Source organism: Polaromonas sp. P1_E12 (assembly GCF_056405975.1).
In genome coordinates this window covers 1-55,557 of record NZ_JBFUBB010000004.1, presented here as the reverse complement: position 1 = coordinate 55,557, position 55,557 = coordinate 1, and the positions used below count along the sequence as shown (strand labels likewise).

At 62.9% G+C, this 55,557-nt stretch carries 53 protein-coding genes; 39 read left to right on the top strand and 14 right to left on the bottom strand.

The annotated features are described in order from the left end of the window. The first annotated feature begins 211 nt into the window (after window positions 1-211). From AC1D13_RS12805 to AC1D13_RS12795, 3 genes are read left to right on the top strand one after another with little or no spacing between them, the layout of a single operon-like run. Window positions 212-580: an Hpt domain-containing protein gene (locus tag AC1D13_RS12805; protein ID WP_477667555.1), complete on the top strand. Its 369-nt coding sequence runs from the start codon at window positions 212-214 to the stop codon at window positions 578-580. 30 nt (window positions 581-610) lie between these two features. Further along, the gene (locus AC1D13_RS12800; RefSeq protein WP_457281713.1) at window positions 611-3,511 is read left to right on the top strand and encodes a PAS domain S-box protein; all 2,901 of its coding nucleotides are present in this window, start codon (window positions 611-613) and stop codon (window positions 3,509-3,511) included. A 2-nt stretch (window positions 3,512-3,513) separates the two neighbouring features. Further along, window positions 3,514-3,897, top strand: a complete 384-nt coding sequence (locus AC1D13_RS12795) for a response regulator (protein ID WP_457281712.1) — start codon at window positions 3,514-3,516, stop codon at window positions 3,895-3,897. Window positions 3,898-4,221: 324 nt separating this feature from the next. On the opposite strand, the gene AC1D13_RS12790 is transcribed toward AC1D13_RS12795, so the two are convergent. After that, window positions 4,222-5,088 carry an exodeoxyribonuclease III gene (locus tag AC1D13_RS12790; protein WP_457281711.1) on the bottom strand — a complete coding sequence of 289 codons (867 nt, stop codon included), beginning with the start codon at window positions 5,086-5,088 and terminating at the stop codon, window positions 4,222-4,224. 11 nt (window positions 5,089-5,099) lie between these two features. Between AC1D13_RS12790 and pyrE the strand changes: the two genes are divergently transcribed. Next, window positions 5,100-5,849: an orotate phosphoribosyltransferase gene (pyrE, locus tag AC1D13_RS12785; protein ID WP_477689668.1), complete on the top strand. Its 750-nt coding sequence runs from the start codon at window positions 5,100-5,102 to the stop codon at window positions 5,847-5,849. A 9-nt stretch (window positions 5,850-5,858) separates the two neighbouring features. Further along, a complete protein-coding gene (locus tag AC1D13_RS12780) occupies window positions 5,859-6,527 on the top strand; it encodes a DUF4124 domain-containing protein (RefSeq protein ID WP_457281709.1) in 669 nt (222 codons plus the stop codon). Window positions 6,528-6,566: 39 nt separating this feature from the next. Here the strand turns inward: AC1D13_RS12780 and gatB are convergent, their stop codons facing one another. Genes gatB through gatC form a run of 3 tightly spaced genes read right to left on the bottom strand, consistent with a single transcriptional unit; the run spans window position 6,567 to window position 9,890 of the window. Then, on the bottom strand, window positions 6,567-8,027 hold the full coding sequence (gene gatB / locus AC1D13_RS12775) for an Asp-tRNA(Asn)/Glu-tRNA(Gln) amidotransferase subunit GatB (protein ID WP_457282079.1): 1,461 nt from the start codon (window positions 8,025-8,027) through the stop codon (window positions 6,567-6,569). Window positions 8,028-8,067: 40 nt separating this feature from the next. Continuing rightward, window positions 8,068-9,582, bottom strand: a complete 1,515-nt coding sequence (gatA, locus tag AC1D13_RS12770) for an Asp-tRNA(Asn)/Glu-tRNA(Gln) amidotransferase subunit GatA (RefSeq protein ID WP_457281708.1) — start codon at window positions 9,580-9,582, stop codon at window positions 8,068-8,070. An 8-nt stretch (window positions 9,583-9,590) separates the two neighbouring features. Next, on the bottom strand, window positions 9,591-9,890 hold the full coding sequence (gene gatC, locus AC1D13_RS12765) for an Asp-tRNA(Asn)/Glu-tRNA(Gln) amidotransferase subunit GatC (RefSeq protein ID WP_457281707.1): 300 nt from the start codon (window positions 9,888-9,890) through the stop codon (window positions 9,591-9,593). 282 nt (window positions 9,891-10,172) lie between these two features. Between gatC and AC1D13_RS12760 the strand changes: the two genes are divergently transcribed. The 4 genes from AC1D13_RS12760 (at window position 10,173) to mrdA (ending at window position 14,984) form a co-directional block, all read left to right on the top strand. Next, entirely contained in the window at window positions 10,173-11,216 is a 1,044-nt protein-coding gene (locus AC1D13_RS12760) for a rod shape-determining protein (RefSeq protein ID WP_457281706.1), read from the top strand. Window positions 11,217-11,274: 58 nt separating this feature from the next. After that, window positions 11,275-12,195, top strand: a complete 921-nt coding sequence (gene mreC / locus AC1D13_RS12755) for a rod shape-determining protein MreC (RefSeq protein WP_457281705.1) — start codon at window positions 11,275-11,277, stop codon at window positions 12,193-12,195. Next, window positions 12,192-12,710 carry a rod shape-determining protein MreD gene (gene mreD, locus AC1D13_RS12750; protein ID WP_457281704.1) on the top strand — a complete coding sequence of 173 codons (519 nt, stop codon included), beginning with the start codon at window positions 12,192-12,194 and terminating at the stop codon, window positions 12,708-12,710. Before mreC ends, mreD begins: the two co-directional genes overlap by 4 nt. 195 nt (window positions 12,711-12,905) lie before the next feature. Further along, the gene (gene mrdA / locus AC1D13_RS12745; RefSeq protein WP_457281703.1) at window positions 12,906-14,984 is read left to right on the top strand and encodes a penicillin-binding protein 2; all 2,079 of its coding nucleotides are present in this window, start codon (window positions 12,906-12,908) and stop codon (window positions 14,982-14,984) included. 168 nt (window positions 14,985-15,152) lie between these two features. Here the strand turns inward: mrdA and AC1D13_RS12740 are convergent, their stop codons facing one another. Continuing rightward, window positions 15,153-15,911, bottom strand: coding sequence for a sulfite exporter TauE/SafE family protein (locus AC1D13_RS12740; protein ID WP_457281702.1), 759 nt, complete (start codon window positions 15,909-15,911; stop codon window positions 15,153-15,155). 515 nt (window positions 15,912-16,426) lie between these two features. Between AC1D13_RS12740 and AC1D13_RS12735 the strand changes: the two genes are divergently transcribed. Both AC1D13_RS12735 and AC1D13_RS12730 read left to right on the top strand, forming a co-directional pair. After that, window positions 16,427-17,878, top strand: coding sequence for an ammonium transporter (locus tag AC1D13_RS12735; protein ID WP_457281701.1), 1,452 nt, complete (start codon window positions 16,427-16,429; stop codon window positions 17,876-17,878). A 39-nt stretch (window positions 17,879-17,917) separates the two neighbouring features. Continuing rightward, on the top strand, window positions 17,918-18,379 hold the full coding sequence (locus AC1D13_RS12730; RefSeq protein WP_457281700.1) for a hypothetical protein: 462 nt from the start codon (window positions 17,918-17,920) through the stop codon (window positions 18,377-18,379). A 159-nt stretch (window positions 18,380-18,538) separates the two neighbouring features. On the opposite strand, the gene AC1D13_RS12725 is transcribed toward AC1D13_RS12730, so the two are convergent. Beyond that, a complete protein-coding gene (locus AC1D13_RS12725) occupies window positions 18,539-18,931 on the bottom strand; it encodes a hypothetical protein (protein ID WP_457281699.1) in 393 nt (130 codons plus the stop codon). Between the two features lie 232 nt (window positions 18,932-19,163). On the opposite strand from AC1D13_RS12725, the gene AC1D13_RS12720 reads away from it, so the two are divergent. The 8 genes from AC1D13_RS12720 to AC1D13_RS12685 all read left to right on the top strand — a co-directional run bounded on the left by AC1D13_RS12720 (window position 19,164) and on the right by AC1D13_RS12685 (window position 27,252). Continuing rightward, the gene (locus tag AC1D13_RS12720; RefSeq protein ID WP_477667552.1) at window positions 19,164-19,949 is read left to right on the top strand and encodes a phosphate/phosphite/phosphonate ABC transporter substrate-binding protein; all 786 of its coding nucleotides are present in this window, start codon (window positions 19,164-19,166) and stop codon (window positions 19,947-19,949) included. Window positions 19,950-20,270: 321 nt separating this feature from the next. Then, window positions 20,271-21,044 carry a crotonase/enoyl-CoA hydratase family protein gene (locus AC1D13_RS12715; protein WP_477689667.1) on the top strand — a complete coding sequence of 258 codons (774 nt, stop codon included), beginning with the start codon at window positions 20,271-20,273 and terminating at the stop codon, window positions 21,042-21,044. Between the two features lie 96 nt (window positions 21,045-21,140). Beyond that, window positions 21,141-22,997, top strand: a complete 1,857-nt coding sequence (locus AC1D13_RS12710; protein WP_477689666.1) for a feruloyl-CoA synthase — start codon at window positions 21,141-21,143, stop codon at window positions 22,995-22,997. A 19-nt stretch (window positions 22,998-23,016) separates the two neighbouring features. Continuing rightward, window positions 23,017-24,276: a thiolase family protein gene (locus AC1D13_RS12705; RefSeq protein WP_457281695.1), complete on the top strand. Its 1,260-nt coding sequence runs from the start codon at window positions 23,017-23,019 to the stop codon at window positions 24,274-24,276. Window positions 24,277-24,353: 77 nt separating this feature from the next. Next, window positions 24,354-25,139 (top strand): SDR family NAD(P)-dependent oxidoreductase, encoded by a 786-nt coding sequence (locus tag AC1D13_RS12700; protein ID WP_477689665.1) that lies wholly within the window; start codon window positions 24,354-24,356, stop codon window positions 25,137-25,139. A 5-nt stretch (window positions 25,140-25,144) separates the two neighbouring features. Continuing rightward, window positions 25,145-25,564, top strand: a complete 420-nt coding sequence (locus tag AC1D13_RS12695; RefSeq protein WP_457281693.1) for an acyl-CoA thioesterase — start codon at window positions 25,145-25,147, stop codon at window positions 25,562-25,564. Window positions 25,565-25,657: 93 nt separating this feature from the next. Next, a complete protein-coding gene (locus AC1D13_RS12690; protein WP_477667551.1) occupies window positions 25,658-26,650 on the top strand; it encodes a Bug family tripartite tricarboxylate transporter substrate binding protein in 993 nt (330 codons plus the stop codon). 143 nt (window positions 26,651-26,793) lie between these two features. Next, window positions 26,794-27,252 (top strand): MarR family winged helix-turn-helix transcriptional regulator, encoded by a 459-nt coding sequence (locus tag AC1D13_RS12685; protein ID WP_457281691.1) that lies wholly within the window; start codon window positions 26,794-26,796, stop codon window positions 27,250-27,252. Window positions 27,253-27,312: 60 nt separating this feature from the next. On the opposite strand, the gene AC1D13_RS12680 is transcribed toward AC1D13_RS12685, so the two are convergent. Beyond that, entirely contained in the window at window positions 27,313-29,046 is a 1,734-nt protein-coding gene (locus AC1D13_RS12680; RefSeq protein ID WP_457281690.1) for a GMC family oxidoreductase, read from the bottom strand. 361 nt (window positions 29,047-29,407) lie between these two features. On the opposite strand from AC1D13_RS12680, the gene AC1D13_RS12675 reads away from it, so the two are divergent. From AC1D13_RS12675 to creD, 6 genes are all read left to right on the top strand, one after another. Continuing rightward, entirely contained in the window at window positions 29,408-30,538 is a 1,131-nt protein-coding gene (locus AC1D13_RS12675; RefSeq protein WP_477689664.1) for an MlaE family ABC transporter permease, read from the top strand. Between the two features lie 163 nt (window positions 30,539-30,701). Then, a complete protein-coding gene (locus AC1D13_RS12670; protein ID WP_457281688.1) occupies window positions 30,702-31,490 on the top strand; it encodes an ABC transporter ATP-binding protein in 789 nt (262 codons plus the stop codon). A 12-nt stretch (window positions 31,491-31,502) separates the two neighbouring features. Then, a complete protein-coding gene (locus tag AC1D13_RS12665; protein WP_457281687.1) occupies window positions 31,503-32,435 on the top strand; it encodes an MlaD family protein in 933 nt (310 codons plus the stop codon). Further along, window positions 32,432-33,145, top strand: a complete 714-nt coding sequence (locus tag AC1D13_RS12660; RefSeq protein WP_477689663.1) for an ABC-type transport auxiliary lipoprotein family protein — start codon at window positions 32,432-32,434, stop codon at window positions 33,143-33,145. The genes AC1D13_RS12665 and AC1D13_RS12660 overlap by 4 nt, the downstream gene beginning before the upstream one ends. A 13-nt stretch (window positions 33,146-33,158) precedes the next feature. Next, complete coding sequence (locus tag AC1D13_RS12655) at window positions 33,159-33,719, top strand: Crp/Fnr family transcriptional regulator (RefSeq protein WP_477689662.1); 561 nt, start codon at window positions 33,159-33,161, stop codon at window positions 33,717-33,719. Between the two features lie 397 nt (window positions 33,720-34,116). Further along, a complete protein-coding gene (creD, locus tag AC1D13_RS12650; protein WP_477667550.1) occupies window positions 34,117-35,493 on the top strand; it encodes a cell envelope integrity protein CreD in 1,377 nt (458 codons plus the stop codon). A gap of 14 nt (window positions 35,494-35,507) precedes the next feature. On the opposite strand, the gene creC is transcribed toward creD, so the two are convergent. The 4 genes from creC to AC1D13_RS12630 all read right to left on the bottom strand — a co-directional run bounded on the left by creC (window position 35,508) and on the right by AC1D13_RS12630 (window position 39,264). Beyond that, on the bottom strand, window positions 35,508-36,905 hold the full coding sequence (gene creC / locus AC1D13_RS12645; RefSeq protein WP_477689793.1) for a two-component system sensor histidine kinase CreC: 1,398 nt from the start codon (window positions 36,903-36,905) through the stop codon (window positions 35,508-35,510). Between the two features lies 1 nt (window position 36,906). Continuing rightward, window positions 36,907-37,608 carry a two-component system response regulator CreB gene (creB, locus tag AC1D13_RS12640; RefSeq protein WP_477667549.1) on the bottom strand — a complete coding sequence of 234 codons (702 nt, stop codon included), beginning with the start codon at window positions 37,606-37,608 and terminating at the stop codon, window positions 36,907-36,909. Between the two features lie 124 nt (window positions 37,609-37,732). Beyond that, window positions 37,733-38,365, bottom strand: coding sequence for a MarC family protein (locus AC1D13_RS12635; protein ID WP_457281681.1), 633 nt, complete (start codon window positions 38,363-38,365; stop codon window positions 37,733-37,735). A 152-nt stretch (window positions 38,366-38,517) separates the two neighbouring features. Continuing rightward, on the bottom strand, window positions 38,518-39,264 hold the full coding sequence (locus AC1D13_RS12630) for an SDR family oxidoreductase (RefSeq protein ID WP_457281680.1): 747 nt from the start codon (window positions 39,262-39,264) through the stop codon (window positions 38,518-38,520). A gap of 94 nt (window positions 39,265-39,358) precedes the next feature. Between AC1D13_RS12630 and AC1D13_RS12625 the strand changes: the two genes are divergently transcribed. The 4 genes from AC1D13_RS12625 to AC1D13_RS12610 all read left to right on the top strand — a co-directional run bounded on the left by AC1D13_RS12625 (window position 39,359) and on the right by AC1D13_RS12610 (window position 42,444). Next, a complete protein-coding gene (locus AC1D13_RS12625) occupies window positions 39,359-39,967 on the top strand; it encodes a 2-hydroxychromene-2-carboxylate isomerase (RefSeq protein WP_457281679.1) in 609 nt (202 codons plus the stop codon). 72 nt (window positions 39,968-40,039) lie between these two features. Further along, window positions 40,040-40,729, top strand: coding sequence for a dienelactone hydrolase family protein (locus tag AC1D13_RS12620; RefSeq protein ID WP_457281678.1), 690 nt, complete (start codon window positions 40,040-40,042; stop codon window positions 40,727-40,729). Window positions 40,730-40,797: 68 nt separating this feature from the next. Further along, window positions 40,798-41,646, top strand: coding sequence for an amidohydrolase family protein (locus AC1D13_RS12615; protein ID WP_477689792.1), 849 nt, complete (start codon window positions 40,798-40,800; stop codon window positions 41,644-41,646). A gap of 135 nt (window positions 41,647-41,781) precedes the next feature. After that, window positions 41,782-42,444 carry a glutathione S-transferase family protein gene (locus AC1D13_RS12610; RefSeq protein WP_477667548.1) on the top strand — a complete coding sequence of 221 codons (663 nt, stop codon included), beginning with the start codon at window positions 41,782-41,784 and terminating at the stop codon, window positions 42,442-42,444. Window positions 42,445-42,448: 4 nt separating this feature from the next. Here AC1D13_RS12610 and AC1D13_RS12605 read toward each other — a convergent pair whose 3' ends face one another. The 3 genes from AC1D13_RS12605 to hemB all read right to left on the bottom strand — a co-directional run bounded on the left by AC1D13_RS12605 (window position 42,449) and on the right by hemB (window position 45,425). Continuing rightward, on the bottom strand, window positions 42,449-43,009 hold the full coding sequence (locus AC1D13_RS12605; RefSeq protein WP_457281676.1) for a DUF1003 domain-containing protein: 561 nt from the start codon (window positions 43,007-43,009) through the stop codon (window positions 42,449-42,451). A gap of 169 nt (window positions 43,010-43,178) precedes the next feature. Next, on the bottom strand, window positions 43,179-44,294 hold the full coding sequence (locus AC1D13_RS12600) for a magnesium transporter CorA family protein (protein WP_457281675.1): 1,116 nt from the start codon (window positions 44,292-44,294) through the stop codon (window positions 43,179-43,181). A gap of 114 nt (window positions 44,295-44,408) precedes the next feature. Continuing rightward, window positions 44,409-45,425, bottom strand: coding sequence for a porphobilinogen synthase (gene hemB, locus AC1D13_RS12595; RefSeq protein ID WP_457281674.1), 1,017 nt, complete (start codon window positions 45,423-45,425; stop codon window positions 44,409-44,411). Window positions 45,426-45,879: 454 nt separating this feature from the next. On the opposite strand from hemB, the gene AC1D13_RS12590 reads away from it, so the two are divergent. From AC1D13_RS12590 to tuf, 10 genes are all read left to right on the top strand, one after another. After that, window positions 45,880-46,308, top strand: coding sequence for a CopD family protein (locus tag AC1D13_RS12590; protein ID WP_457281673.1), 429 nt, complete (start codon window positions 45,880-45,882; stop codon window positions 46,306-46,308). 137 nt (window positions 46,309-46,445) lie between these two features. Next, complete coding sequence (locus AC1D13_RS12585) at window positions 46,446-47,573, top strand: VanZ family protein (RefSeq protein ID WP_477689661.1); 1,128 nt, start codon at window positions 46,446-46,448, stop codon at window positions 47,571-47,573. Between the two features lie 161 nt (window positions 47,574-47,734). Next, on the top strand, window positions 47,735-48,007 hold the full coding sequence (locus tag AC1D13_RS12580; RefSeq protein WP_477689660.1) for a DUF2798 domain-containing protein: 273 nt from the start codon (window positions 47,735-47,737) through the stop codon (window positions 48,005-48,007). A gap of 53 nt (window positions 48,008-48,060) precedes the next feature. Continuing rightward, on the top strand, window positions 48,061-48,399 hold the full coding sequence (locus AC1D13_RS12575; protein WP_457281670.1) for a (2Fe-2S) ferredoxin domain-containing protein: 339 nt from the start codon (window positions 48,061-48,063) through the stop codon (window positions 48,397-48,399). A 114-nt stretch (window positions 48,400-48,513) separates the two neighbouring features. Beyond that, window positions 48,514-49,155 (top strand): alpha/beta hydrolase, encoded by a 642-nt coding sequence (locus tag AC1D13_RS12570; RefSeq protein WP_477689659.1) that lies wholly within the window; start codon window positions 48,514-48,516, stop codon window positions 49,153-49,155. A 62-nt stretch (window positions 49,156-49,217) separates the two neighbouring features. Continuing rightward, window positions 49,218-50,435: a D-alanyl-D-alanine carboxypeptidase family protein gene (locus AC1D13_RS12565; protein WP_477667544.1), complete on the top strand. Its 1,218-nt coding sequence runs from the start codon at window positions 49,218-49,220 to the stop codon at window positions 50,433-50,435. 379 nt (window positions 50,436-50,814) lie between these two features. Next, window positions 50,815-51,192 (top strand): 30S ribosomal protein S12, encoded by a 378-nt coding sequence (gene rpsL, locus AC1D13_RS12560; protein ID WP_092130055.1) that lies wholly within the window; start codon window positions 50,815-50,817, stop codon window positions 51,190-51,192. Window positions 51,193-51,418: 226 nt separating this feature from the next. Continuing rightward, complete coding sequence (gene rpsG / locus AC1D13_RS12555) at window positions 51,419-51,892, top strand: 30S ribosomal protein S7 (RefSeq protein ID WP_011481226.1); 474 nt, start codon at window positions 51,419-51,421, stop codon at window positions 51,890-51,892. Between the two features lie 222 nt (window positions 51,893-52,114). Beyond that, window positions 52,115-54,217, top strand: coding sequence for an elongation factor G (gene fusA, locus AC1D13_RS12550; protein ID WP_457281667.1), 2,103 nt, complete (start codon window positions 52,115-52,117; stop codon window positions 54,215-54,217). Between the two features lie 146 nt (window positions 54,218-54,363). Next, a complete protein-coding gene (tuf, locus tag AC1D13_RS12545; protein ID WP_436155802.1) occupies window positions 54,364-55,554 on the top strand; it encodes an elongation factor Tu in 1,191 nt (396 codons plus the stop codon). Window positions 55,555-55,557 lie beyond the last annotated feature (3 nt).

The following is a 55,557-nucleotide window of genomic DNA, read 5'->3' as shown; positions in this document are numbered from 1 at the left end:
TGATTCGCTTCTGACATCCCGCCGCAAGCGGTGCACCCCAAGGCGAAACCTCGTACTTGTCCTACGCTGCGTTTTGGCACCTGCGCCGTAAGATAAGCCGCATGTGCTTTCTTCTTCATCAAGTGCAACATGCGTGCCCGCGCGGCTTGCATGCCAAGGCGACTTCGGGGCTGGTCACCAGCTTCTCCCGCGGCACCGCATCAAATAGCGCATGGCTGGCGCCAGCTTTCCGGATGCCATGACGCAACCCAACCCGGCCCTGCTCGCATTTCTGGAGGAGCAGCGCGCCGATTACACCCGCTCGTTGCCGCGTCGTCTTGAGCAGGTGGAGGCCTTATGGCAACAAATTCTCAACGGCGACGATCTGGCGCAGGCTCTGCCAACCCTGGAACGCCATGCGCACAGCCTGGCCGGATCTGCGGCAACCTTCGGATGGGCCGACCTCGGTCTTGCGGCCCAGGCGCTGGAACTGGCCATAGAACCTCATGTCGGTGCCGGCCGGCCGCTTTCGCCGCAGGTGCAGGCCGAAGTCGGACGGGCAGTTAAGGCACTGCAGCAGCGCTTTCCCGGTACTGCGTGAACGCCTACGATCAGATCGCACAAAATGTCCATGTTTTCCTCCAACGCTTTTCTGGTCAAGATCAAAATCGCATTGGCTGCAGGCCTTGTGCTGATGATGGTTGTGGGTGCGGCCTCGTACATCGGCATCGACCGCCTGATTGAAACGGCGCAATCCCGGGTGCGCACGGAAGACACGCTGGTGATGCTCGAGCGTGCGGACTCCGGCCTCCGCACGGCCGAGTCCACATTGCGACAGTATCTTCTGAGCGGCAGCCCCCAGGAGCTGGAGGAGTTCCAGCGGGCTCGGGTCGAGTTGCGCGCGATCAGGGCACGCATGCGCAGCGCCAACGTGCTGCAGGAGGCCGTAGAGTTTGACGAACTGATCAACCAGCGCGCCCAGATCGCGAACCAGTCCATCGCGGCGCGCAAGGCGTCCGGCCCCGAAGCCGCTGCGACCGTTCTCGGCAGTGATGCCAGCCGGCAATTGAGGCTGCGCACCGACGGGTTGCTGGAAAACGCGCGTAATCGCGAGGTCCATAAGTGGCGTGACGCGCAGGCCGCGGCGGAGCATAGCGCCCAGTGGGCTCAGGGCTTCATCATCGCGGGAAACCTGCTGTTTGCCTGCATGCTGGCCTGGATGGTCTATGTGGTCAAGCACTATGAGCACGTGCGAAAACGCGGCGAGGAGCAATTGCGAGACACAGAAGTGATGAGCCGCAGCATTACCGAGGGTATGGTCGAAACGGTGATCACCACCACGTCCGACGATATCGTTCTGGAGGCCAACGCGGCGGCTTTGCAACTCTTTGGGTACGAGAAAAGCGATCTGATCGGCCGTGACGTGTCGGAATTGGTGCCGCCGCGGTTTCGCCAGCAATACAAGGATTTCACTTCCATGATGCGGGAGCAGCCGGAAACGTTCCGGATATCCGGGCAGGAAGTGCGCGCCATGCGCAAAGATGGCAGCGAGTTCATGGTCAGTGTGTCTTTTAGTGATGTGCAGGTCGGCGGCCGCCGCCTTTTCACCGCGTTGATGCATGACATTACCGAGAGCAAGCGCATCAGCAAGGCCTTGCGGGCGAGCGAGTCCCAGCTGCGCCAGGTCACCGATACGGTGCCGGCCCTGATTGCTTACCTCGATACGGAGCAGCGCTTTCGCTTTCACAACCGCGCTTACGAAGCTGCTTTCGGCCTGAGCTTCGAGCAGATCGACGGGCACCCCCTGGCTGAAGTGCTGGGTCCGCAGATTTACGAAACCGTCCGGGAGAAAGTGGAAGAAGTGCTGAGCGGCAAGCCGGTCCGCTACGAACGCACCCAGGTGACGCCGCAAGGCGAGCGCAGGCACTTCGCGATGCAGTATTTCCCCCGCTACGGCGAAGGCGCCGCCAAAGACAAGGTCATCGGGTTCTTCTCAATGGGCACGGACATCACCGAGCTCAGGCGTATCGACCGCATGAAGACCGAATTCGTATCCACCGTCAGCCACGAGCTGCGCACGCCGCTGACGTCCATACGCGGCTCTCTGGGGCTGATTTCCGGCGGCGTGGCCGGTGAGCTGCCTGCGGCGGTGAAGAACCTGGTGGGCATTGCCCAAAGCAACTGCGAGCGCCTGATCCGGCTGATCAACGACATCCTGGACAGTGAAAAAATCGAGTCCGGCAAATTGCGCCTGGACCTGCAGGTGGTGGACCTTCGGCAACTGGTGCAGCAGGCGCTGGTCGCCAACGAGGGCTTTGCCGGCCAGCACCGGGTGGACCTCGTGTTGCGGGCGCCTGACGTCGCCCTGCAGGTGCGGATCGACGCCGATCGCATGACCCAGGTTTTGACCAATCTTCTGTCCAACGCGGTCAAGTTTTCGCCGCCGGGCAGCCCGGTGGAGGTCAGGCTGTCAAGGTCGGCGCAGCGCGTTCGCGTCGAGGTGGTTGATGTCGGCCCCGGCATTCCCGAGGAGTTCCACGGTCGCATTTTCCAGAAATTCTCGCAGGCAGATTCTTCCGACACCCGGCAAAAAGGCGGAACCGGCCTCGGCCTGAATATTTCTCGCGCGCTGGTGGAAAAGATGGACGGCACGATCGGCTTCAGCAGCGCGGAAGGCGTGGGAACCACCTTCTTTTTTGAGGTGCCGGAATGGACCAACCCGGTGCCACTGCTGCAACCCGTGCGGATACAGCCGGCTGTTTCAACCCGGCCTCGCATCCTGATCTGCGAAGGCGATCCCGACGTGGCCAGGCTGATCAGCATGATGCTAAGCAAGGCCGGGTTCGACTCCGATATGACACACAGCGCGGAGCAGGCGCTGGCTTGCCTGGCAGCCAACAGCTACGACGCGGTGACGGTAGACCTGAAACTGCCGGGGCAGAACGGCGTGGCCTTTATCGGCCAGCTGCGGGAGGATGAAAGAACCCGCCACCTGCCTGTTGTGGTGATCTCGGCCATGGCCGAGCAGGGGCAGTTGCAGTTCAACCGCAAGCCGCACACGGTGTCGGACTGGCTCAAGAAACCCATTGACGAGCGGTTGCTTATTCACAGCTTGCGACGGGCCGTTGTCAGCGTGGATGAAGGCAAACCGCGCGTTCTGCATGTCGAAGACGACCAGGATATCCAGCAAATCACGGCCGCCATTGCACAGGATTTTGCGACCTTCGAATTTGCCACAACGCTGGACGAGGCTCGCGCCCTACTGCGCCAGCATTCATTCGACCTGATCCTGCTGGACCTGTCGCTCGGCAGCCATTCGGGCTGGGACCTGTTCGAGGATATCGACGCCCTGGATCCGCGTCCGCCGGTGATCGTGTTCTCGGCCGGCGACGTAAACCCGGCAGATGGCAAGCAGGCCGATGCGGTGCTGGTCAAGGCCCATACTTCCAATACCGAACTGCTCAATACAATCCAGCGTGTGCTCCAGATTCCCGCCGACTACCGCCCCACCCAATCCCAACCCCTGATCTGATCATGACCAAACCACTGACCCGTATCCTGTATGTCGAAGACGAACCCGACATTCGTATGGTTGCGCAGATGGCGCTGGAAGCCGTAGGCGGCTTCACCGTTATCGCCTGCGCTTCGGGCCAGGAGGCGCTGGATGCCGCACCGGGCGCCGGCGCCGACCTGCTGCTGCTGGACGTGATGATGCCCGGCATGGACGGGCCCAGCACGCTCAAAGGTCTTCGGGCATTGCCGGCCACGGCCGACACGCCGGTGATTTTCATGACCGCGAAGGTGCAGGCTGCAGAGGTCGCGGTGTACAAGGGCCTGGGCGCCATGGAGGTGATCCCCAAGCCGTTTGACCCGATGGAGCTGTCTAGCCAGATCCAGCGCATCTGGGCAGCACAGTAGAGCCCCCACGGTGGAGTAGAGCCCCCACAGTCGTTCACTGCGTGTAACTCCTTGCCCCCCGAGGGGGCCGCCCGCCTGCGGTCTGGCAAAGCCGAGAAATTGGCACACCCCTATCGGGCTCACTGCGTGTAGCCCTTTTCCCCTTGCAGGGGACTGCGCCTGCGGCCCGGCAAAGCCGGATCCGCGGCCCCGGCTGGGTTGAAAATTCAGGGACTAACCAGCGGGGTATTCACCAGCAGGGGCCGCGGGACTGGCTTTGCCAGACCGCAGGCGCCGCCCCCTGGAAGGGGGGGACAGGCTACACGCAGTGAGCCTGGGCGGGGGTCAAAGTCCAAACTCATAGTCCACGCTCATGGGCGCGTGGTCGGAAAACCGCTGTTCCTTGTAGATATGTTCGCTGCGGGCCAGCGCGGCAAATGACGGCGTGGCCAGGTGGTAGTCCAGCCGCCATCCCACATTCTTGGCATAGGCCTGGCCGCGGTTGCTCCACCAGGTGTAGGCCGCGTCCGTGGCTGTGGGTTGCAGCTTTCGGTAGACATCGACCATACCGCCGCCCTTGACCGAGGGGCCTGTGCGCTCTGTCAGCTCCTGTGCGGCTTCGTTGGCCAGCTCGGCATCGCGCAGCAGCTCGGTCATCCAGGCGCGCTCTTCGGGCAGGAAGCCGCTGTTCTTTTTGTTGCCCTTGAAGTTTTTCAGGTCGATTTCCTGGTGCGCGATATTGATGTCGCCGCACAGCACGAAGTCGCGCGTTTCCTTCAGGGCCAGCAGGCGCGGATAAAACTCGGCCAGGAAGCGGAACTTGGCGGCCTGGCGTTCCTCGCCCGAAGAGCCGCTCGGGAAATAGCAGCTGATGATGGACAGCTTGGGGCTTTGTTTGCGCCCGGGTCTGTCAAAGCGCAGTTCCACATAACGCCCTTCGGCGTCGAATTCGGTGGAGCCGTAGCCCACGATGACATCGCTGGGTTCGTGCCGCGTGTACACGCCGACGCCGGAGTAGCCCTTTTTCTCGGCGAAGTGAAAATGGCCTTTCATGCCGGCGATTTCCTCGAACCGGCCGCTCATGTCGGCGGCTTGGGCCTTGAGCTCCTGCACACAAATACAATCCGGCATGGATTGTGCAACCCAGTCCAGCAACCCCTTGCTGGCTGCGGAGCGGATACCGTTGAGGTTGAGGCTGGTTAATTTAAACATGGGACTTTCAAATGAGCACGGCAGGGAAACGGGACAACAAGGGCAAAGCGCATTCTGCGGACGATGCGCTGGCACTGGAATTCGTGCAGTTTGCCGTCGAATCAGGCGTACTGCGCTTCGGGCAATTCAAGACCAAGGCCGGGCGCATGAGCCCCTATTTTTTCAATGCCGGCCTGTTTGACGACGGAGCCAAGCTGGGCCGGCTGGCGCAATTCTATGCGCGCCACCTGCTGGCCGAAGAAGAGCGCAGCGGTCTTGAATTCGACATGATTTTCGGGCCCGCCTACAAGGGCATTCCGCTGGCTGCCGCGGTGGCCATCGAGCTGGCGCGGCTGGGGCGCAATTTTCCGTTTGCCTACAACCGCAAGGAGGCCAAGGATCACGGCGAAGGCGGCACGCTGGTCGGCGCCCCGGTCAAGGGCCGCGTACTGATCATTGACGACGTCATGTCCGCCGGCACCGCTGCCCGCGAATCCATTGCCATCATCCGGGCAGCCGGGGCCATTCCCCACGCCGTGGCGCTGGCGCTGGACCGGCAGGAGAAGGCCACCGAAAACGGTGTGGATGTGAACCACAGTGCTGTGCAATATGTTACGAATCAGTTGGGGTTGCAGGTTTGTGCGATTGCGCGCCTGACCGACTTGCTGCAGTATCTCTCCAGGCAGGGCGGCACGTCGGCTACAAGCGCTCCTGAAACGTTATCTTTGCAAGCGCACTACCAGTCGGTGCTGGCCTATCGCGAACGATACGGCGTCAATTAAGGATTCGAATTGCTCCTGCGAACCCCGCTCACGGTCACCTGTATTTCACTCATGTGCCTGGCCGGCCCTGTTGCAGCGCAGAACATCTACACCTGTGTAGACGGCAAAGGCCGCAAGATCACGGCAGACCGCCCGATCATTGAATGCATAGACCGCACACAGCAGGAGCTGAGCCCGTCCGGCGCGGTCAAGCGCCAGGTGGGCCCGTCGCTGACCGTGCAGGAGCGCGCCGCCCTTGAGGAAAAAGAGAAGGTCGCCGCCGAAGTGCGCGCACGCGAAGCCGAGGAAAAACGGCGTGACCGCGCCCTGTTGCTGCGCTATCCGCGCCGGGAAGTGCACGACCAGGAACGCGTCACCGCGCTAGCCCAGATCGACGAGGTCATCAAGGCTGCGAGCAAAAGAACGGTGGAACTGGCCGCGCAGCGCAAGAGCATCAACAGCGAGCTCGAGTTCTACGCGAAAGACCCCGCCAAGGCGCCCCTCGCGCTGAAACGCAAGATCGAGGAAAACGACAGCAGCGCCCTGGTACAGAAGAAGTTCATCCAGGACCAGGAGCAGGAAAAAAAACGCGTCAACCAGCGGTTTGACGAAGAGCTGGCCAAGCTCAAGCAGCTGTGGACCATTGCCGGCGTGCCTGCCATTGCGGCCAGTGGTGTTGCTGGCGCCGCAAAAAATTAGCGGCTCGCCCCTGGGCCGCTGCTAACGCCGTCAGAACGGTCAGCCCAGTTTCTTTTTGAGCAACTCGTTCACCTGGGCCGGATTGGCCTTGCCTTTGGTGGCTTTCATGGCCTGGCCGACCAGTGCGTTGAAGGCTTTGGTATTGCCGGATCGAACTTCCTCGACGTTTTTGGCGTTGGCGGCAAGAACATCGTCGATGATTTTCTCGAGCTCGCCGGTGTCGCTCATCTGTTTGAGGCCCTTGGCCTCAATGATGACATCTACGTCCTGACCCTCGCCGGTCCACAACGCATCAAACACCTGCCTGGCGGCATTGTTGGAAATCGTGCCATCCGCAATCCGGCCAATCAGGGCGGCAAGTTGCGCTGCGCTGACGGTGGAAGTTTCAATCGATTTCTCTTCACTGTTCAGCCGCCGCGACAACTCGCCCATGACCCAGTTGCTGGCCAGCTTGGGCTGTTTGCTGAGTGTCGCCACCGCTTCGAAATAAGCTGCTGTTGCCTTGCTTTGCGTGAGCTGGCCGGCGTCGTATTCGGGCAGGGCGTAATCAGCCACAAAACGCGCGGCCATCACACGCGGCAGCTCTGACATGTCGGCGCGGGTCTTTTCCACCCAGTCTCGGCCGATCACCAGCGGCGGCAAATCCGGGTCGGGAAAGTAGCGGTAGTCCGCGGCATCTTCCTTGGTCCGCATCGAACGCGTCTCGCCCGTGTCCGGATCAAACAGCACCGTGGCCTGCTGGATCGCATGGCCGTCTTCGATCTGCTCGATTTGCCATCGCACTTCGAAGTCGATGGCTTGCTGCATGAACTTGAAGCTGTTCAGGTTCTTGATCTCACGGCGGGTGCCCAACTCGGTACCGGGCTTGCGCACCGACACGTTGGCATCGCAGCGGAAGCTGCCTTCCTGCATGTTGCCGTCACAAATGCCGATCCAGGTGACGATCTTGTGCAGCTCTTTGGCGTACGCCACCGCTTCGGCGGACGAACGCATGTCGGGCTCGGTCACGATTTCGAGAAGCGGCGTGCCAGCGCGGTTCAAATCGATGCCGCTCATGCCAATGAAATCTTCGTGCAGCGACTTGCCGGCGTCTTCTTCGAGGTGGGCGCGCACCAGGCGCACCGAGCGTTTCTCGCCGTCCAGGAAAAACTCGACGCTGCCGCCTTGCACCACCGGAATCTCGAACTGGCTGATCTGGTAGCCCTTGGGCAGGTCGGGGTAGAAGTAATTCTTGCGCGCGAACACGCTCTGCTCGGCGATATGCGCGTTCACGGCCAGGCCGAACTCGATGGCGCGTTGCACGGCGCCCTTGTTCATCACCGGCAACGCGCCGGGCAGCGCGAAGTCCACGGCGGAGGCCTGCGTGTTCGGCTCTGCGCCGAACGCGGTGGAAGCGCGGCTGAAGATTTTCGATTGCGTCGTGAGCTGCGTGTGGGTTTCAAAGCCGATGATGACTTCGTAGCCTTGCACCAGCGGCCCGGTGGGGCGACCGGCCTGCATTTCGGCGAAGGGGTTGACGGTGGGTTGGGTCTGGCTCATGTCAAATCACTTGGAGGCTTGGGGGCTGGCGCAGGTGCCAGTCGGTGGCCAGCTGGAACTGGTGCGCGGCGCCCAGCAGCTGCGCTTCCTTGAAATAGTTGCCGATCAGCTGCAGGCCGACGGGCATGCCGCCCGCGCCAAAGCCCGCCGGCACACTCATGCCGGGCAGGCCGGCGAGGCTCGATGAGAGCGTGTAGATATCGGCCAGGTAGCTGGCCACCGGGTCGTCCGACTTTTCACCGATCTTCCAGGCCACGGTGGGTGAAACGGGGCCCGCAATGATGTCGCACTGCGTGAAGGCGGTCTGGAAATCCTGCGCGATCAGGCGGCGGATTTTCTGCGCCTTGAGGTAGTAGGCGTCGTAGTAGCCGTGCGACAGCACGTAGGTGCCGATCATGATGCGGCGCGTGGCCTCGTCGCCAAAACCTTCCGAACGCGACTTCTTGTACATGTCGTTGAGGTCGGTGTAGTTGGCGGCGCGATGGCCGTAGCGCACGCCGTCAAAGCGGCTCAGGTTGCTGCTGGCTTCGGCCGGCGCGATCACGTAGTACACGGGGATGGAGAGCTCGGTCAGCGGCAGGCTCACGTCCACCAATGTGGCGCCCAGCTTTTCGTATTCGGCCAGCGCGGCGCGCACGGCGGCCAGCACGTCAGGTGCGCAACCCGCACCGAAGAATTGCGTGGGCAGCCCGATTCTCAAGCCATTTAACGGCTTTGCACCCGCAGATTGTGCGCCGGCAGCTATCAAATCAGTAGCATAGTCAGTGACAGGCAAGTCCAGCGACGTGGAGTCGCGGTCGGGGTCGGGCCCGGCCATGGCTGACAGCAGCAGGGCGCAGTCGAGCGCACTGCGCGCCATCGGGCCGGCCTGATCCAGGCTGGAGGCAAAGGCCACCATGCCGTAGCGTGAGCAGCGGCCGTAGGTGGGCTTGATGCCGGTGATGCCGGTGAGCGACGCAGGCTGGCGGATCGAGCCGCCGGTGTCGGTGCCTGTCGCGGCGGGCACCAGACGGGCCGCCACGGCGGCCGCCGAGCCGCCCGAGGAGCCGCCCGGAATGCGTTGCAGGTCCCAGGGGTTCTTCACCGGCTTGTAGGCGCTGTTGTCGTTGCCCGAGCCCATGGCGAACTCGTCGCAGTTGAGCTTGCCCAGTGTGACCATGCCGGCTGCGCCGAGCTTGCCCACCACGGTCGCATCAAAGGGGCTGCGGTAGTTTTCCAGGATTTTTGAGCCGGCTGTCGTGGGGAAGTCGCGCGTGACGAAAACGTCCTTGTGCGCCAGCGGTACGCCCAGCAGGGGTGTGCGTTCACCGGCGGCCCGTCGCGCGTCGGCGGCTTTGGCTTGCGCCAGCGACACGTCGGCATTGGTGGACAGGAAGGCGCCCAGCTTTTCCTGCTGGATCCGGGCCAGGAAATGTTGCGTGACCTCAACACTGGAGACTTCGCGGGCGGCCAATCTGGCGGCCAGCTGGGCAACACCCAGGTCGTGGAGGTCAGAAGAAGCGGATGAAGATTTCATGGCGCCGCTCATTCGATCACCTTGGGCACGAGGAACAGGCCGCGTTCTACGGCGGGCGCACTCACCTGGCTGGCCTCGCGCTGGTTGGGCTCGCTGGCGACGTCTTCGCGCAGGCGCAGGGCCACTTCACCGATCACCGCGGCCGGATGGGCCAAAGGTTCCACCCCGTCGGTATTGACGGCTTCCATCTGCTCGACCAGGGCAAAAAAGCCGTTGAGCTGGGCCAGGGTGTGCTCGGTTTCGTCGGGGCGCAATTCCAGCCGCGCCAGATTGGCGACGCGGGCGATGTCTTGGGGTGTCAATGCCATGGGGTAGGGATGAAGGAAATACGGGAAAAATAAACCAGAAAACAGGGGCTGAAACGAGGTGTAAAGCTGAAAAAACAGGCAGGCTAAAGCTATTGATCTATAGGGGATGCGTTATTATCCCGCCTTTGGTGTGAAATCAGGGTTGGATGCGGGCTTTAGGCGTTTTTTAGGTGCCAGAAGCAGATTTCAGAGCGCCTCTGGCTCAACTTCCCCATAATTGCTTGATCAATAAAAAGGCGATGGAGCAACGAAGTTTGCTCATGCTCAACCGGACTCCTGCATATGTTTGAATCATTCCGTCGGTACTTCTCCACCGACCTGGCCATTGACCTTGGCACCGCCAACACCCTGATTTTTGTACGCGACCGCGGTATTGTGCTGGATGAGCCCTCTGTGGTTGCCATCCGCCACGAAGGCGGCCCCCAGGGCAAAAAAACCATCCAGGCCGTCGGCCACGAAGCCAAGGCCATGCTGGGCAAGGTCCCCGGCAACATTGAGGCCATCCGCCCGATGAAAGACGGCGTGATCGCCGACTTCACCGTGACCGAGCAGATGCTCAAGCAGTTCATCAAGATGGTGCACCCGCGCAGCCTGTTCAAGCCCAGCCCGCGCATCATCATCTGTGTGCCTTGCGGCTCCACCCAGGTTGAGCGCCGCGCCATCCGCGAAAGCGCGCTCGGCGCCGGTGCCAGCGATGTGTACCTGATTGAAGAACCGATGGCTGCCGCGATTGGCGCGGGCCTGCCCGTGTCGGAAGCCAGCGGCTCCATGGTGGTCGACATCGGCGGCGGCACGACCGAAGTCGGCGTGATTTCGCTGGGCGGCATGGTCTACAAGGGCAGCGTGCGTGTCGGCGGCGACCGCTTCGACGAAGCCATCATCAATTACATCCGCCGCAACTACGGCATGCTGATCGGCGAGCCCACCGCCGAGGCCATCAAGAAGAGCATCGGCTCGGCCTTCCCGGGCTCCGAAGTCAAGGAAATGGAAGTCAAGGGCCGCAACCTGTCCGAAGGCGTGCCGCGCAGCTTTACGATCTCCAGCAACGAAATCCTCGAAGCCCTGACCGACCCGCTCAACAACATCGTCAGCGCCGTGAAGAACGCGCTGGAGCAAACGCCGCCCGAGCTGGGCGCCGACATCGCCGAGCGCGGCATGATGCTGACCGGCGGTGGCGCCCTGCTGCGCGACCTGGACCGCCTGCTGGCCGAAGAAACCGGCCTGCCGGTGCTGGTGGCCGAAGACCCGCTGACCTGCGTGGTGCGCGGCTGTGGCATTGCGCTGGAGCGCATGGACCGCCTGGGTTCCATCTTCACCTCGGAATAAGCGTCTTCACTTCATGCTGCACGCCGGGCATGAAGCGGGGCCAGCCTGACAGCGAACCATGCCTTTAGGAACCCTCGACAGATCCCCGCCGCCCTTTTTCAAACAGGGGCCTTCGGCGCTGTCCAAGCTGGTGTTTTTCAGCGCGCTGTCGCTGTTCCTGATGGTGGCCGACACGCGTTTTCGCATTACCCAACCGGTGCGCGCCGCGCTGGCTACGGCCTTGTATCCGGTGCAATGGCTGGCGCTGCAACCGGTGCGCGCTGTCAAAAGCAGCGGTGAATATTTCACCACCCTCAATCAGGCCAAAACCAGCAGCGAAGAAGCCGGCCGCAAGCTCGCGCTCCAGTCGCTGCGCGCCGGCCAGGTCGAGCAGCTCACGCAGGAGAACAACCGCCTGCGCAAGCTCATGGGCCTGCGTGAACAGCTCGGCACGCCGGTGATGGCTGCCGAGGTGCTGTATGACGCAGCGGACCCTTACACCCGCAAGGTGATCATCGACAAAGGCATGGCGCAGGGCGTTGACCTGGGCTCGCCGGTGCTGGACGAGTCTGGCGTGCTGGGTCAAGTCACCCGCGTGCATCCGCTGGTCAGCGAAGTGACCTTGCTGGTCGACCGCGACCTGGCGATTCCGGTGCTCAATGTGCGCACCGGCGCGCGCAGCGTGGCCTATGGCGACCCGACCGTTTCGGGCAGCGGCCTGGAGCTGCGCTTCATGGGCAGCAACTCCGATGTGCAGCAAGGCGACCTGCTGACCACCAGCGGCGTCGACGGCGTCTACCCGGCCGGCCTGCCGGTGGCCAAAATCAGCCGCATCGAGCGGCGCGCGGAATCGGCGTTCGCAAAAATTTTCTGCACACCGCAGGCGCTCGTGACGGGTGCGCGGCACGTTATCGTGGTCAAGCCCGGCACCGGCCAGATCCCGCCACGGCCCGACGACACGCCCGAACCTGCACCCAAAAAGAAGGGGGCTTCGAAATGATCATGCGATCGGGCCAGCAGCTGCTGCTGCCGGCCAATCCCGTCTTCATCTGGTGCAGCCTGATCGCGGCGCTGCTGCTGGACATGCTGCCCCTGGGCCGCGTGCCGTGGATGCCCGATTTCCTGGCCCTGGTGCTGGTGTTCTGGAACGTGCACCAGCCGCTGCGTGTCGGCATCGGCGTGGCTTTCATGTTCGGTCTGGGCATGGACGTGCACCAGTCCTCACTGCTGGGCCAGCATGCGCTGTCCTATACGGCGCTGAGCTTTTTTGCCACGATGATCCATCGCCGCCTGCTCTGGTTCACGGTACCGTCGCAGGCCTTGCAGGTACTGCCGCTGTTTGCGGTGGCGCATGGTGTGGAGCTGGTGATCCGCATGATCGGCGGCGGCATTTTCCCGGGCTGGATCATGCTGCTGGCGCCGCTGATTGAGGCCGTTTTGTGGCCGGTGGTAAGCGTGCTGCTGCTGGTGCCGCAGCGCCGTGCACCCGATCCCGACCAGAACCGGCCACTCTAGATATGGCCCCCACGCTAGATATGGCCCCCACGGTCGCTCACTTCGTGTGTTCCCTGCCCCCCGAGGGGGCCGCCCGCCAGCGGCCTGGCAAAGCCAGTTCCGCGGCTCATGCTGGCCTTTTTCGGCTCGCTTCGCATCGCCTTTGCAGCAACAGGTGTTGCGGGCACTTTTTGGCGGTTTTAGAGTCGCATCATCATGACTGAGCTGCGCAACGTTGAAGCGGATTTGTCGCGCTTTCGTGCGCGGGTGCTGGTGGCCAGCTTTGCGGTGCTGTGTGCTTTTTCTCTGCTGGCGGCGCGGCTGGTGTATTTGCAGGTGTACCGCCATGCCGACCTGAACGAGCAGGCCGAAAGCAACCGGACGGCCATCGTGCCCATCGTGCCCAACCGGGGGTTGATCCTGGACCGCAATGGCGTTGTGCTGGCCACCAACTATTCGGCCTACACGCTGGAGATCACGCCTTCCAAGGTCGACAACCTGGAAGAAACCATTGCCGCGCTGGAAAAGGTGGTCGACATCCAGGTGCGCGACAAGCGGCGTTTCAAGCGGTTGCGCGAAGAATCCAAAAGTTTTGAATCGCTGCCCATACGCACGCGCCTGACCGACGAGGAAGTCGCCCGGTTTGCGGCGCAGCGTTTCCGTTTTCCGGGTGTTGACATCAAGGCCAGGCTGTTTCGCAGCTACCCCTATGGCGAGCTGGGCAGCCACGTGGTGGGCTACATCGGCCGCATCAACCAGGCGGAAAAAGAAATCATTGAAGGCAGCGAAGACGAAGGCAACTACCGCGGCACCGACTACATCGGCAAGCTCGGCGTCGAGCAGAGTTTTGAGCAGCAGCTGCACGGCACCACCGGCGTCGAGCAGGTCGAGACCTCGGCGGGCGGCCGCGCCATGCGCAAACTCGCCAGCAACCCGGCCACGCCCGGCAACACCGTCATGCTGTCGCTGGACATCCGCCTGCAGAAGCTGGTGGAAGACATGTTCGGCGACCGGCGCGGCGCGCTGGTGGCCATGGACCCGAAGACCGGCGACGTGCTGGCGTTTGTCAGCAAGCCGACTTTCGATCCCAACCTGTTCGTGGACGGCATCGACACGGAGAGCTGGCAATACCTGCGGGATTCGCTGGACAAGCCCCTGCTCAACCGCGCGCTGCGCGGCACCTACCCGCCGGGCTCCACCTACAAGCCCTTCATGGCCATGGCGGCGCTGGAAACCGGAAAGCGCTCCGCCAGCTTCATCGTCAACGACAACGCCTCCTGGAGTTTCGGCGGCCACGTCTTCCGCAGCCACGGCGACATTGCGCTGGGGGCGGTGGACATGTACCGCGCCATCGTGAAGTCGAGCAACGTGTACTTCTATTCGCTGGCCAACGAACTCGGCGTGGACGCCATGCACGACTTCATGCAGCCGCTGGGCTTTGGGCAGATCACCGGCATCGATATCAGCGGTGAAGTCACGGGCGTGCTGCCCAGCCAGGCCTGGAAACGCAAAGCCTATAAAAGGCCGGAGCACCAGAAGTGGTACCCCGGCGAAACCATCTCACTGGGTATCGGGCAGGGCTACAACACCTTCACCATGCTGCAGCTGGCGCAGGCCACGGCCGTGCTGGCCAACAACGGCGTCAAGCACCGGCCGCGGCTGGTGATCGGCACGCAGGACCCGGTGACGCGCGTGATGCACCCGCTGCCGGCCGATGCGCCGGAAAACCTGGGCTACAAGGCTGAAAACATCGCGATCGTGCGCAAGGCCCTGGTTGGCGTCACCCAGGAAGGCACCTCGGCACGCGTGTTTGCCGGCGCGGGTTATCTGAGCGGCGGCAAAACCGGCACGGCGCAGGCGGTCACCATCGGCCAGAAAGACAAGTACAACAGCAGCAAGATGGAAGAGTACCAGCGCGACCACGCTGTTTACATGGCGTTTGCGCCGGCGGAAGACCCCAAGATCGCGCTGGCAGTGATCGTGGAAAACGCCGGCTGGGGCGCCGGGGTGGCGGCGCCGATTGCACGGCGTGTTTTTGACTATGTGCTGCTGGGCCAGTACCCGAGCGAGGAAGACATGGTGGCGGTGCAGAAGGGGCTGGCGGCAGCGCCCATCGGCAAGCCGCGCCAGGCCGCCGACGTGGCCGGCCAGCTGTCGGCCGGCGCAGCAGGCGCTTCCCCCGGCCCCACGAACGCCGCGGCTGCCGCTGCCGCCAAAGCCAGGACGGCGGCGATTGCGGAGGCGCTCAGCAAGCTGCCGCCGCCCATGGCGGCAGCGGGCATCAACCCCGATTAAGCCGGCCGTCGCTATCGATTTGATAGCTGCTTGCGCATGCCCCTATTGGGCCGGGCGCCAATTTGGTCATTAAACGGTGATGGCCGGATTTCAAGCCAAATTTGCCGGAAACCCATACAGCACATGCGCAAGCAGCTATTAAATCAATAGCAAACGGCCTGCGCACAGTCAGCGCGCAAATGCGTCAAAACCGGTTTTCAGGATCAGCGAGCTGACCACGGCGATAAACACCCCGCGCACAAACCCGGCCCCATGTTTGAGGGCCAGGCGGGTGCCCAGCAGGCTGCCCGCCACGTTGGCCACGGCCATCGTGAGGGCGAAATGCCACCAGACATGGCCCTTCCAGGCAAAGAGCGCCAGCGCTGCGAGGTTGGTGGCGGTGTTGAGCAGCTTGGCCGAAGCCGACGCGTTCAAAAAGTCATAACCCAGCCAGCGCACAAATAAAAATACAAAAAAGCTGCCGGTGCCCGGACCGAAGAAGCCGTCGTAAAACCCCAGCACCAGCCCGATGCAGCAGGCCGCCGCGGTTTCGGCATGCCCGGTAAAGCGGGGCGTATGGTGGCGGCCCAGCTCCTTCCTGGCCAGCGTATAGAGCAACACCGCCAGCAGCACAAAGGGCAGGGTCTTGCGCAAAAAGCCCGGCGAGATGACGGTGACCAGCCAGGCGCCCGCCAGCGAGCCGGTGAACCCGGCGGCCGCCGCCGGCAACAGTGCCGCCCAGCGAAGCTCCACCCGACGGGCATATTGGGCCGTGGCAACCGCGGTGCCCCAGACCGAGGCCCCCTTGTTCACCCCAAACAGGGTGGCAGGATGGGTGGTGGGGAAAACCGCAAACAGGGCCGGCACCAGGATCAGCCCGCCGCCCCCGACGATAGAGTCCACAAAACCGGCGAGCAGGGAGGCCAACGAGACGATGAATAATTCCATGGCCCGGATTGTCCCATCGCATTGAACAGACTCATTGCTATCAAATAGATAGCTGCTTGCGCCCGACAGTCAATGGCTGCGAGGGTTTTTGAGGGTTGGGCCCCGTCAGGGCGGAGGCATAAAAAAAGCGCTGGGGTTGCCAGCGCTTTTTGCAAATCTGCATCTCTTGTGGAATGCCGCTTTGCTTGTGTACTTCTTAATGACTCTCTCGTGTCTCCTCGGCTCCTCGCGTTGCGAGCAGCAAGGCTCGTCAGCAAGTCATCCAATATAGCGGGCGCACTGTCCCAGTGCATTGGGGGTTTCCCGGCCCCGGGCTTTGGGCGGCCGCTGGTTCTGTGGATGTTTTTGGGGCACCACGCCAATCGTTTGCGCACTTTTGCAGTACATATTTTCCGTTGCAGTCCCATCACACGAGCTACTGCGGTATTGGCACGACTTATGCCTGTTGTTACCAATTGTTGGTTGATTGAACAGGCGGGCACCGTATGCATATGAACAGATTTCTGGCCTTGGGTATGTCTTTATGCTTGGGCCTGGCATGCCAGCAAGCCCTGGCACAGACCACGGCTCCCCCGGCGGTGGCGCCGCCAGCAGTCACTGCCAGCGCTCCGGAAGTCGCACCGTCCCCCGCACCGGCCGCTGTTCCTGCTCCTCCCGCCGCACCGGTGGCTGCGGCCTCTGCGCCGCCTGCAGCGGCCGCCCCGGCGCCGCTGACCCAACCGGGACTGGTCGGCGTGGAGACCCTCAATGGTGCCGACACCGCCTGGATGATGACCTCCACCGCACTGGTATTGCTCATGACCCTGCCCGGCATCGCCCTTTTCTACGGCGGCATGGTGCGCAGGAAAAGCGTGCTCAATGTCATGGCCTGCGTTGTCGCCATCTGTGCCGTTGTCAGCCTGCTCTGGTTTGCGGTGGGCTACTCCATCGCCTTCACGCCCGGCAAAGGTGCGCTTGGGCACTATCTGGGTGGTCCCGAGCGGCTCTGGTTCACCGGGCTGGACTACGTGAAGGACGCGCAGAAGGTGGCCGTGAGCCATATTGCGCCCAACATTCCCGAGTCGGTCTACGCCATGTTCCAGCTGACCTTCGCCATCATCACGGCCGCGCTGGTGGTCGGCTCGTTTGTGGAACGCATGCGGTTCTCCGCGATGCTGGTGTTCATGTCGCTGTGGACCGTCGTCGTCTACGCACCCATTGCCCACTGGGTCTGGGAGCCCAATGGCTGGCTGGCGCGCATGGGCGCGCTGGACTTTGCCGGCGGCTCGGTCGTGCACATCAATGCCGGCATTGCCGGGCTGGTCTGTGCCTACGCGCTCGGGCCGCGCCACGGCTATGGCCGTGAACCGTTTACGCCTTTCAACCTGGGTCTGACCATGGCCGGTGCCGGCATGCTGTGGGTCGGCTGGTTTGGCTTTAACGCCGGCTCCGCCGTGGCCTCCGACGGCCGGGCCGGCCTCGCGATGGCCGTCACGCACATCGCGGCGGCCGCGGGCGCTCTCTCGTGGATGGCGGCCGAATGGATTGTTCGCGGGCGTCCTTCCCTGCTGGGACTGTGCTCGGGCCTGGTCGCCGGGCTGGTCGCCATCACGCCGGCGGCGGGCTTTGTCTCGCCGCGCGCGGCCCTGGTGTTTGGCCTGGTGGCCGGCGTGGCCTGCTACTGGGGCGCCACGGGCCTCAAGCGCCTGCTCAACGCCGACGATTCGCTGGACGTGTTCGGCGTGCACGGCGTGGGCGGCATTGTGGGTTCGCTGCTGACCGGCATTTTTGCCAGCAAGGCCATCTCCGGTGTCGAGGGCAGCCTGATGACCCAGGCGATAGGCGCAGGCGCCGTCATGCTCTACAGCCTGTTCATGACGGCGCTGGCCTTGTGGGTCACCTCGCTGATCGTCAGCCTGCGCGTCAGCGAAGCCGCCGAGAGCGACGGCCTGGACATCACCCAGCACGCCGAGCGGTTGGGCACGTAACTGACAAACAACGGACTCCACTTTCAAGGATTGCGCACCATGCCCTCCAGTGAAAAAATTGCCGTTGCGGCCCACCTGCATGTGCTGTTGCGCCGCAAAACCGGCCGCGTGACCGACACCGAGTGGATGGCCGGTAACCAGGAATACGCCGCCGAAATAGCGCGTTTTGCGCGGGAAAAAGCCGCCGAGGATGGCCACGTGGACCTGGCGGTGTGGGCCGACCGGCTGGAAGAAATCATGGCCACCCCCGAGCCCAAGGCACGCGTGCCGCTGGTGCAGTTGGTGTCCGAGGTGGTGAAGGAGCGCAGCCAGCCGGTGCTTGCCCCGGCGCCAGTGCCCGACCGCCAGAGCGCCCGGTCCATCGATACCGAGGAAGAGGTCTATCCTGAATCAGGTTTTATCGAGTCGACATTCGGTGCCATCTTCGGCGAGGGCGAGTCGCCGCGGGAGCGCCGCCAGCGCGACCCGAACGCGCCGCGCTATGTGAAGGGCCTGCGATAACTTGTAGACCCCTGTCTCGGCTCACTGCGTGTAGCCGGAACCCCCCTCAGGGTGGCAACACCTGCAGCCCGGCAAAGCCGGTTCTGCGGTGTTCTTGCCCCGAACACGCCGCGCTTCGTGAAGAGCTTGCGATAGGCCGGCGCAGGGCCGGCGGCCGGTTTATTTCGCCGGTTGTGGTTGCGCTTCCCGCGCACGGTTCAGGCTGTGCGCCAGTATGTTGCGGGTGCGAATGCGGATGTTGGCGCTGGCCTCTTCAGCAAACGCAGCCACATACGGGTGGCCTGCGTTGTCCGCCAGGATGCTGCGTCGCACCTGCTCCAGGCCGGCATCGCAGGCCGCCAGTGCGGCATCGGCGAGCACAAACACGGACTGCTCCGGGTTGTCTTTCAGCGGCTGCAAGGCGCTTTGGGCGCAACGCTGGTAGTCGTTGATGGCCGCGGCCACCGGAGCGCGGGCAATCGACAGCGGGTCCTGGCTGGCGCGCGGCGCAGGGCTACAGGCAGACAGCACGCCCAGCAGGAGGGCGATCGAAAGGGTGGTCAGGTGTTTCATGATGTCAATGCGACACCGGCTGTTTCCGGCGTGGTCCGCATTGTGTCATCGGTGTGCGAACGCAGGATGCTCCCCCGGGGCATAAAGACTGCCGGAAAACGGACCGGGGGTAAATTGCGCTAGCCAGCGCAGGACGCACGCAGTAGCATGCGTGAGCTTTATATATAAGGAGGGACTTATGCGGTGGAATTGCATGTCAGGGGCCTTGGTGTTGGGGTTCGGCGCGTTTTGTATGGGCACTGCCAATGCCCAGGCGCAGGCGCAGGCCCAGCAACTAATACTGGGCATCAGCGAAGGAAGCTCGGGCGGGTTGGACCACGCCCAGGTGATTGCCAAATACCAGGGGCTGGCCGAGGTGATCGGCAAGGCCATGAAGGCCAAGGTCAGCGTGGTGTTTGCGCGCGAGTTCAAGCAGCTGGAAGAAGGCATGCAGACCGGCCGCTTCGACCTGGTGATGGCGCGCCCGAGCGACTACCCGGCGCGCGGCATGCGCGACTACGGCTACAGCTATATCGCCAGCACCAAGCCCGACGGGCAGTGCTTCATCATTGCGCCCAAGGGCTCGGCCCTCAAGACCATCGACGACGTCAAGGGCAAGCGGATTGCCTTGCCCGAGCAGATTGCCTATATGTCCCGCTTCTGTGCCGCAGAGCTCAGGGACAAAGGCATTCTGGTGGACAAGGAAAACGTGCAGTTCGTGCGCGAACAGGCGGCTGTCGGCTTTTACCTCGACAACAAATTCGCCGATGTGGGTGGTGTCGCCTCTTACTCAGGCATTGCCAAGAAATGGGAAAAAGAGGGCGGCCGTATTTTGCACAAGAGCGTGGCGCAGCCCTACTTCCCGCTGGTAGCCCATAAACGCGTCAAGCCCGAACAGCTCAAGGCGATCCAGGAGGAATTGCTGGCGCTGCCCGCCAGCGATGCCGGCAAGGACGTGCTCAAGCGTATCGGCATCGAGCAGTTCGACATCACGTCGGAAGCCCGCATGCGCGAGCTGCTGAAGTGGCTCAATATTTGAACCAGGCCTTTGCCGGCTGTTGCCGGCCCCAGGCTGTGCCGCAGCGTAACTGACTGACCACAAGCGCACCAGCGTCAGCAGTGGCACACCCCCGGTGTGCCGAATCGCCGTCTGCCGGGCGACCCATTTTTCTCCAGCCCCTGCGGGGAAGGTCATCCTTCACCCAGGGTTTCCTCCTGCGGATTGCCTTGCGGGGCCGGTGGGTCCGCCGCGCAAACATGCCTTGGCACGCCCTAGGGTTTTCACTAGAAAAAAAAGGCTTAATCACGTTGTAATAGTTATTATTCATAACCATAATTGGCTTCCGGAAACACACTTCACATGACCCCAAAATACCTTCATCTCGAAATGCACGGCAATGTCGCCGTGGTCCGCCTGGCGCGTCCTGCCAAACGCAACGCCCTGGGTGATGCCCTGATCCTGGCACTGCGGAACCTGTTCGAAAGCCTTCCTCCCGAAGCAAAAGCCGCCGTGCTTTGCGGCGAGGGTGACCACTTCTGCGCGGGCCTTGACCTGAGCGAACTCAAGGAGCGTGACGCCAGCCAGGGCCTGCACCATTCGCGCATGTGGCACGCAGCGCTGGAGCGGGTGCAGTACGGCCCGGTGCCCGTGATCGCGGCCCTGCACGGTGCCGTGGTCGGTGGTGGCCTGGAGCTGGCAAGTGCCTGCCATATCCGGGTTGCCGACGAAAGCGCCTTCTACGCGCTGCCCGAAGGCTCGCGCGGCATCTTTGTCGGTGGTGGCGGTGCGGTGCGCATCCCGCGGCTGATCGGCGCCGCACGGATGACCGACATGATGCTGACCGGCCGTGTCTACAACGCGGTGGACGGTGAGCGCATAGGCATCGCGCAATACCTGGTTCCCGAGGGCCAGGCTTTCACCAAAGCCCTTGAACTGGCCACTCGCGTGGCAGAAAACGCACCGCTGACCAACTACGCCCTCATGCATGCGTTGCCGCGCATTGCCGAGCAACCGGCAGACCAGGGGTTCTTCACCGAGGCCCTGATGGCCGCAGTGGCGCAAAGCGCACCCGAAGCCAAGAGCCGCGTGAAAGACTTCCTGGACGGCAAGGCCCGCAAGGTCCAGAAGGGCTGACCAGGCCGGGCGGGCAGGCAAGAGAGACATCCAGAAAAGAGACAGCAGACAGCAGACAGCAGACAGAAGACAGAAGACAGAACAGAAGAGACAACCATGAGCGCCCCGAAATTTCGTCCCATGGCCTTTGGCGTGACCCGTGTGGTCCTGCGCGACGGCGTACCCGGCGTGCGCTATCTGCGCGCAGACCAGGACCTGCAAGCCTTCCCGACCCGTATCACCGACCGCCTGCAGCATTGGGCGCTGACGGTCCCAGGCCGCAGCTTCATGGCGCGGCGCGAAAAACTGGAAGGCGGTAAAACCGGCGACTGGCGGCACATAACTTATGCCGAAGCTTGGGTCTCGGCCCGCAACATCGCGCAGGGGCTGATTGACCGGGGCCTGAGTGCCGAACGCCCGGTGGTCATCCTGTCGGAAAACGATCTGGAGCATGCGCTGCTGGCGCTGGGTTGCATGCTGTCCGGCGTGCCTTTTGTGCCGACGTCTCCGCCCTACAGTCTGGTCAGCCAGGACTACGACAAGCTGCGCCACGTGCTCAAGACCGTGACGCCGGGCCTGGTGTTTGCCGCCGACGGCGCGCGCTACGCCAGGGCCATCAACGCAGCCATCGGCGACGACGTCGAGGTGGTGTTGGCCACCGGGCAGGTCGAAGGGCGCGCCACCACGGCGTTTGCCGAACTGGCTGCAACGCCGGCCACGGATGCCGTAGACCGCGCCATGCAGGCCACGGGGCCGGACACGATCGTGAAATTCCTGTTCACCAGCGGCTCCACCAAGATGCCCAAGGCGGTGATCAATACCCAGCGCATGTGGTGTGCCAACCAGCAGCAAATGGCGCAATCCATGCCGGTGCTGCAGGACGAGCCACCGGTGCTGGTCGACTGGCTCCCCTGGAACCACACCTTCGGCGGCAACCATAACTTCGGCATGGTGGTGTTCCATGGCGGAACGCTCTACATCGACGACGGCAAGCCGACCCCGGCGCTGATGCACGAAACCCTGCGCAACCTGCGCGAGATTGCCCCCACGGTGTACTTCAACGTGCCCACCGGCTTCGAGGCCATCGCCAGCGCCATGAAGGTGGACGCGGAGCTGCGGCGCAACCTGCTGTCGCGCGTGAAGATGTTTTTCTATGCCGGCGCCGCACTGGCCCAGCCCGTGTGGGACAGCCTGTACGAGTCCGAGGAAAAGGAAGTGGGCGAGCGCATTGTCATGGCGACCGGCCTGGGCATGACCGAGTCCGCGCCGTTTGCCATCTTCGTGACCAACCCCAACGTGAAAGCCGGCGACCTCGGCGTACCCGCGCCCGGCATCGAGCTCAAGCTGGTGGACACCGACGGCAAAACCGAGGTGCGCTACAAGGGCCCCAACATCACGCCCGGCTACTGGCGCGCACCGCAGGAGACGGCAGCAGCCTTTGACGAAGAAGGCTTCTTTTGTACCGGCGACGCCGTCAAATGGATTGATGAGGGCAACATTCACCTCGGGCTCAAGTTCGACGGGCGCATCGCCGAGGACTTCAAGCTGGCCACGGGCACCTTTGTCAGCGTGGGCCCGCTGCGTGCAAAGATCGTCGCTGCGGGAGCGCCTTACGTGCAGGACGTGGTACTCACGGGCATCAACCTCAAGGAAGTGGGCGCGCTGGTGTTTCCGACACCCGCCGTGCGCGCACTGGCCGGACTGCCGCCCGATGCGCCGCTGCGCCAGGCCGTTGAAAGCCCGCAGGTAGTGGCGCACTTTCAGGAGATGATGAACAAGCTCGCAGAGGGCGCGACCGGCAGCGCCAGCTGCATCCGGCGCCTGCACCTGATGCATGAGCCGCCCTCATTCGACAAGGGTGAAGTCACCGACAAAGGCTCCATCAACCAGCGCGCCGTGCTGACGCACCGTGAAGCTTTGGTGGTGGCCCTGCACGATGACACGGCGCACCCCATTGTCAAACCCGCACCATAAAACCCGACGCACAAACACCATGCAACCCAAAGGATTTTTCTCCGCTTTCCAAGACGTCTGGATGCTCGACGGCATCCGCACGCCCATGGTCGACTACTGCGGCGCCATTGGCCATATATCGCCCACCGACCTCGGCATCAAGGCGGCACGCGCCGTGCTCCAGCGCTCGGGTGTCAGTGGCGGCGATGTCGATTCGGTGCTTGCCGGCAACATGGCTCCCGGTGATTTTGAGCAGTTCATGCTGCCACGTCATATCGGCCTTTACGCCGGCGTTCCCGTGGAGGTGCCGGCCATCATGGTGCAGCGCATCTGCGGTACCGGCTTTGAATTGTTCCGCCAGGCCGGCGAGCAGATCCAGAGCGGTGCCGCCAGCGTGGCGCTGGTCGTCGGCGCCGAGAGCATGACGCGCAACCCGATCGCCGCCTTCGAACACCGCACCGGTTTCAAGCTGGGCGCGCCCGTCGGCTTCAAGGACTTCATGTGGGAGGCCCTGAAGGACTCCGCCGCCGGCATCGACATGATCCAGACCGCGGAAAACCTCGCGAAGAAATACGGCATCACGCGGGAAGCCGTCGATGAATTTGCCTCCAGCTCGTTTGCCAAAGCCGTGGCGGCCCGCGAGGCAGGTTTTCACGCCGGTGAAATTGTGCCGGTGGTCACGGAAGAATTTGAACTCGCCGGCTACGCCAAGCGCGGCATACGCCTGCAGGGCAAAGTCACGGAAGTCGCACAGGACACCCACGCACGCTTGTCTCCTGTCGAGGTGCTGGCCAAACTCCGGGTGGTTCACGCCGGCGGGGTGCAGACCGGCGGCAACAGTGCAGCGCTGGTGGATGCGGCAGCTGCTGCCGTGGTGGCTTCGGGCGAGTACGTGAAGGCGCATGGAAAAAAACCGCTGGCACGTGTCGTGGCTGCCGCGGTGGTGGGGGTGCCACCCGAAATCATGGGCATAGGCCCCGCGCCGGCGATTCGCCTGCTGCTGGAGCGCTGCGGCCTGAAGCTGGACCAGATCGGCCGCTTCGAGATCAACGAAGCCCAGGGCGCGCAAACGCTGGCAGTGGCGCGTGAACTGAACCTCGATCTGCGCAAGCTCAATGTCAATGGCGGCGCCATCGCGATGGGTCACCCGCTGGCGGTCACCGGTGTCCGCCTGACGGTCACCGTCGCGCGTGAAATGCAGCGCGCGGGCCTGCGTTACGGCATTGCATCCGCATGCGTGGGCGGCGGGCAGGGCATTGCCCTGTTGCTTGAAAACCCCGAAGGGGCCGAAATTTCTTGAACAAATAGTGGCTGTAGCGCACAACGGACGAGCGCAAGCAGCTATAAAAACAATAGCAATCGATCTGGAGAGAAGGCATGAAGATTGAAGGACTTGCGGCACTGGTGACGGGAGGCGGCTCCGGGCTGGGCGAAGCCACTGCCCGTGAGCTGGCACGCCTGGGCGCCAAGGTTGCCGTGCTGGACGTGAATCTCGCCGGTGCGGAAAAAGTCGCGGCCGACATTTGCGCCACGCACGGAAGCGGTGCCGCAGTGGCGTGCCAGTGCGACATCACCGACAGCGCCAGCCTGGCGGCCGCGCTGGAAAAAGCCGCAGCTGCGCATGGCCCGGCCCGCATCCTGATGAACGTTGCCGGCATCGGCTCGGCCAAGCGCGTGGTGGCCAAAGACGGCAGCCCTGCGCCGCTCGAAGACTTTGCCAAAGTCGTCACCATCAACCTGGTGGGCACCTACAACGCCAGCCGCCTGTTTGCGGCCGCCTGTGCCAAACTGCCCGCGCTGGAAGACGGCCAGCGCGGCGTCATGATGTTCACGGCCTCGGTGGCAGCCTTTGACGGCCAGGTGGGCCAGCAGGCTTACAGCGCCTCCAAGGGCGGCCTGGTCGGCATGACACTGCCGATGGCGCGCGACCTGGCGCAGCACGGTATCCGCGTCTGCACAGTGGCGCCGGGCCTGTTCGCGACGCCGCTGATGCAGCAATTGCCCGAAGCGGTGCAGGCTTCGCTGGCCGCCAGTATTCCTTTTCCGCAGCGCCTGGGCAAGCCCGAGGAGTTTGCCCAGCTGGCCGCGCACATCGTGGCCAACGACCATCTCAACGGCGAAGTCATCCGGCTGGATGGCGCATTGCGCATGGCGCCAAGGTGAGCCGCATGAGCAAGACCGTTGTTTACGAAGTTTCCGTTGCGTTTGGCGACTGCGATCCAGCGGGGATCGTGTTTTTCCCCAATTTCTCGCGGTGGATGGACGCCTCGTCGCTGAACTTTTTTGTCAAGTGCGGCGTGCCAACATGGCGTGAGCTTGTGAAGACCACCGGCATCATCGGCACGCCGCTGCTCGAGATCAATACCCGGTTCAGCCAGCCTGCCGTCTATGGTGAGACGCTGCAGATTCACACCAGCATTGAGGAATGGCGCGACAAGGTCTTCATCCAGAAGCATGTGATCAAACGCGGTGACGACCTGATCTGCGAAGGCCGTGAAACCCGGGCCTTCTGCATCCGCCGTCCGGAGAATCCTGAGCGCATCAAGGCCATTGCCGTGCCGCAAGACATTCGGGCCCTGTGCAGCTGACGCTTCGCGTTCCGCTTTTGTTTCCGTCTTTCAGTTTTTGATTTCGGTTTTGTTTTTCGACCCGTTGGACATCATTAAAAAAGGAGACATTTCATGCAAACACGCCGTCATTTTGTGCAGGCCGCCGCAACGCTCACCGCAGCCGCCGGCTTCGCCCCGTTCTCTGCCCATGCGAGTCCGCTGGAGCAGGTCAAGATCATTTACGGATTCCCCGCCGGCAGTGCGGGCGACATCTGCGCGCGCCGCGTCGGCGACAAGATGGGCGGCACCGCCTATTCCAAAAACAACGCCATCGTGGACACCAAGGCCGGCGCCGGTGGCCGCATCGCGCTGGAGACGCTGAAGATGGCACCCACGGACGGCTCCGTCATTGCCATGACGCCGTTTTCCTGCATGTCGCTGTATCCGCACATCTACAAAAAACTGGCCTATGACCCGTTCGCCGATTTTGTATCCGTGGGCACCGCGTCCATGATTCACCATGGGCTGGCTGTGGGGCCGCTGGTGCCCGCTTCCGTGAAGACCGTTCAGGACTTCCTGCTATGGGCCAGGGCCAATCCGAAGGATGCGAGTTATGGCTCGCCCGCTGCGGGATCAACACCCCACTTTCTGGGCGCCTTGCTGGGCCTGAACAACCAGGTGGAACTCAAACATGTGCCTTACCGCGGTTCCGTGCCCGGCGTGACCGATGTGGTGGGCGGCCAGCTGGCCGCCATGTTCACGCCGCACGGCGACTTCATCCCCAATCACAAGGCCGGCAAGCTGCGCATCCTGGCAACGTCCGGAAAGCAGCGCTCGCCCTTTGTGCCGGAAGTACCGACCTTCGCCGAGCAGGGCTTTGCCGACCTGACCGTGGAGGAGTGGTTCGGCTTTTGTGCCCCCGCCAAAACGCCGGCCAGTGTGGTCGCCGCCGCCAACGCCGCCATCAACGCCGCCATCAAGGACAAATCCGTCATCGACTCGCTGACGGTGGTGGGCCTGATTCCCTACGGCGGCACGGCAGAGGACATGGCGACCAGCCAGAAGCGCGAACTCGACCGCTGGGGGCCGCTGATCAAGAAAATCGGCTTTACCGCCGAGTCCTGATCAGAACGCGGTGCCGACGACTGATGCCGGGCGCCCTGAGGCACCGATCATGGATCGGCACCGCTTGGCATAATCGGGGCTGGACTGGCCGCATGCCGTGCGGCGGTCCGTATTGCCCGATGACGAAAGCTTCCTGACCACCTATGCCAGCGTCCCTCAAACCAGCGCCCGCTGTCGAAGAAGTCGATACCTCCTACCTTGAAACCCTGATTGGCTACAACGCCACGCGTGCGTCGCTCAAGGTCATTGAACTGTTCATGAAACGCATGGCGGTGTATGACCTGCGTCACGTGGACTTTTCCATCCTGTCGCTGATCACGCACAACCCGGGCATCACCTCGCGCCAGCTGTGCAGTGCGCTGAGCATCTTGCCGCCCAACCTGGTCGGGAAAATCGGCACGCTGGAAAAGCGAGAGCTCGTTCACCGCAAGCCGCACCCGCAGGACGGCCGCGCTGTGGGCCTGTACCTCACCGAGGCAGGCGAGGCGCTGATGCGGGAGGCCGAGCGCACCGCCACCAGCCTCGAATCAGATGCCACCGAACGGCTGAGCGCGGCGGAAAAAAAGACGCTGGTGCGTCTTCTGCAAAAAATCTATCTTTGATCTGTTTCGAAGGGGCGGTGCTGCCTGAGGCTTGCGGGCAGCTTCGACACGGCGCTGCCTTCAAATGCCGGCCTGAATCCACCCGGCGGCCTTTTCCGCAATCATGAGCGTGGGCGAATTGGTGTTGCCGCTGGTGATCAGTGGCATCACGCCGGCGTCCACCACGCGCAGGCCGCGAATGCCGCGGACCCGAAGGTGCGAATCCACCACCGCCATGGGGTCGTCTTCCTTGCCCATTTTGGTCGTGCCCACCGGGTGGAAGATGGTGGTGGCAATGTCGCCCGCCAGCCGTGTGAGTTCTTCGTCCGTCTGGAACTGCACGCCGGGCTTGAATTCCTCGGGCTTGTATTTGGCCAGCGCGCCCTGGCTGACGATCTTTCGGGTCACGCGCAGGGAGTCGGCTGCCACCTGCCGGTCTTCGGCCGTGCTCAGATAGTTGGGCGAAATCGCCGGTGCATCCTCAAAGCGGTTGCTCTTGATGTGCACGGTGCCGCGGCTGGTCGGGTTGAGGTTGCATACGCTGGCGGTGAAAGCGTTGAAGCTGTGCAGCGGCTCGCCGAAAGCGTCCAGCGACAGCGGCTGCACGTGGTATTCGATGTTGGGGTAGGGCTGGTCGGGTGATGAGCGCGTGAAGGCGCCCAGCTGCGACGGTGCCATGCTCATCGGGCCGGTCTGCCGCAATGCGTACTCCAGGCCGATGCGGGCCTTGCCCCACAGCGTGTTGGCCATGGTGTTGAGCGACAGCCCCCAGCGCTGGTCACCGTGCACCTTGTAGACCGAACGGATCTGCAAATGGTCCTGCAGGTTGGCGCCCACGCCGGGCAGGTCTTGCAGCACAGGGATGCCGTGCTGTTGCAGCAGGGTGGCCGGGCCAATGCCTGAAAGCTGCAGGATTTGCGGCGAGCCGATGCTGCCTGCACACAGAATGACTTCGCCCATGTGCCCCGAGTCGCGTGTCGAGTGCGCCGTCACCCGCTCGTCGCCGGCCCACACTTCCACGCCGGTGCAGCGCTGGCTGCCGTCGGCCTGCGGCTCAATCACCAGCTTGCACACCTGGGCGTTGTTCCACAATTCGAAATTGGGCCGGGCATAGCAGGCCGGCCGCAAAAAGGCCTTGGCGGTATTCCAGCGCCAGCCTTTTTTCTGGTTGACCTCGAAGTAACCCACGCCTTCGTTGTCGCCGCGGTTGAAGTCGGAAGTTGCCGGGATGCCGGCTTGCTGCGCAGCTTCGGCGAACGCATCGAGGATGTCCCAGCGCAGGCGCTGTTTCTCGACACGCCATTCGCCGCCTGAATTGTGGTGGCGCAGCAGCTTCTGGTAGGGCTGGCTCTTGTCCTGCATCAGCTCGGGTGCCACGCCGCGCGCGCCGTGCATCGCGTCAGCGCCCTTGTGGTGGTCTTCGTGCAGTTTGAAATGCGGCAGCGCGTTGTCCCATCGCCAGGCCATGTCGCCCGTCAGCTGGGCCCACTGGTCGTAGTCGCGTGCCTGGCCGCGCATGTAGATCATGCCGTTGATGCTGGAGCAGCCGCCCAGCGTCTTGCCGCGTGGATAGCGCAGCGCCCGTCCGTTGAGGCCGGCGTCCGGCTCGGTGTTGTAGAGCCAGTCGGTGCGCGGGTTGCCGATGCAGTGCAGGTAGCCTACCGGGATGTGGATCCAGTGGTAGTCGTCCTTGCGGCCGGCCTCAATGAGTAGCACGCGTTTGGATGCGTCGGCGCTCAGGCGGTTGGCCATCAGGCAACCTGCCGTGCCTGCGCCGACGATGATGTAGTCAAAAACCTGGCTGTCGTCTTGCATGGATGTTTTGTCTCTTGGCTTTCAGCCGTGTGTTTTGATGGGACGGGTGGCCGTGTTGTTTTGGCCGTGCTCCTGCGCCGCAGGTTCACATCCTGCCATTCCAGCCTAACGCGAGGCTGACCGCGCGGCAGTGGCTCGATTGTGGCAAAAATGGCGCTATCCCTGCGGCGGGGATTACCCGCTGGCCTTTCCTTCCGGCACGGGGTCCCGGCGGGTTGTAGGACCAAGGCGATAGCGCGTTTTTTGGCTGTGTATTTGTGTTTCCTGCAGTTACCATGACTGTTTTGCAAATCGGGCGCCGCCCGTCATTGCAGACTGCCGGCAAGCGCCGGGCACCACCGGACGCCTTTACCGAATGCACATGGAAGAATCCACGCCCCGCATCGAACAGCAGGACACGCCGCAAGGCCGGCTGTTTGTCGTTCGCGGTGCCTGGACGGCAGCCGACCTTACCGCACAGGAAGTCTGGCAAGGGTTGACGGCGCAACTGCAAGCCTTGCAGGGCGGCGCAGCCCAATCCGCCGGCTGGAACCTCGAGCCGCTCGAAAAGCTTGACCACCTGGGTGCGCAGGTGCTGTGGAACCATTGGGGGCGCGACTGGCCTGCGCAACTGCAAGTGCATGCGAGCCAGCGCGCGGTGCTGGAAACCGTCGCCAAGTTCAGTGCGGATCCGCCCAAACCCCGCAAGTCTGACTGGACCGGGCCCTTCATCCTGCTCGGCACAAGGGTGCTGCGCCTGGTCGACCACCTCAAAGGCCTGGTGCGCCTGATCGGCCAGCTGCTGCTCGACATCATCCGGCTTTTCAGGCACCCGCAGGAAGGCCCGTGGCGCGACCTGTCGGGCCACCTGTTTCATATCGGCGCCACCGCCTTGCCCATCACGGCGCTGGTGGGATTTTTGATTGGGGTGGTGCTGGCCTACCTGATTTCGCAGCAGCTGCGCCAGTTCGGCGCCGACGCCTTCATCGTGAACATCCTGGGCATCTCGCTGATCCGCGAACTCGGGCCGGTGCTGGCCGCCATCCTGATCGCCGGGCGCAGCGGTTCGGCCATCACTGCGCAGATCGGTGTCATGCGGGTCACCGAAGAGCTCGACGCCATGCGCGTCATGGGCATCGCGCGGGGCTTTCGCCTGGTCATGCCGCGCGCGCTGGCGCTCGCCGTGGTGATGCCGCTCATCAGCGTCTGGACCACCATCGCGGCGTTACTGGGTGGCATGCTGGCCGCCGACATTTCCATGGACGTCACGCCGTCCTATTTCATCAACTCGCTGCCGGCCGCGGTCGACGTGGCCAACCTCACGCTGGCCACGGCCAAATCCGTCGTGTTCGGGGTATTGATCGCGCTGGTCGGCTGTCACTACGGCCTGCGTGTCAAACCCAACACCGAAAGCCTGGGGCAGGGCACGACCGCTTCAGTGGTCACGTCCATCACGGTAGTTATTCTGGTGGATGCATTGTTTGCCGTTCTGTTTAAAAGCGTTGGAATATGACCCCCACGCTTGTCACTTCGTGTACTGCGCTGCCCCCCGAGGGGGCCGCTGCTCCTGCGGCCCGGCAAAGCCGGTTCCGCGGCCCCTGCTGGAAAGAGAGTGTGCCTGCGCGGTCGCTTGTTGCGTCGTTCTTCCGGAAGAGGAAAGAAGCGGGAAATCAGCCATGACCGAAGCCATCGTCGACATCAAAAAACTCTGGACCGTGTTCCAGAACGGCGACAAGAAGGCCGTGGTGCACAAGGACCTGGACCTGACGGTGGAGCGGGGCGAGGTGTTGTCGCTGGTGGGCGGCTCGGGCACCGGCAAAACGGTGTTGCTGCGCCAGATCCTGGGGCTGGAAAAACCCACCCAGGGCGAGATCACTGTGCTGGGCCGGCCGGCCGCCGAACTTGGCAAGCGGGGCGCGGCCAGCCGCGTCGGCATGCTGTTCCAGCAGGGTGCGCTGTTTTCGGCCTTCACCGTGCTCGAGAACATCGCCTTCCCGTTGCGTGAGCTCAAGACCTTGCCGCGCGCACTGGTCTATGAGGCGGCCATGGTCAAGCTGCAAATGGTGGGCCTGAGTCCCGACGCAGCCGACAAGATGCCGAGCGACCTCTCGGGCGGCATGGTCAAGCGTGTGGCATTGGCGCGCGCCCTCATCATGGACCCGCCGCTGCTGCTGCTTGACGAGCCCACGGCGGGCCTGGACCCGGAAAGCTCCGACAGTTTCGTCTCGCTGCTGCGCTCGCTGCACCGCGACATGGAGCTCACGGTGGTGATGGTGACGCACGACCTGGACACGCTCTTTGAGCTCAGCACGCGCATCGCCGTGCTGGCCGAACAAAAAGTCATCGTTAACGATGTGCCCAAGGAAGTGGTGGCGTTTCCGCACCCCTTCATTCACGAATTTTTCCTTGGCGAAAGGGGTCAGCGCGCGATGGAATTGCTGCGCGAATACCCCTTTACTGTTTAGAAAGGCTTCGATATGGAAAACAAAGCCCATGCCATGGCCGCCGGCGCATTTGTACTGGTGGTGACCGCCCTGCTGGCCCTGCTGGCGATCTGGCTGACGCGCGACAACACCCAGCGCGACCTTTACGACATGAGCACCAGCGAAACTGTTTCGGGCCTGCAGCCGCAGGCCACGGTGCGGTTTCGCGGCGTGCCGGTCGGCAAGGTCGAGGTGATCGGGTTTGACACCAAGGTCAAGGGCAATGTGCTGATCCGTGTCTCGATCGACCGCACCGCGCCGGTCACCAAATCCACTTTTGCCACAGTGGCATCGCAAGGTGTCACGGGGCTGGGTTTCATCCAGCTCGACGATGACGGAAAGTCCGCCGAGCGGCTGGTGGTGAACGACGACGACCCGCCGCGCATTCCGCTCAAACCAGGTGGGCTGGACAAGCTGCTCAAGCAAAGCGAGGTGATCTTCAACCAGGTCGAAGAAGCCAGCACGCGTTTGAACAAACTGCTGTCCGACGAGAACCAGGCGGCAGTGACTTCCGCCATCACGCAACTCGGCGAAGCGGCCAGCGGCATCAACCGTGTGGCCAAAGGCCTTGAGCCTACGGTGGCGAGCCTGCCGGGCCTGTCGCGCGATGCCACGGCTACGCTGAAATCCGTCAGGACGGCTGCCGACGACGTCAGCGCTACCGCCACGCGCCTGAGTGAAAAGGGCGGGCCGCTCGACAAACTGTCCGAGGGCGGCGCCGCGCTGGCCTCGGGAGTGGAGACCTTCAGCGCCGGCACCTTGCCCAAGCTGGGCGAAGTGGCTGACGAAACCGCCCGCGCGATGCGCCAGTTGCGCCGCACCGTCAGCGCGGTGGATGACAACCCGCAGTCACTGATTTTCGGCAACGGTCCACCGGTGCCCGGTCCGGGCGAGCCCGGTTTTTCTGCCAACGGAGAGAAAAAATGACATTCGATTTTCTCGCAATCTGCCCATCCGCTATGAATTTAATAGCTGCTCGCGCTTATCTGGAAAGGGCTGCCGGCATTTTTTCATTGATATTCATGGCGCTGGCGGTCGGCGGCTGCTCGGGCCTGCCCGACAAGCCCACGCGCGCCACCATGTATGACTTCGGCCCCGGCCTCCTGGCTGTTCAGCCCAGCACGCGGCAGGCGCCGTTGCCGCCGCTGGCGCTTGACGACATCTCCACCTCTGGCGGCGCGCTCGACAATATGGCGGTGCTGTACCGCCTGGCGTATACCGACGCGCAGCAGCTGCGGCCGTACTCGCAGGCGCGCTGGAGCATGCCGCCTGCGCAGCTGGTGCGCCAGCGCCTGCGCGAACAGCTTGGCCAGCGCCGCGCCGTGTTCAGCGCCGGTTCCAGTGTGGCCCTCAACCGCAGCCAGAACGCGGTATTGCCGCTGCTGCTGCGCCTGGACCTGGAAGAATTCAGCCACTTCTTCAGCGCGCCCAACACGAGCGTCGGCCTGATCCGCCTGCGCGCCACGCTGGTCGAGGTGACGCCCGCGGGCGAAAAGCTGGTCGGCCAGCGCAATGTCATCGTGCAGCGTCCTGCGCCCAGCAACGACGCTCCCGGCGGCGTCCGTGCCCTCACGGCAGCCACCGACGCCGCCATCGAGGAACTGGACCAATGGCTGCAGCAAACCCCCGCGCGCTGAAACGCCTTGTGCCATGAAAACGCTGGAAGAACAACTGGATGCCGCCGGGCTGCATGTGTTCGGCTGCTGCGAGCAGCTGAGCGCTTACGGCCCCGACCTGCTGCAGAATTCGCAACTGCTACAGGACTTCACGCCTGCTGAAGCCGACATCCTGGGAGCGTCCATGTTGCTGGTTCGCGCCGACCCGGGGCAGGTGATGATCCGCGAAGGCGAAGCCGGCGACTGGATGATGCTGATCCTCAAGGGTACGGTCGATGTCACCAAACGACTGGAATCAGCCGCCGAAGCGGCGCAGGCCGAAGCCGGCGCGGAACCGATCGTCTCGCGCGTGGCCGTGGTGCGCAGCGGCGCGGCAATAGGCGACATGTCCATGCTCGACAGCGAGCCGCGCTATGCCACCTGCACTGCCATCGAACCCGTCGAGGCCGGCGTCTGGGGGCGCCATGAAATTGCCTTGCTGATTCGCGACCACCCCGGCGTAGGCGCCAAGCTGCTGGTCAAGATCACGCAGATGATGGCGCAGCGCCTGCGCAACACCAGCAACCAGCTAGTAAAGTTGCTTCGCAAGAAGTAGACCCCCCGTCCAGGCTCACTGCGTGTAGCCTGTTCCCCCCCGAGGGGCGACGCCTGGGGCCGGCGAAGCCGGAAAATCGGTACACCCCTATCGAGCTCACTCCGTGTAACCCTTTTCCCCTTGCAGGGGACGGCGCCTGCGGCCCGGCAAAGCCGGTTCCGCGGCTGCCCGCTGGTAAATACCCCGTTGGTTACGCCACTGAATTCTTCGAGCCAGCATGAGCCCCGGAACCGGCTTTGCCGGGCCGTAGGGCGGGCGGCCCCCTCGGGGGGCAGCGCATTACACGAAGTGAAAAGCGTGGGGGCTTCACATTGACTTCACACACGCGGCCCGCAGCTCATCCTGCCCTCACACAGGATTTGCACACTTCCCTTCGTTGTTCAAACGAAAGGAAGTCATGAAACAAAAATTCTTCGCGCTGGCCCTGGTGGTGGTTTTGCTGGTCCTCGCGCTGTTCCAGATCAGCGGCGTGGTGCACGACCGCCAGACCTACCGGCAGATTGCCATCCAGAGCGTGGCGCAGAGCCTGGCCGGCCCGCAGACGCTGACCGGCCCGCTGATCCACCGGGCCTGCACCGAGGAGTGGGACGTCAAGTATGAGGACAAGAAAGTGCAAACCGAGCGGCGCGAGTTCACCCTGGTGGCCGCGCCGGCTTCGTTGATCGTCAAGGGCGGCAGCAAACTCGAGGCGCGCGCCCGCGGCCTGCATGCGACGCAGGCCTTTAATCTCAAGGCCGACATCGTGGCCGAATGGACCGACACCGCAGCGCTGAAGCCCTTGGCCGAACATGCCGGCTCACGCATGAACTGCGGCCAGCCGCTCTTGATGATGGCGGTGTCCGATTCGCGCGGCATACGCCATGCCAGCGTCAAGATCGGCGAGCAGGTGCTGGCGCTCAAGCCCGGCACCTTCTACGGCAGCTACCCGCGCGGCGTGCATGCGCCGCTGTCCATGGCCATGATGGGCATGGCGCCGCTGCAGGCGCAGCTGGCACTGGAACTGGTCGGCACCGAAAGCATTTCAGTCGTGCCGCTGGGCGGCGACACCCGGGTGCAGCTCACGTCCAACTGGCCGCACCCGAGTTTTGGCGGGCAGTTTCTCCCGGTGGACCGCAAAGTGACGGACCAGGGTTTTGAAGCCAGCTGGCGTGTCAGCTCGCTGGCCAGCACGGCGCAGCAGGAGGTGACGCAACAGGACCCCGGCAAGCGCAGGGGCGTTTGCCCGAACTATGCCGATGGGTCGGCCAACGCCTCTTGCGTCGAAGCCTTCAGCGTGACCTTTGTCGACCCTTCCAATACCTACGCGCTCAGCGACCGGGCTACCAAGTACGGTCTGCTGTTCATCGGCCTGACTTTTTTGGCCGTGGGGCTGTTCGAGTTCATGAAGTCACTGCGCGTGCACCCGATCCAGTACCTGCTGGTGGGTGCGGCCATGAGCATGTTTTTCCTGTTGCTTGTGAGCCTTTCGGAGCACATGCCCTTTGAAACTGCTTATGCGATTGCCGCCGCCGCCTGTGTGCTGCTGCTGACCTATTACGCCAGCCACATGCTGGGCCGCTGGTCGCGCGGCCTGCCGTTTGGCCTGGGCATCGCCACGCTGTACGGCATGCTGTTTGTGCTGCTGCGGATGGAGCAAACAGCCTTGCTGCTGGGTGCAGTGGCCTTGTTCGCCGTGCTCGCGGCCATCATGATGCTGACGCGGCAGGTGGATTGGTACGCACGGTTCAAACAGGCTGAACCGGTCAAACCTGAACCGGCAAAGGTGGCCGCGTGATGAGCGCGCCGCGGTTAGAAATGCAGCTCGACCCGCAGCCCGGGCTGCGTGTTGCGCACCACCATGCGCCCGCCGTGCAGCAGCATGATCTGCCGCACGATGGCCAGCCCCAGGCCCGAGCCTTTGGTGTGTCCGTCGGGCCGCACGGTCGAGAAAAAGCGCTCGCCCAGGCGGGGCAGGGCGTAGTCCGCCACGCCGGGTCCGGTGTCTTGCACGGCGATGAAGTCTGGCCCCGCTTCCAGGGTGATCGCAGAGCCCTCGGGTGCGAACGAGCGCGCGTTTTCCAGCAGGTTGCTCAGCGCCAGGCCCAGGAGGCCGGGCTCCGCATGCACGCCGGCATGTTCCGGACGGATTACGACTTTGATCGCATGCTGGGTCCGGCCGGCGCCGGTCTCCAGCTCAAAAGACTGGAGGAAGCCGGCCCACGCAAGGCGCTCGCGCTCTACCTGTGCATGACGCTGCTCCAGCTTCGTCAGCTCGAGCATGCGGTCCACCAGCGCCTGCATGCGGCCGGACTGGGCCAGTACCTGCCCGGAAAACTCGCGGCGCGCGTGTTCGGGAAGCTCGTCCTGCAAGAGCTCGCCTGCGCTGCGGATCGCGGCGAGCGGGCTCTTGAGCTCATGGGTCAGGGCGCGCACGTAATCTTCTATGTACTCGTGGCCCTCCAGCTTCAGGCGCATGGCATCGACTGCCATGGCCAGATCGCCAAGCTCGCCCGGTATCTGCGGAACCGCGGGTTTCTCGCCCTGGCCGACGGCGTTGGCATAGCGGCGCAGCTTGCGAATGCTCCACACTACCCACAGCGTCACGGCCACACCGATGGCCAGCGACAACACCAGCAACAGCAGGCCGCTTAGGAAAATCTTCCGTTCGGCCCGGTCGATGAAGGCCTGGATGGTGGACATCGGTTTGGCGACGGTCAGTACGCCGATGATTTTGCCGTCCTGCTGCACCGGCGCGGCAACGTACATCACGGAGCTTCGATCGTCCTGCTGCACTTCACGGGTGGCGCGCGCACCGTACTCGCCGCGCAGCGTGCGGGCCACATCGCGCCAGCGCGAATAGTCCTGGCCGGTCGCCACGTTCTCCGAGTCAAACACCACCTTGCCGGCGGCGTCGGTCACGTACACCCGGAAGTCCAGCGACTGCTTGGACAGGCCCCAGATCTGCGCGTCAATCGGCCGCTGCGCATAGTTGCGCACGTGGCTTGCAAAGCGCCCGTTGGCGATGGCGCCGGCCGACAGATCGTCGCTGGCCAGTTCGGCCAGGATGTTGGCGGTGTCCACCATCATGTCTTCCATAACCTCGCGCACGCTGGGCTTGACTTCGGCCATGAAGACGCGCAGCACAAAAAAAGCCGCAAGGCCCGTGACCAGAAAAAAACCGAACAGCAGCCGTATGCCCAGGCGCATGTCAGCTGCCTTTGGTGCGGTTGATATCCAGGGAGTAACCCATGCCGCGGTGTGTGACGATGTAGTCATGCTCCGGCGCTGCTTCCTGCAGCTTGGCGCGCAGGGTTTTGATGTGAGTGTCTACGGTGCGGTCTGTGCTGTCCGAATCCGTGCCCCAAACCGCAGTGAGCAACTCATCACGCGAACGGATGCGTTCGCGATGACGCAGCAGCTCGGCCAACAGGCCGAATTCGCGGCGCGTCAGGTTGAGTGGGAGGCCGTGCAGGTTTGCGCGTTGGCCCGCGGTGTCAATCACGAAAGGACTGGCGCCAGCCGGCGCCGCTGCGGGGGCAGGCATGCGCGCGCGCCTGAGCAGGCTGCGCACGCGCGCCAGCAACTCGCGCGGACTGAAGGGTTTGCTCACATAGTCGTCGGCGCCCAGTTCCAACCCGAGCACACGGTCGATCTCCTCGCCCTGCGCGCTCAGCATCAGCACCGGCAGGCTGCCAGCAGCGCGCAGTTCGCGGCACAGATCGAAACCGCTGCCGTCGGGCAAGCCGACATCCAGGATCACGGCGTCGGGCAGCTGGAGCGCAAGCTGGCGGCGCGCATCGCCCAGCAGCAGGCTGTGTGTCACGCTGAGGCCGTCGCGCTCCAGCGTGTAGATGATGGACCGGGCAATCGCCGGGTCGTCTTCCACCAGCAGGATGCGCGCACTGGTCATTGGCCCCACCGGGCTTTGCTGTACGTTTCAGCAGGGGCCGCGGAACCGGCTTTGCCGGGCCGCAGGCGCAGCGCCCCCTCGGGGGGCAGAGAGCTACACGCAGTGAGCGAACGTGGGGGCTCCATTAGCTTCGCAGAATGGGGAACAACTTGCCGAGGCCGCCGGCCATCACCTCAACGGCCAATGCAGCGAGGATCAGACCCATCAGCCGCGTCATCACGTTGATACCGGTCTTGCCCAGCACGCGGGCAATCGGCTCGGCCAGCGAAAAGCTGATGGCAGTCACCAGCGCAATCACCACACCGTAGCCGACCAGCGCGGCAACCTGCAGGGCCGTCTGTGCCTTTTCGGCGTAAATCACTACCGTCGACATGGTGGCCGGGCCGGTCAACAGCGGAATGGTGAGCGGCACCACCGCGATGCTGGCGCCGCGCGCGGCCTTCTCTGCACCGTCTTCCATTTCATTGGTCAGGGGTTTGGCTTCGGCCGGTTGCGCATTCAGCATGTTCATCGAGCTGATCAGCAGCAGCATGCCGCCGCCGACCTGGAAGCTCGCCAGCGAGATACTGAAGAAGTCGAGGATCTGCAGGCCCAACAGCGCGCTGATGGCGATAACGACAAAAGCCGAAAAGGCTGCCACCAGGATGGTGCGGCGGCGCTGCTCGTCGGAGAAGCCCTGCGTGTAGTGGATAAAAAACGGCACGATGGCCAGCGGGTTGACGATGGCCAGCAGCGTGACAAGCGGTTTGAAATCCATCGTTTTTCCTTAGAGGCAATTCAAGTGGCAAGCCCAAAAGCGGGCTAGCCAGCACATTCCAGCCGGGGCCGCGGAACCGGCTTCGCCGGGCCGCAGGCGCAGCGCCCCCTCGGGGGGGCAGCGCATTACGCGAAGCGAAAAGCGTGGGGGCACTACCTCCCTCCGGCGACATCAAGCAGTGCACCTGTTGTATAGCTCGCATTGTCGCCGAGCAGCCAGACGATCGACTCCGCCACTTCGCCGGCGGTACCCGGCCGCTGCATCGGCACCAGCGGCGCCAGTTCACGGGCCCGGTCGGGCAAGCCGCCCGAAGCGTGAATGTCGGTGTCGATGATGCCCGGGCGCACGCCGTTCACACGAATGCCTTCGGTGGCCACTTCCTTGGCCAGCCCGACCGTGAAGGTGTCGATGGCGCCCTTGGCGGCTGCGTAGTCCACGTACTGGCCAGGCCCGCCCAGCCGCGCTGCGGCGCTCGAGACGTTGACGATGGCGCCGCCCGTACCGCCGTAGCGCGTGCTCATGCGTTTGACGGCTTCGCGTGCGCAGAGGAACGAGCCGAACACATTGATCTCGAACATGCGCCGCACCCTGTCCAGCGTCATGGCGTCAACGCGGCTGGTGCGGTCGACCACGCCGGCATTGTTGACGAGGCCGTCCAGCCGGCCGAGCTTGGCATCCACTTTTTCAAACATGGCAAGCACCTGCGCCTCGTCGGCCACGTCGGCCTGAACCGTGATGGCCTGGCCGCCGCCCTGGCGGATTTGCCGCACCACTTCGTCGGCTGCCAGCGAGTTGCTGGTGTAGTTGACGGCCACCACCCAACCCTGGCGCGCCGCGAGCAGGGCGCTTGCGGCGCCTATGCCGCGCGAGCCGCCTGTGATCAAAACAACTTTTGACAAACCGGACCTCCTGCAGAAAATGGCAATCCCGGGTAAAAACGGGGATTGCATCGGGTCAATGTACTTGAACAGGCCCCAAAAACCGGAGACGATCATGAGCACCGTTGTGGATTATTACTTTACGCCGCAAAGCCCATGGACTTATCTGGGCCACGAACGCTTTGCGCAGATCGCCCGTGCGGCGGGCGCTACCGTGAATGTGTTGCCTATCGATCTGGGCGGCAAGGTGTTTCCCATCTCGGGCGGGCTGCCGCTGGCCCAGCGCGCGCCACAGCGCCAGGCTTACCGCCTGCTGGAATTGCAGCGCTATTCAGACTACCTGCATGCGCCGCTGAACCTCAAGCCCAAGTATTTCCCGGTGTCCGGCGATGAGGCCTCGCGCCTCATCATCGCGGTGAACCTGCACGACGGCACCGAAGCCGCGATGAAAATCGGCGGCGCCATCTTCAGCGCCGTGTGGGTGCGCGAGCGCCATATTGCCGACGAAAAAGTGTTGGCCGAGCTGCTGGCCGAATGTGGGCTGGACGCGGCGCGGCTGGAACAATCCTTCAGCCAGGCCGTGCAGGAGCGCTATGAAGCCAATACCCAGCAGGCGATCGACGCCGGCGTGTTCGGCGCGCCCAGTTATGTCATCGACGGCGAACTGTTCTGGGGCCAGGACCGGCTCGATTTCGTGGAGCGCAAGCTTAAGGCCGGGGCATAAACCGCTGGCCGTTTCCCCTCCAGTTCGCCCTTCATTCATACCGATCAACCAATTCAAAGGAGCATCCATCTCATGGGCCAATTCACCAATCTCACCGCCGCCGACGGCTTCGTCGTGCCGGCTTATGTGGCGCAACCGGAAGGCAAGCCGCGCGGCGGCATCGTCGTCGTCCAGGAAATTTTCGGCGTCAACTCGCACATCCGCGGTGTGGCGGACCGCTTTGCGGCGGAAGGCTACCTGGCAGTGGCACCCGCCACGTTCGAGCGCGTCAAGCCCGGCGTCGACATGGGTTACAGCGAGGCGGACATGAAGATCGGCTTCGAGCTGAAAACCGCTGTCAGCGCGCTGCCGGGCGCCGGTGTGCTGCAAGACATCCAGGCGGCGATTGACCACGCGGCCAAGGCCGGTGGCGGCAAGGTCGGCATCATCGGGTTTTGCTGGGGCGGCCTCTTGACCTGGCGTGCGGCCAGCCTGCTCAAGGGCTTATCGGCGGCCGTTCCCTACTACGGCGGCGGCATCACGGCCGAGGAAGAAATCGAGCGCCAGCCCCAGTGCCCGGTCATGGCCCATTTCGGCGACCAGGACCACTGGATTCCGATGGAAGGCGTTGAAGCCTTCCGCAAGGCGCACCCGGAAGTCGAGGTGCATGTGTACCAGGCCAACCACGGTTTCAACTGCGACCAGCGCGGCTCCTACAACGAAGCGGCGGCGAAGCTGGCACGCGAACGTTCGCTGGCGTTCCTTGCCGCCAAACTGGCCTGACCGTGCGCCCTGCCCCCGGATTCAAGCCTTTTTGGGTTGTAGCCCTTTGCGGATGTGCGCAAGCAGCTATCGTTTTGATAGCGTTTTCGACGGTTGCCCGAGCGGCCGACTACGCCGGCCCGTTGTTTGACACGCACCTGCATTACAACGAAGAGGCTTGGAACGGAAACAGCGGTCCACACGCGCCAGCTGATGTTCTTGCGCGCATGAAGCGCAATGGCGTCAAAGCCATCGTCGCCAACTCCCGGCCCAACGACGGCACGAAGTCGCTGGCTGCCATGCCGGAAACGCGCAAGGCCGGCGTTACCGTGGTCCCGTTTATCCGCCTGTACCGTAACCGCGCCGACTATGACAACTGGTTTCGCGACGAGTCCATTTACGAAATGGTGCAGGCCGAGTTTGCCCGCGGCGTCACGGGTGACCAGGCCGGCCCGTACAAGGGCATCGGCGAATTTCATTTGTACGACAGCGCCAATGCCAACGGCCCGGTGGCCAAAAAGCTCATGCAGTTCGCTGCGAAGAACAAGCTGGCAGTGCTCTCACACGTAGACGACACGGCGATCGACTTGTTGATGGCCCACGCACCAGATGCGCGGCTCATCTGGGCGCACACCGGCATAGGCGGCGCACCTGTGGCACGCGTTGATGCGCTGCTGGGCAAATACCCGCAGTTGATGGGTGAGCTGTCCTATCGCCCCGGCCTGACCTGCGAAGGCGGAAAGCTGTGTGCGGAGTGGCGCAAGCTGCTGCTCAAGTACCCAGGCCGCTTCATGATCGGTTCCGACACCTGGGTCAACCAGCGCTGGCTGTATTACGACGAGCTCATGAAGGGTTACCGCAGCTGGTTGGGTGATTTGCCAGCCGACGTGGCCCGCAAGATCGCTTGGGGCAATGCGGCCGGTATCTACGGTCTGTAGAAAAACCACCCCCGTCCAGGCTCACTGCGTGTAGCCTGTTCCCCCCTCGAGGGGGCGGCGCCTGCGGTCTGGCAAAGCCAGTCCCGCGGCACCTCGCTTGCAGATCGGGGAGGAGCGTGCGGCAAAATACGCCAGATGTACCAGCTTCATTTCTCTCCCAGCTCTGCCGCCATGGCGCCTCACATCCTGCTCCAGGAACTGGGCGTGCCGTTTGAAAAAGTCCTCGTCGACACCAGCACCGGCGCGCACCGGTCGGAGGCTTACCGCAAGCTCAACCCCAACGGCCTGATCCCGACGCTGGTCGACGGTGACCTGGTGTTGTATGAAACCGCCGCGATCTGCCTGCACCTGTGCGATGCGCATCCCGAGGCCGGTCTGGCCCCATCCGTCGGCACCACCGAACGCGCGCATTTCTACAAATGGTTGATCTGGCTGACCAACACCATGCAGTCGGCGCTGATCATTTATTTCTACACCGACCGCTGGATGAACCCCGGCAACGACGCCGGCGTAGCCGAGTTGAAGTCGCATGCCGAAGCCAAAGTCGGCCTGATGCTGGACCAGCTGGACGCGGAGCTGGCAAGGCTGGAGAAAATCCATGACCAACCCTGGCTGTTGGGTGCGACGTATTCGGCGGTAGATATTTATGCGCTGACGCTGTGCCGCTGGACTCGCAACTTTGCGTCGTCGCCGGCACGCAACCGGCCCCACCTCGGCCCTTACCTGCAGCGTGCGCTGGCGCGGCCTGCCGTGATCAAGGCCTTCCACGCCGAAGGGCTGGCCCAGCCTTGGGTCTGAGTCTCTAACCTTTCGCCGCAGGCGGGTTGTCGCGCTGCGCCTGCTCGATCTGGGCGACCAGCTTTTCGGGGTCGGTGTTTTCCTTGAGGATGGGAATGTCCGGGTCGCCCTCGATGTTGGCGCCTACCTTTTTGGCGATGCGCTCCAGGATCTGGATCATCTTGGTGTTTTCCTGCTCGGTCAGCAGGTTGATCTGAAGGTCCAGCTGGTTGCGCCTGTCGCTGATGCGCAATTCATAGTTCTGGCTGATCAGGATGAAGGAGGACAGGAAGATGGCTTCCAGTGACACCATCAAGGTCAGGAAGGTAAAGGGGTAGGGGTCGAAATGCGCCAGCCCCGGCCATGAATTGAAGCTGATCCATAACGCAAACGCAGCCACGTGCATCCAGACAAAAGGCATGGAGCCGCAAAAACCGGCGACAAAGGCGGCGATGCGGTCGGCCCGGCTCCGGTTGGCCAGTGCCGTTTCTTCCACGCGCCGCATGGCTTCGACATTTTCGCGCGTCAGGTCATCGGCGCAGGTTGTATTGCCGTTCAGCGCCTTCTTGCCTGCTTGATTGCTCATGGGACATCCTTTTCGGGGGTGCCGGATCAGCGCCGTGCCAACTCCCGGCTGAGACGCAGCGCATCAGGCACTGCGGCGCCATTGGCCGTATTGTCAAAGATGCACCAGACAGAAGCGTCAGACGCCGCCGCAAGCTTGAGCCGGACGGCAAGCGCACCCGGGCGCCGTGTCAGCGGCGCGTCCTGGCCAGGTACTGCTTGCGCCAGAACACCGTGGCGACCACCACGACGATCAGGACCATGAACCCGAAGGTCCACCAGAAACCGGTGGACGCGTGAAGAAAGGGCATGAACTCGAAGTTCATGCCGAAGAACCCGGTGATCAGGTTCAGCGGCAGGAAGATGGCGGTGAGCGCCGTCAGCGTGCGCATGATGTCGTTGGTGCGGTTGCTTTGCGCCGAGAAATGCATCTGTACCGCGGTTTCGGCGCTTTGCTCCATGCGGCGCACATGGTGCACCACACGCTCGATGTGCTCGAGCACGTCGCGTGAGCGGATCTTGAGCAGCTCGCGCTCGCGCACTGCGGCGGGTGTGCCGCCTTCGGGCCAGGTTTCAATCGAATCAATCCAGTCCTGCAGCGCAGCCCGCTGGTCTTCGCAAATCTCATCGAGGTGGTGCATGGCCAGCCGCGCATCGAGCACCGAGCTCCAGTTGGTAAAGCGCGTGCCGGGCCGCAGCAGTTCGGACTGCCAGTGGTCGAGCTGGCGCGTGAGCTCGCGCCGCAGCTCGAGGTAGCCGTCCACCATCTGGTTGACGATGCGCAGCATCAGGTCGGCGGGGCTGGCCGGCAGCTTGACGCCGCTGGAGCGCGACTCGGCCGTGGTCGCATTGAGCAGGCGGGTCGCATAGGCATCGCGCACCGCGCAGTCGGCGGGGTGCACCGTCAGCACCACCTTGTCAAACACGGCAAAGCCGACCGGGCTGGTATCGATGCGCTTGAGGACCGGCGGGCCGCTGCGTTTCATGCGCTCATGCAGCGGTTCGCCGGGCTGGCTGAGGTCGGTTTCGCTTTGCCCGGCCGCCAGGCGGCGGAACACCAGGATGTCGTACTGCGAGGTGTAGTCGTAGTGCGAGGGGAGCTGGTTGTTCAGCAGGTCGGCCACATGCAGGTCGACCAGCTGGGTGCCGCACAGCGTTTGCAGCGCAGCCTGGATCTGCGCCTGCATCACCTCGAACTCGCGGCGGGCACAGGCAATCCAGACAAATCCCTGCGCCGGCAACTGGGCCGGCAGGGTGTCTGTCTCGATGATGCCCTGGGTGCCGGAAGCGATGGTGAAAACGCGCATGAAAGCCCTGTTTAGCCTTGTTTTGAGGTGTTAAATCGGCATTTCGAGCAAGCAGGACGGGCGCAAGCAGCTATGATTTTGATAGCAGTTAGTGCGCAACACCTGCCGCCCGGTTCAGCCTTGCCGCAGCTTGCGGGCAGCGTCGATGGCGAAATACGTCAGCACGCCATCTGCGCCCGCACGCTTGAAGGCCAGCAGGCTTTCCATCATCACGGCGTCGTGGTCCAGCCAGCCGTTTTGCGCGGCTGCTTTGATCATCGCGTATTCGCCGCTGACCTGGTAGGCGAAGGTGGGCACGCCGAATTCGTCTTTCACGCGGCGCACCACGTCCAGGTAGGGCATGCCGGGTTTGACCATCACCATGTCGGCGCCTTCGGCGATGTCCATGGCCACTTCGCGCAGCGCTTCGTCGCTGTTGCCCGGGTCCATCTGGTAGGCCTTTTTGTCGGCCTTGCCCAGGTTGTTGGCCGAACCGACCGCATCGCGGAACGGGCCGTAAAACGCGCTCGCGTATTTGGCGCTGTAGGCCATGATGCGGGTGTGGATCAGCTTTTTGGCCTCCAGTGCCTGGCGGATGGCGCCAATGCGGCCATCCATCATGTCGCTGGGCGCGACCATGTCCACGCCGGCTTCGGCCTGGCAAAGCGCCTGCCGCACCAGCATGGCCACCGTCTCTTCGTTGAGGATGTAACCGTTTTCATCCGGCAGCCCGTCCTGCCCATGCGTGGTGAAGGGGTCCAGCGCCACGTCGGTCATTACGCCCAGGTCGGGAAAGTGCTTTTTCAGTGCCCGCACCACCCGCGGGATCAGGCCATCGGGATTGGTGGCCTCGACGCCGTCGTAGGTTTTGAGCGAGGCGTCCACCACGGGGAACAAGGCCATCACCGGGATGCCCAGCTTCACGCACTCTTCCGCCACCGGCAGCAGCAGGTCAAGGCTCAGCCTTTCGACGCCGGGCATGGAGGCCACCGCCTGGCGCTGCTGCTGGCCGTCCACCACAAAGACGGGATAAATGAGGTCGTGCGGGGTAAGTGCGTGTTCACGTACCAGGTTGCGGGTGAAGGCATCACGGCGCAGGCGCCGTGGGCGCCCGGCGGGGAAGGGCGCGAAGTTGGAGGCGTGCTGTGTCATGCGCAAATTGTGCCAAAGGTTGATCAAGGCCTGAAAGTATTTGGCCGGGCGTCATCTGCTATCTATATATATATGGAGACATGCTTGGTGCCGCGCCATTTCGGAGGTGGCAGGCTTTACATGGAATTACTTAGTTAACTTATGAAATCATTGCCAATGCGCAGCCAGCGTGGTTAGAATTGCTACGTGTGGTTACCAATTTGGCAACTGCATCCCGCTTTTCCTCCCTGAGCGGGGCCTTTGCGTGTGACAGCAAAAAGGCTTACCAGCCCGGTGGCTTATGCCCCGGGCATTTTTTTGCCCGCTAAAGGTGACGCTTGGGGCATTAGCGGATGGATAGGTCTTAGACCAGCCGGGGCCGCGGAACCGGCTTTGCCGGGCCGCAGGCGCAGCGCCCCCTCGGGGGGGCAGCGACCCACACGAAGTGGGGGAGCGTGGGGGCTACACTTCCTTGATGCTCTGGGTCAAATCACTCCACATCGTTTTCATCGCCAGCTGGTTTGCCGGGCTGTTTTACCTGCCGCGCATTTTTGTGAACCTGGCCATGGTGCCGCCGGAAAGCGTGGCTGAGCGCGAGCGGCTCATATTGATGGCACGCAAACTCATGCGTTTCACCACCATCCTGGCCGTGCCTGCGTTGGGCTTTGGCCTGTGGCTGTACCTGGGTTACGGCATAGGCCGCGGGCCCGGCAACGGCTGGATGCACGCCAAGCTTGCCGTTGTGGTGCTGGTGATCGGCTACCACCACGCCTGCGGCCGCCTGCTGGCCAGGTTCGTCGCCAACCGCAACGCCCGCAGCCACAAATGGTTTCGCTGGTTCAATGAAGTGCCGGTGCTGTTGTTGTTAGCGGCCGTCATCCTGGTCGTGGTCAAGCCCTTCTAACAATCAAAGGGAACGCAGTGCCTTCCCCGAATTCACCAGCAGACGCGGGCGAACCGGCTTCGCCGGGCGCCTCGCGTCGCCCCCTGCAAGGGGGGGAGGAACTACACGAAGCGAAGCGTAGTGAGAACGGCGGGGGTGTGCAACATTCCAATAGGGGTGTTCACAAGACAACCGCGTGGCCGCTGGCGGTGGCCACCATCTGCCTGATTGTTTACGCCAGCCTCTATCCCTTTGCCGACTGGCGCGACCAGGGCATTTCGCCCTTCAGATTTCTGGCGGCGCCTCTGCCGCAGTACTGGACCGGTTTTGACGTGGGCGCCAACCTGTTGGGCTACGCGCCGCTGGGTTTCCTGCTGGCGCTGTCGGCACTGCGCAGCCGGCGCGTTTCCTGGGCTGTGACGGTGGCGGTGCTGGTCAGCGCGCTGCTGTCGCTGGCAATGGAAACGCTGCAAAGTTACCTGCCTTCGCGCATTCCCTCCAATGTCGATCTGGCGCTCAACACCACCGGCGCATGGCTGGGCGCGTGCTGTGCGTGGGCGCTGGAAAAAACCGGCATCGTCGATCGCTGGAGCCGCTTTCGGGCGCGCTGGTTCGCGCAGGATGCGCGGGGTGCGTTGGTGTTGCTGATGCTCTGGCCGCCCGCGTTGCTGTTTCCTGCCTCCGTGCCCCTGGGGCTGGGGCAGGTGTTCGAGCGTCTGGAGTCGGCGCTTGCCGAGGTGCTGACCGACACGCCTTTCCTCGAATGGATGCCGGTGCGCGACATGGAGCTGCAGCCACTGGTGCCGATTGCCGAATTGCTATGCGTGGCGCTGGGTGCGCTGATTCCCTGCCTGCTCGGCTATTGCGTGATCCGCACACTCTGGCAGCGTGCGGCGTTTTCGGCGGCCATCATCGCGGTCGGCATTGCCGCATCGGCGCTGTCGGCCGCGCTGAGCTACGGCCCGGACCACGCCTGGGCCTGGCTGGACCTGCCGGTGCAAGTGGGTGTCGGGTTTGCCGTTGTGGTGGCGGCGCTCTTGCTGCCTGTGCCGCGCCGGGGCGCAGCGGCGCTGGCACTGTTGGCGCTCACGGTTCACCTGGGGCTGCTCAACCAGGCGCCCGCCGACCCGTATTTCGCACAGACCCTGCAAACCTGGGAGCAGGGCCGCTTTATCCGCTTTCACGGCCTGGTGCAGTGGCTGGGCTGGCTGTGGCCGTACGCAGCCCTGCTGTATGTGCTGGTGCGGCTTTCAGGCCGCGAGCCGCGCGTTGATGCGCGCCAGTGATTCGCGTCTGCTAATATTCGCCTGCGATCTCCCTCAAGAGTTGCCGTAAGCGTTTACGTCAATCAACGCGCCTACTACCGCCGGCCATGCCGGGGTTGTGTTTCCGGCATGCCATTGGCTGCCGGAAAGGCGCCTTGACTGGACGGCTTATGGAACCCTGTATGAACTCTTCGAAATCTTCATCGCGCACCCTTTTCAGTTTCACAAAACTCCCCGCCCGCAGCGCGCGCTGGGTCACACCCTTGCTGCTTTCCGTGTTGATGACCTGCATCGTGTCGATCATCAGCACGCTCAAGGGCGTCGGTATCGCGCCCGGGGTGCTGCGCATCTGGCTGGGCGCATGGGCGCTTTCCTGGGTCGTTGCATTCCCGGTGCTGCTGCTGGTGCTTCCACTGGTGAAAAAAACCACGGCGCTGGTCGTTGAGGCACCTTGATCCCCGGGGCAATGCGGGAACCTTCTCCGGTACACATCCACTAAAGTCACACCATGCCTGAACAAAATTCCTATTACGAACGCCATGTCTTCTTTTGCCTGAACCAGCGCGCCAATGGCGAAGACTGCTGCGCTGATCACCGGGCGCAGGAGGGCTTTGACCGCTGCAAATCGCAGGTGAAAGCCGCGGGGCTGGCCGGGCCGGGCAAGGTCAGGGTCAACAAGGCCGGCTGCCTGGACCGCTGCGCAGCCGGCCCTGTGGCCGTGGTCTACCCCGAAGCGGTCTGGTACACCTATGTCGACGCCAGCGACATTGATGAAATTGTCGAGTCGCACCTGAAAAACGGCAAAGTCGTCGAGCGCCTGCTGGTGCCCGCGCACGTCGGGCGCTAGGCCGGGGGGCGGTCGCAGCATCCGGAATTTGCATATTTTTGCCTTCCAACCCAATAGGGACGTGCGCGAGTAGCTCCTTATTTGATAGCAACCTGTTTGAATGGATCCGTCACCGTGAATTCGCAGACCCGCAAATCGATCATCCAGGGCCCAGCCGGCGCGCTTGAAATTGCCGTAGACCTTCCCGCTGGCGACCCGCGCGGCGTGGCGGTCATTGCGCACCCGCACCCGCTGTTTGCGGGCACCATGGACAACAAGGTGGTGCAGACGCTGGCCCGGGCCTTTGTGCAATGCGGATGGACGGCCGTCCGGTTCAACTTCCGTGGTGTGGGTGGCAGCGCCGGCAGCCATGACGAAGGCCGGGGCGAGCTCGAAGACCTGCTGGCCGTGGTGGAACATTCGGCGCCGGCCAGCAGCGGCCAGGTGCTGGCATTAGCCGGGTTTTCGTTCGGCGCCTGTGTCACCACCCACGCCTTTGAGCGCCTCAGCGCCGCCCGCACCATTGAAAAGCTGGTGCTGGTCGGCACCAGCGTGAGCCGCGCGCCTGCTGCGCCGATTGACGAAGCCGCCCACCTGAAAACCCTGGTCGTGCATGGTGAGCAGGACGATACGGTGCTGTTGTCTGCCGTGCTGGACTGGGCCCGGCCGCAGGCACTGCCTGTTACCGTTGTGCCGGGGGGAAGCCATTTCTTTCATGGACAATTGCCCCTGCTGAAAAACCTCGTGGTTCGCCACCTGTCTTCGCCCTCCGCCTGATGCTGTTTGCCAGGCGCTCCCTGACCCTTACTCCTTCACCGAATTTCACTGAACCCCTACTGATGCAAGCTTCACTCAAGGCCCTCCGCGCCGCCCCCAGCCTGCGCGCTTTTGCCGCCACCGTGTTCCTGGCTTTCTCCGCGGCGTTGCCCGTGGCGCATGCCCAGGTCCCGCAAGCGCCCGAAATCGCCGCACGCTCCTATTTGCTGCTGGATATCACCGCCAACCAGATCCTGGCCGCCAAGGACATCGATTCCCCGGTGGAGCCGGCATCCCTGACCAAGCTGATGACCGAATACCTGGTGTTCGATGCACTCAAATCCAAAAAAATCGACCTGAAGCAGACCTTCCCCGTCAGCCAGCGGGCCTGGAAGATGCCGGGTTCGCGCATGTTCATCGACCCGAAGATGCAGGTGCCCGTGGAAGACCTGATCAAGGGCATGGTAGTGCAGTCCGGCAATGACGCCACCATGGCGCTAGCCGAAGGCGTGGGCGGCTCGGCCGAAAACTTTGTCCGCCTCATGAACGAGCAGGCCAAGGCGCTGGGCATGAAGTCCACGTCCTATAAAAACCCGGAAGGCCTGACCGAGCCCGGCCACACGACCACCGCCCGTGACCTGAGCATCCTGTCCACCCGGTTGATGCAGGACTTCCCTGATTACATCGGCTATTCGGCGATCAAGAAATACCGCTATCCCGGCACACCGGCGGCCAACGACACCAACCGCAATACCCTGCTGTTCCGCGACCCGACGGTGGACGGCCTGAAAACCGGCCATACCGACGCCGCCGGCTATTGCATGATCGCCACGGCAAAGCGCGACTTTCCCAATTTGGGTGCTGCCGGTGCGCCGGGCGGGCGCCGGTTGCTGGCCATCGTGCTGGGCACCGTCAGCGACAGCGCACGCGCCAATGAATCACAAAAACTGCTGAACTGGGGCTACACGGCCTATGAAGCCGTGAAGCTGTTCGACGCTGGCCAGGCCGTGGTCACTCCGTCGGTCTGGAAAGGGACCTCCTCGACCGTGAAGCTGGGCCGTCCGCAGGCCATCGTGGTGGCCATCGCTGCCGGTAGTGCTGCCAAAGTCAAAACCCAGGTGGCGCGGCCCGACCCGTTGGTGGCGCCGTTTGCCAAGGGCCAGGCTGTTGGCACGCTGAAGGTCACCTTGGGCGACAACCCCGCCCCGGTGGCCGAAGTGCCGCTCGTGGCGCTGGAAGCGGTGGGCGAGGCCGGCATCCTGGGCCGTGCTTGGGACGCCATCCGGCTGTGGATTAAATAAGACGAACACGCGGTGGGTGGCGTGGCTAAGGCCGCGCTCCCCGCCGCTACGGCCGGCCGTCGCTTGCACAGCCCTTGCCGTGACCTTTTTTCTCCCCGCGCTTTGGCCGGGAATGCAGAAGCCTGCCCCCCAAAGCGGCTCTTCGCGAATCAAACGCCTCCTGGGTGCCATCAAATTCGGTGGGAGTGGGTACTAACATCCCCACTTTGGGCGCCGGATTACCTGTTGTCAGCTCCTTCATGCGTCCTGGCCGCGCGTTCTGCTTGAGGGATTCCCCTATCCGGTTTATACTAGAAGGCTTTTCCGCTTTCGTGGCGGGAAATATTTGTGGCCGTATCAACACGGTAAATTAGTTTTCAGACGTTTAGGGACGTTTTCAATGCCAACCATCAATCAGTTAGTCCGTCAGGGGCGCGAGGTCGAAAAGATCAAGTCCAAGAGCCCTGCGATGGAGAATTCTCCGCAGCGCCGCGGTGTGTGCACCCGTGTGTACACCACGACGCCTAAAAAGCCCAATTCCGCTCTGCGTAAGGTTGCCAAAGTGCGCCTGACCAACGGTTTTGAAATCATTTCCTACATCGGCGGCGAAGGCCACAACCTGCAGGAACACAGCGTGGTGCTGGTTCGCGGCGGTCGTGTCAAGGACTTGCCCGGTGTGCGTTACCACATCGTCCGTGGTTCGCTCGACTTGCAGGGCGTGAAAGACCGCAAGCAGTCGCGCTCCAAGTACGGTGCGAAGAAGCCAAAGGCCAAATAAGCCGAACCGGCTCGGGTGTTTCTCTTCACTGAGAGCTCGCGCCAGAAGAAGTTGTCACACAAGCCTGTGATAGTTCCTTCAAAACAAGGTGTTTCATTCGCCCTGGCAGGTGTCTGAAACGAAGTGACCCAAGTGCAAATAGTTGCACCGGTCGAGTAAGTGAGGGTTTTGATAACTCTCGCGGTGTTGCCAAAAGCAATGCCAACTGAAGCAAAGAGGTGAAAAAATGCCACGTCGTCGCGAAGTCCCTAAACGTGAAATTCTTCCTGATCCAAAATTTGGCGATGTTGATCTCGCCAAGTTCATGAACGTGATCATGCAAGGCGGCAAGAAGGCCGTCGCAGAGCGCATCATTTATGGCGCGCTCGACTTTATCGAGAAAAAGAACCCCGGCAAAGATCCGCTTGAGGCTTTCCACATGGCCATCGGCAACATCAAGCCCATGGTTGAAGTGAAATCGCGCCGCGTCGGCGGCGCCAACTACCAGGTGCCGGTTGAAGTGCGTCCTGTCCGCCGTATGGCTCTGGCCATGCGCTGGCTCAAAGAGGCCGCCAAGAAGCGTGGCGAGAAGTCCATGTCTTTGCGTCTGGCCAATGAGCTGATGGAAGCGACCGAAGGCCGCGGCGGCGCCATGAAAAAGCGTGACGAAGTTCACCGCATGGCAGAAGCCAACAAGGCGTTCAGCCACTTCCGCTTCTAATTTTCGATTGCAGTAATTGCTGCGCTGAATTGACGGGTTGCTGGTTGGTTTCAAGGTGCTGGGTGCCTTGATTGCCGGCCGTTCAACCCCAATTTCTGCCAGCCGGGTGTGGTGCACAACACCCTTCCCGGCCAGCAGACGCGTAGAAGAAATGAAGGATGCCCGGACTGCGGGCAGTCCTTCAACGAGTCTTTGTTCGTAACCCCGAACTGAAAGTAATTTATGTCCCGCGCTACCCCCATTTCACAATACCGCAACATCGGCATTTCCGCGCACATTGATGCCGGCAAGACCACCACCACCGAGCGGATCCTTTTTTACACCGGCGTGAACCACAAGATTGGTGAAGTTCACGACGGCGCTGCCACCATGGACTGGATGGAGCAAGAGCAGGAGCGCGGCATCACGATTACTTCGGCTGCCACCACCTGCTTCTGGAAGGGCATGGACACGTCCCTGCCTGAGCACCGCATCAACATCATCGACACCCCGGGCCACGTGGACTTCACGATTGAAGTCGAGCGCTCCATGCGCGTGCTTGACGGCGCCTGCATGGTGTACTGCGCCGTGGGTGGCGTTCAGCCCCAGTCTGAAACCGTCTGGCGCCAGGCCAACAAGTACAAAGTTCCCCGCCTTGCGTTCGTCAACAAGATGGACCGCACCGGCGCGAACTTCTTCAAGGTCGTCGAGCAGATGAAGCTGCGCCTGAAGGCCAGTCCTGTGCCCATGGTGATCCCCATCGGCGCTGAAGAAAGCTTCACCGGCGTGGTCGACCTGCTGAAAATGAAGGCCATCATCTGGGATGAGGCCTCGCAAGGCATGAAGTTCACCTACAGCGATATCCCCGCCGAGCTCGTCGAGCTGGCCAAGGAATGGCGCGAGAAGATGGTCGAAGCTGCCGCCGAGTCGTCTGAAGAGCTGATGAACAAATACCTTGAAGAAGGTGACTTGACCGAAGCTGAAATCAAGCTGGGCATCCGCACGCGTACCATCGCCAGCGAAATCCAGCCGATGTACTGCGGCTCTGCCTTCAAGAACAAGGGCGTGCAGCGCATGCTGGACGCCGTGATTGAATTCATGCCGTCGCCGATCGACATTCCGCCCGTCAAGGGCATGGACGAAGATGAAGCGCCTGTCACCCGCAAGGCTGACGACGAAGAGAAATTCTCTGCGCTGGCATTCAAGCTGATGACTGACCCGTTTGTGGGCCAGCTCACCTTCGTGCGCGTTTACTCTGGCGTCCTGAAAAAGGGCGACAGCGTTTACAACCCGATCAAGGGCAAGAAAGAGCGTATCGGCCGTATCGTGCAGATGCACGCGAACAACCGCGAAGAAGTCAGCGAAATCCGCGCCGGCGACATCGCCGCCTGCGTGGGCCTCAAAGACGTGACCACGGGCGAAACCCTGTGCGATCCCGATGCCATCGTCATGCTCGAGCGCATGGTGTTCCCTGAGCCTGTGATTACGCAGGCTGTGGAACCCAAGACCAAGGCCGACCAGGAAAAAATGGGTATCGCGTTGCAACGTCTGGCTCAGGAAGATCCTTCTTTCCGCGTCAAGACCGACGAAGAGTCCGGCCAGACCCTGATCGCCGGTATGGGCGAGCTGCATCTGGAAATTATTGTTGACCGCATGAAGCGCGAATTCGGCGTGGAAGCCAACGTCGGCAAGCCGCAGGTGGCTTACCGCGAAACCATCCGTAAAACGGTGGAAGACGCTGAAGGCAAGTTCGTGCGCCAGTCCGGCGGTAAAGGCCAATACGGTCACGTTGTGCTCAAGATTGAGCCGAACGAAGCCGGCAAGGGCATCGAATTCGTTGACGCCATCAAGGGCGGTGTGGTTCCTCGCGAATACATCCCCGCAGTGGAAAAGGGCATCAACGAAGCCGTCACGTCCGGCGTGCTGGCAGGTTATCCGGTGGTTGACGTCAAAGTCACGCTGCACTTCGGTTCGTACCACGATGTGGACTCGAACGAACTGGCCTTCAAGATGGCTGCCATCTTCGGTTTCAAGGAAGGCTGCCGCAAGGCCAGCCCCGTGATCCTGGAGCCCATGATGGCCGTGGAAGTGGAAACGCCTGAAGACTACGCCGGCAACGTGATGGGCGATCTGTCCTCACGCCGCGGCATGGTGCAGGGCATGGAAGACATGGTTGGTGGCGGCAAGGCCATCAAGGCAGAAGTGCCGCTGTCTGAAATGTTCGGTTATTCGACCACGCTGCGTTCGATGTCGCAGGGCCGTGCAACGTACTCCATGGAGTTCAAGCACTACTCTGAAGCTCCGCGCAATGTGTCGGAAGCCATCATGGCTTCGCGCGCCAAGTAAGTAACGTTCGCTGCCGGCTCCTGTGGAGCCGGCAGCATTTTTCCTTGTCTGCGATTGTGTGCCACTTCGTGCCCGTGCGAAGTGAATCAGCAATACAGTGCAGACGTTAAACCGTACACGGGCAAGTTCTTTATCTGGAGAGAAAAATGGCAAAAGGTAAATTTGAGCGGACCAAGCCGCACGTCAACGTAGGCACGATTGGCCACGTGGACCATGGCAAGACGACGCTGACGGCGGCGATCACGACCGTTCTGGCATCCAAGTTCGGCGGCGAAGCCAAGGGCTACGACCAAATTGACGCGGCGCCCGAAGAAAAAGCGCGCGGCATCACCATCAACACCGCCCACGTCGAGTACGAAACGGCCAACCGCCACTACGCCCACGTCGACTGCCCAGGCCACGCCGACTATGTGAAGAACATGATCACCGGCGCMGCCCAGATGGACGGCGCTATTYTGGTKTGYTCSGCCGCTGACGGCCCCATGCCCCAGACCCGCGAGCACATCCTGCTGGCCCGCCAGGTGGGCGTGCCYTACATCATCGTGTTCCTGAACAAGTGCGACATGGTTGACGACGCCGAGCTGCTCGAACTCGTCGAAATGGAAGTGCGCGAGTTGCTCGACAAATACGATTTCCCCGGCGACAAGACCCCCATCATCCACGGCAGCGCCAAGCTCGCCATGGAAGGCGACAAGGGCCCCCTGGGCGAAGAAGCCATCATGAAGCTGGCCGAAGCGCTTGACACCTACATTCCCCTGCCAGAGCGCGCTGTTGACGGCGCCTTCCTGATGCCCGTGGAAGACGTGTTCTCCATCTCCGGCCGCGGCACTGTCGTGACCGGCCGTGTCGAGCGCGGTGTGATCAAGGTCGGCGAAGAAATCGAAATTGTCGGTATTGCCGACACGCAAAAGACCACCTGCACCGGCGTGGAAATGTTCCGCAAGCTGCTCGACCAGGGTCAAGCTGGCGACAACGTCGGTATCCTCTTGCGCGGCACCAAGCGCGAAGACGTCCAGCGCGGCCAGGTGCTGTGCAAGCCCGGCTCCATCAAGCCACACACGCACTTCACCGGCGAGATCTACGTTCTGAGCAAGGACGAAGGCGGCCGCCACACGCCATTCTTCAACAACTATCGCCCCCAGTTCTACTTCCGCACGACGGACGTGACCGGTGCGATCGAGTTGCCAGAAGGCAAGGAAATGGTCATGCCAGGCGATAACGTGTCGATCACCGTCAAGCTGATCAACCCGATCGCCATGGAAGAAGGCCTGCGCTTTGCCATCCGCGAAGGCGGCAAGACCGTCGGCGCCGGCGTCGTTGCCAAAATCATTGCGTAATTT

What these genes read in the sequence shown, in the direction of transcription:
- AC1D13_RS12655 (WP_477689662.1), top strand. Translation starts at nt 33,159, where the DNA reads ATGAAAACGCTGGAAGAACAACTGGATGCCGCCGGGCTGCATGTGTTC.
- AC1D13_RS12715 (WP_477689667.1), top strand. Translation starts at nt 20,271, where the DNA reads ATGACCCCAAAATACCTTCATCTCGAAATGCACGGCAATGTCGCCGTG.
- fusA (WP_457281667.1), top strand. Translation starts at nt 52,115, where the DNA reads ATGTCCCGCGCTACCCCCATTTCACAATACCGCAACATCGGCATTTCC.
- AC1D13_RS12600 (WP_457281675.1), bottom strand. Translation starts at nt 44,294, where the DNA reads ATGCGCGTTTTCACCATCGCTTCCGGCACCCAGGGCATCATCGAGACA.
- AC1D13_RS12605 (WP_457281676.1), bottom strand. Translation starts at nt 43,009, where the DNA reads ATGAGCAATCAAGCAGGCAAGAAGGCGCTGAACGGCAATACAACCTGC.
- AC1D13_RS12760 (WP_457281706.1), top strand. Translation starts at nt 10,173, where the DNA reads ATGTTTGAATCATTCCGTCGGTACTTCTCCACCGACCTGGCCATTGAC.
- AC1D13_RS12695 (WP_457281693.1), top strand. Translation starts at nt 25,145, where the DNA reads ATGAGCAAGACCGTTGTTTACGAAGTTTCCGTTGCGTTTGGCGACTGC.
- AC1D13_RS12620 (WP_457281678.1), top strand. Translation starts at nt 40,040, where the DNA reads ATGGGCCAATTCACCAATCTCACCGCCGCCGACGGCTTCGTCGTGCCG.
- AC1D13_RS12725 (WP_457281699.1), bottom strand. Translation starts at nt 18,931, where the DNA reads ATGAAACACCTGACCACCCTTTCGATCGCCCTCCTGCTGGGCGTGCTG.
- AC1D13_RS12685 (WP_457281691.1), top strand. Translation starts at nt 26,794, where the DNA reads ATGCCAGCGTCCCTCAAACCAGCGCCCGCTGTCGAAGAAGTCGATACC.
- gatA (WP_457281708.1), bottom strand. Translation starts at nt 9,582, where the DNA reads ATGAAATCTTCATCCGCTTCTTCTGACCTCCACGACCTGGGTGTTGCC.
- AC1D13_RS12800 (WP_457281713.1), top strand. Translation starts at nt 611, where the DNA reads ATGTTTTCCTCCAACGCTTTTCTGGTCAAGATCAAAATCGCATTGGCT.
- AC1D13_RS12740 (WP_457281702.1), bottom strand. Translation starts at nt 15,911, where the DNA reads ATGGAATTATTCATCGTCTCGTTGGCCTCCCTGCTCGCCGGTTTTGTG.
- pyrE (WP_477689668.1), top strand. Translation starts at nt 5,100, where the DNA reads ATGAGCACGGCAGGGAAACGGGACAACAAGGGCAAAGCGCATTCTGCG.
- gatB (WP_457282079.1), bottom strand. Translation starts at nt 8,027, where the DNA reads ATGCAGGCCGGTCGCCCCACCGGGCCGCTGGTGCAAGGCTACGAAGTC.
- AC1D13_RS12730 (WP_457281700.1), top strand. Translation starts at nt 17,918, where the DNA reads ATGCCCTCCAGTGAAAAAATTGCCGTTGCGGCCCACCTGCATGTGCTG.
- gatC (WP_457281707.1), bottom strand. Translation starts at nt 9,890, where the DNA reads ATGGCATTGACACCCCAAGACATCGCCCGCGTCGCCAATCTGGCGCGG.
- AC1D13_RS12635 (WP_457281681.1), bottom strand. Translation starts at nt 38,365, where the DNA reads ATGGATTTCAAACCGCTTGTCACGCTGCTGGCCATCGTCAACCCGCTG.
- mreC (WP_457281705.1), top strand. Translation starts at nt 11,275, where the DNA reads ATGCCTTTAGGAACCCTCGACAGATCCCCGCCGCCCTTTTTCAAACAG.
- AC1D13_RS12790 (WP_457281711.1), bottom strand. Translation starts at nt 5,088, where the DNA reads ATGTTTAAATTAACCAGCCTCAACCTCAACGGTATCCGCTCCGCAGCC.
- AC1D13_RS12795 (WP_457281712.1), top strand. Translation starts at nt 3,514, where the DNA reads ATGACCAAACCACTGACCCGTATCCTGTATGTCGAAGACGAACCCGAC.
- AC1D13_RS12720 (WP_477667552.1), top strand. Translation starts at nt 19,164, where the DNA reads ATGGGCACTGCCAATGCCCAGGCGCAGGCGCAGGCCCAGCAACTAATA.
- AC1D13_RS12625 (WP_457281679.1), top strand. Translation starts at nt 39,359, where the DNA reads ATGAGCACCGTTGTGGATTATTACTTTACGCCGCAAAGCCCATGGACT.
- AC1D13_RS12690 (WP_477667551.1), top strand. Translation starts at nt 25,658, where the DNA reads ATGCAAACACGCCGTCATTTTGTGCAGGCCGCCGCAACGCTCACCGCA.
- AC1D13_RS12575 (WP_457281670.1), top strand. Translation starts at nt 48,061, where the DNA reads ATGCCTGAACAAAATTCCTATTACGAACGCCATGTCTTCTTTTGCCTG.
- AC1D13_RS12660 (WP_477689663.1), top strand. Translation starts at nt 32,432, where the DNA reads ATGACATTCGATTTTCTCGCAATCTGCCCATCCGCTATGAATTTAATA.
- AC1D13_RS12700 (WP_477689665.1), top strand. Translation starts at nt 24,354, where the DNA reads ATGAAGATTGAAGGACTTGCGGCACTGGTGACGGGAGGCGGCTCCGGG.
- mrdA (WP_457281703.1), top strand. Translation starts at nt 12,906, where the DNA reads ATGACTGAGCTGCGCAACGTTGAAGCGGATTTGTCGCGCTTTCGTGCG.
- AC1D13_RS12670 (WP_457281688.1), top strand. Translation starts at nt 30,702, where the DNA reads ATGACCGAAGCCATCGTCGACATCAAAAAACTCTGGACCGTGTTCCAG.
- creB (WP_477667549.1), bottom strand. Translation starts at nt 37,608, where the DNA reads ATGACCAGTGCGCGCATCCTGCTGGTGGAAGACGACCCGGCGATTGCC.
- AC1D13_RS12675 (WP_477689664.1), top strand. Translation starts at nt 29,408, where the DNA reads ATGGAAGAATCCACGCCCCGCATCGAACAGCAGGACACGCCGCAAGGC.
- AC1D13_RS12590 (WP_457281673.1), top strand. Translation starts at nt 45,880, where the DNA reads ATGCTCTGGGTCAAATCACTCCACATCGTTTTCATCGCCAGCTGGTTT.
- AC1D13_RS12580 (WP_477689660.1), top strand. Translation starts at nt 47,735, where the DNA reads ATGAACTCTTCGAAATCTTCATCGCGCACCCTTTTCAGTTTCACAAAA.
- AC1D13_RS12565 (WP_477667544.1), top strand. Translation starts at nt 49,218, where the DNA reads ATGCAAGCTTCACTCAAGGCCCTCCGCGCCGCCCCCAGCCTGCGCGCT.
- rpsL (WP_092130055.1), top strand. Translation starts at nt 50,815, where the DNA reads ATGCCAACCATCAATCAGTTAGTCCGTCAGGGGCGCGAGGTCGAAAAG.
- AC1D13_RS12805 (WP_477667555.1), top strand. Translation starts at nt 212, where the DNA reads ATGGCTGGCGCCAGCTTTCCGGATGCCATGACGCAACCCAACCCGGCC.
- AC1D13_RS12610 (WP_477667548.1), top strand. Translation starts at nt 41,782, where the DNA reads ATGTACCAGCTTCATTTCTCTCCCAGCTCTGCCGCCATGGCGCCTCAC.
- AC1D13_RS12680 (WP_457281690.1), bottom strand. Translation starts at nt 29,046, where the DNA reads ATGCAAGACGACAGCCAGGTTTTTGACTACATCATCGTCGGCGCAGGC.
- creC (WP_477689793.1), bottom strand. Translation starts at nt 36,905, where the DNA reads ATGCGCCTGGGCATACGGCTGCTGTTCGGTTTTTTTCTGGTCACGGGC.
- AC1D13_RS12735 (WP_457281701.1), top strand. Translation starts at nt 16,427, where the DNA reads ATGTCTTTATGCTTGGGCCTGGCATGCCAGCAAGCCCTGGCACAGACC.
- mreD (WP_457281704.1), top strand. Translation starts at nt 12,192, where the DNA reads ATGATCATGCGATCGGGCCAGCAGCTGCTGCTGCCGGCCAATCCCGTC.
- creD (WP_477667550.1), top strand. Translation starts at nt 34,117, where the DNA reads ATGAAACAAAAATTCTTCGCGCTGGCCCTGGTGGTGGTTTTGCTGGTC.
- AC1D13_RS12665 (WP_457281687.1), top strand. Translation starts at nt 31,503, where the DNA reads ATGGAAAACAAAGCCCATGCCATGGCCGCCGGCGCATTTGTACTGGTG.
- AC1D13_RS12710 (WP_477689666.1), top strand. Translation starts at nt 21,141, where the DNA reads ATGAGCGCCCCGAAATTTCGTCCCATGGCCTTTGGCGTGACCCGTGTG.
- hemB (WP_457281674.1), bottom strand. Translation starts at nt 45,425, where the DNA reads ATGACACAGCACGCCTCCAACTTCGCGCCCTTCCCCGCCGGGCGCCCA.
- AC1D13_RS12705 (WP_457281695.1), top strand. Translation starts at nt 23,017, where the DNA reads ATGCAACCCAAAGGATTTTTCTCCGCTTTCCAAGACGTCTGGATGCTC.
- rpsG (WP_011481226.1), top strand. Translation starts at nt 51,419, where the DNA reads ATGCCACGTCGTCGCGAAGTCCCTAAACGTGAAATTCTTCCTGATCCA.